The organism is Vibrio sinensis (genome assembly GCF_003605645.1).
Lineage (GTDB): Bacteria > Pseudomonadota > Gammaproteobacteria > Enterobacterales > Vibrionaceae > Vibrio > Vibrio sinensis.
Window position 1 is genome coordinate 1 of the sequence record NZ_QVMU01000011.1, and the last position, 57,671, is coordinate 57,671.

At 42.0% G+C, this 57,671-nt stretch carries 48 protein-coding genes and 1 other annotated feature; of the genes, 20 read left to right on the forward strand and 28 right to left on the reverse strand.

Features of this window, described 5'->3' with window-relative positions:
• Positions 1-432: 432 nt before the first annotated feature.
• The 3 genes from clpB to rluD form a co-directional block, all read right to left on the reverse strand.
• Positions 433-3,006: an ATP-dependent chaperone ClpB gene (gene clpB, locus DZ860_RS12675; protein ID WP_120031820.1), complete on the reverse strand. Its 2,574-nt coding sequence runs from the start codon at positions 3,004-3,006 to the stop codon at positions 433-435.
• A 104-nt stretch (positions 3,007-3,110) separates the two neighbouring features.
• The gene (gene pgeF / locus DZ860_RS12680) at positions 3,111-3,839 is read right to left on the reverse strand and encodes a peptidoglycan editing factor PgeF (RefSeq protein ID WP_120031822.1); all 729 of its coding nucleotides are present in this window, start codon (positions 3,837-3,839) and stop codon (positions 3,111-3,113) included.
• 3 nt (positions 3,840-3,842) lie between these two features.
• Entirely contained in the window at positions 3,843-4,820 is a 978-nt protein-coding gene (gene rluD / locus DZ860_RS12685; protein ID WP_120031824.1) for a 23S rRNA pseudouridine(1911/1915/1917) synthase RluD, read from the reverse strand.
• A gap of 134 nt (positions 4,821-4,954) precedes the next feature.
• Between rluD and DZ860_RS12690 the strand changes: the two genes are divergently transcribed.
• The 6 genes from DZ860_RS12690 (at position 4,955) to yjjX (ending at position 11,895) form a co-directional block, all read left to right on the forward strand.
• Entirely contained in the window at positions 4,955-5,680 is a 726-nt protein-coding gene (locus tag DZ860_RS12690; protein ID WP_120031826.1) for an outer membrane protein assembly factor BamD, read from the forward strand.
• Between the two features lie 425 nt (positions 5,681-6,105).
• Positions 6,106-6,435, forward strand: a complete 330-nt coding sequence (gene hpf / locus DZ860_RS12695) for a ribosome hibernation-promoting factor, HPF/YfiA family (RefSeq protein WP_120031828.1) — start codon at positions 6,106-6,108, stop codon at positions 6,433-6,435.
• 108 nt (positions 6,436-6,543) lie between these two features.
• Positions 6,544-6,662, forward strand: a sequence feature (Phe leader region).
• A gap of 12 nt (positions 6,663-6,674) precedes the next feature.
• Positions 6,675-7,853, forward strand: coding sequence for a prephenate dehydratase (gene pheA / locus DZ860_RS12700; protein ID WP_120031830.1), 1,179 nt, complete (start codon positions 6,675-6,677; stop codon positions 7,851-7,853).
• A gap of 251 nt (positions 7,854-8,104) precedes the next feature.
• Positions 8,105-9,067: a polyamine ABC transporter substrate-binding protein gene (locus tag DZ860_RS12705; RefSeq protein ID WP_243641856.1), complete on the forward strand. Its 963-nt coding sequence runs from the start codon at positions 8,105-8,107 to the stop codon at positions 9,065-9,067.
• Positions 9,051-11,396, forward strand: a complete 2,346-nt coding sequence (locus tag DZ860_RS12710) for a putative bifunctional diguanylate cyclase/phosphodiesterase (protein WP_120031834.1) — start codon at positions 9,051-9,053, stop codon at positions 11,394-11,396. The genes DZ860_RS12705 and DZ860_RS12710 overlap by 17 nt, the downstream gene beginning before the upstream one ends.
• Positions 11,362-11,895, forward strand: a complete 534-nt coding sequence (gene yjjX, locus DZ860_RS12715; RefSeq protein WP_120031836.1) for an inosine/xanthosine triphosphatase — start codon at positions 11,362-11,364, stop codon at positions 11,893-11,895. Before DZ860_RS12710 ends, yjjX begins: the two co-directional genes overlap by 35 nt.
• Positions 11,896-11,959: 64 nt before the next feature.
• Here the strand turns inward: yjjX and trpR are convergent, their stop codons facing one another.
• Together trpR and sltY are read right to left on the reverse strand one after the other, a co-directional pair.
• The gene (trpR, locus tag DZ860_RS12720; RefSeq protein WP_120031838.1) at positions 11,960-12,250 is read right to left on the reverse strand and encodes a trp operon repressor; all 291 of its coding nucleotides are present in this window, start codon (positions 12,248-12,250) and stop codon (positions 11,960-11,962) included.
• Between the two features lie 11 nt (positions 12,251-12,261).
• Positions 12,262-14,202 carry a murein transglycosylase gene (sltY, locus tag DZ860_RS12725; protein ID WP_120031840.1) on the reverse strand — a complete coding sequence of 647 codons (1,941 nt, stop codon included), beginning with the start codon at positions 14,200-14,202 and terminating at the stop codon, positions 12,262-12,264.
• Between the two features lie 258 nt (positions 14,203-14,460).
• Here sltY and ettA point away from each other — a divergent pair, with 258 nt between their 5' ends.
• The 3 genes from ettA to DZ860_RS12740 all read left to right on the forward strand — a co-directional run bounded on the left by ettA (position 14,461) and on the right by DZ860_RS12740 (position 17,736).
• Positions 14,461-16,128, forward strand: coding sequence for an energy-dependent translational throttle protein EttA (gene ettA / locus DZ860_RS12730; protein ID WP_120031842.1), 1,668 nt, complete (start codon positions 14,461-14,463; stop codon positions 16,126-16,128).
• Between the two features lie 209 nt (positions 16,129-16,337).
• Positions 16,338-16,709: a PilZ domain-containing protein gene (locus tag DZ860_RS12735; protein ID WP_120031844.1), complete on the forward strand. Its 372-nt coding sequence runs from the start codon at positions 16,338-16,340 to the stop codon at positions 16,707-16,709.
• 13 nt (positions 16,710-16,722) lie between these two features.
• Positions 16,723-17,736: a M23 family metallopeptidase gene (locus DZ860_RS12740; RefSeq protein ID WP_120031846.1), complete on the forward strand. Its 1,014-nt coding sequence runs from the start codon at positions 16,723-16,725 to the stop codon at positions 17,734-17,736.
• 109 nt (positions 17,737-17,845) lie between these two features.
• Here DZ860_RS12740 and tyrA read toward each other — a convergent pair whose 3' ends face one another.
• Both tyrA and DZ860_RS12750 read right to left on the reverse strand, forming a co-directional pair.
• Entirely contained in the window at positions 17,846-18,973 is a 1,128-nt protein-coding gene (tyrA, locus tag DZ860_RS12745) for a bifunctional chorismate mutase/prephenate dehydrogenase (protein ID WP_120031848.1), read from the reverse strand.
• A gap of 19 nt (positions 18,974-18,992) precedes the next feature.
• Complete coding sequence (locus tag DZ860_RS12750) at positions 18,993-20,066, reverse strand: 3-deoxy-7-phosphoheptulonate synthase (RefSeq protein WP_120031850.1); 1,074 nt, start codon at positions 20,064-20,066, stop codon at positions 18,993-18,995.
• Positions 20,067-20,306: 240 nt separating this feature from the next.
• On the opposite strand from DZ860_RS12750, the gene DZ860_RS12755 reads away from it, so the two are divergent.
• Both DZ860_RS12755 and btsR read left to right on the forward strand, forming a co-directional pair.
• Positions 20,307-21,974, forward strand: coding sequence for a sensor histidine kinase (locus DZ860_RS12755; RefSeq protein ID WP_120031852.1), 1,668 nt, complete (start codon positions 20,307-20,309; stop codon positions 21,972-21,974).
• Between the two features lie 15 nt (positions 21,975-21,989).
• A complete protein-coding gene (btsR, locus tag DZ860_RS12760; RefSeq protein ID WP_120031854.1) occupies positions 21,990-22,709 on the forward strand; it encodes a two-component system response regulator BtsR in 720 nt (239 codons plus the stop codon).
• 47 nt (positions 22,710-22,756) lie between these two features.
• Here btsR and nagZ read toward each other — a convergent pair whose 3' ends face one another.
• A complete protein-coding gene (nagZ, locus tag DZ860_RS12765; RefSeq protein ID WP_120031856.1) occupies positions 22,757-23,746 on the reverse strand; it encodes a beta-N-acetylhexosaminidase in 990 nt (329 codons plus the stop codon).
• A gap of 168 nt (positions 23,747-23,914) precedes the next feature.
• Between nagZ and DZ860_RS12770 the strand changes: the two genes are divergently transcribed.
• Together DZ860_RS12770 and murQ are read left to right on the forward strand one after the other, a co-directional pair.
• Positions 23,915-25,042, forward strand: a complete 1,128-nt coding sequence (locus tag DZ860_RS12770; RefSeq protein ID WP_120031858.1) for an anhydro-N-acetylmuramic acid kinase — start codon at positions 23,915-23,917, stop codon at positions 25,040-25,042.
• Positions 25,043-25,058: 16 nt separating this feature from the next.
• Positions 25,059-25,985, forward strand: coding sequence for an N-acetylmuramic acid 6-phosphate etherase (gene murQ / locus DZ860_RS12775; RefSeq protein ID WP_120032047.1), 927 nt, complete (start codon positions 25,059-25,061; stop codon positions 25,983-25,985).
• Positions 25,986-26,097: 112 nt separating this feature from the next.
• Here the strand turns inward: murQ and DZ860_RS12780 are convergent, their stop codons facing one another.
• Positions 26,098-26,439, reverse strand: a complete 342-nt coding sequence (locus tag DZ860_RS12780) for a DUF2799 domain-containing protein (RefSeq protein ID WP_120031860.1) — start codon at positions 26,437-26,439, stop codon at positions 26,098-26,100.
• A 188-nt stretch (positions 26,440-26,627) separates the two neighbouring features.
• Here DZ860_RS12780 and DZ860_RS12785 point away from each other — a divergent pair, with 188 nt between their 5' ends.
• Positions 26,628-28,112 carry a carbon starvation CstA family protein gene (locus DZ860_RS12785; RefSeq protein ID WP_120031862.1) on the forward strand — a complete coding sequence of 495 codons (1,485 nt, stop codon included), beginning with the start codon at positions 26,628-26,630 and terminating at the stop codon, positions 28,110-28,112.
• Positions 28,113-28,289: 177 nt separating this feature from the next.
• Here DZ860_RS12785 and ispH read toward each other — a convergent pair whose 3' ends face one another.
• From ispH to murJ, 6 genes are all read right to left on the reverse strand, one after another.
• Positions 28,290-29,255 carry a 4-hydroxy-3-methylbut-2-enyl diphosphate reductase gene (gene ispH / locus DZ860_RS12790; RefSeq protein ID WP_165862897.1) on the reverse strand — a complete coding sequence of 322 codons (966 nt, stop codon included), beginning with the start codon at positions 29,253-29,255 and terminating at the stop codon, positions 28,290-28,292.
• Positions 29,256-29,339: 84 nt separating this feature from the next.
• A complete protein-coding gene (gene fkpB, locus DZ860_RS12795) occupies positions 29,340-29,771 on the reverse strand; it encodes an FKBP-type peptidyl-prolyl cis-trans isomerase (RefSeq protein ID WP_120031864.1) in 432 nt (143 codons plus the stop codon).
• A gap of 178 nt (positions 29,772-29,949) precedes the next feature.
• Entirely contained in the window at positions 29,950-30,453 is a 504-nt protein-coding gene (lspA, locus tag DZ860_RS12800) for a signal peptidase II (protein ID WP_120031866.1), read from the reverse strand.
• A gap of 197 nt (positions 30,454-30,650) precedes the next feature.
• Positions 30,651-33,509, reverse strand: coding sequence for an isoleucine--tRNA ligase (gene ileS, locus DZ860_RS12805; RefSeq protein WP_120031868.1), 2,859 nt, complete (start codon positions 33,507-33,509; stop codon positions 30,651-30,653).
• 64 nt (positions 33,510-33,573) lie between these two features.
• Complete coding sequence (gene ribF / locus DZ860_RS12810) at positions 33,574-34,509, reverse strand: bifunctional riboflavin kinase/FAD synthetase (RefSeq protein WP_120031870.1); 936 nt, start codon at positions 34,507-34,509, stop codon at positions 33,574-33,576.
• 71 nt (positions 34,510-34,580) lie between these two features.
• Complete coding sequence (gene murJ, locus DZ860_RS12815) at positions 34,581-36,143, reverse strand: murein biosynthesis integral membrane protein MurJ (RefSeq protein WP_120031873.1); 1,563 nt, start codon at positions 36,141-36,143, stop codon at positions 34,581-34,583.
• A gap of 260 nt (positions 36,144-36,403) precedes the next feature.
• Here murJ and rpsT point away from each other — a divergent pair, with 260 nt between their 5' ends.
• Entirely contained in the window at positions 36,404-36,664 is a 261-nt protein-coding gene (rpsT, locus tag DZ860_RS12820; RefSeq protein ID WP_120031875.1) for a 30S ribosomal protein S20, read from the forward strand.
• A gap of 137 nt (positions 36,665-36,801) precedes the next feature.
• Here the strand turns inward: rpsT and DZ860_RS12825 are convergent, their stop codons facing one another.
• Positions 36,802-37,095, reverse strand: a complete 294-nt coding sequence (locus DZ860_RS12825) for an ArsR/SmtB family transcription factor (RefSeq protein WP_120031877.1) — start codon at positions 37,093-37,095, stop codon at positions 36,802-36,804.
• 167 nt (positions 37,096-37,262) lie between these two features.
• Positions 37,263-38,153: a transcriptional activator NhaR gene (gene nhaR / locus DZ860_RS12830; protein ID WP_120031879.1), complete on the reverse strand. Its 891-nt coding sequence runs from the start codon at positions 38,151-38,153 to the stop codon at positions 37,263-37,265.
• A 413-nt stretch (positions 38,154-38,566) separates the two neighbouring features.
• Here nhaR and DZ860_RS12835 point away from each other — a divergent pair, with 413 nt between their 5' ends.
• Entirely contained in the window at positions 38,567-39,712 is a 1,146-nt protein-coding gene (locus tag DZ860_RS12835; protein WP_165862899.1) for a Na/Pi symporter, read from the forward strand.
• 432 nt (positions 39,713-40,144) lie between these two features.
• Here the strand turns inward: DZ860_RS12835 and DZ860_RS12840 are convergent, their stop codons facing one another.
• Genes DZ860_RS12840 through rppH form a run of 5 tightly spaced genes read right to left on the reverse strand, consistent with a single transcriptional unit; the run spans position 40,145 to position 45,445 of the window.
• Positions 40,145-40,996, reverse strand: coding sequence for a thymidylate synthase (locus DZ860_RS12840; protein ID WP_120031883.1), 852 nt, complete (start codon positions 40,994-40,996; stop codon positions 40,145-40,147).
• A 9-nt stretch (positions 40,997-41,005) separates the two neighbouring features.
• On the reverse strand, positions 41,006-41,830 hold the full coding sequence (gene lgt / locus DZ860_RS12845; RefSeq protein ID WP_120031885.1) for a prolipoprotein diacylglyceryl transferase: 825 nt from the start codon (positions 41,828-41,830) through the stop codon (positions 41,006-41,008).
• 47 nt (positions 41,831-41,877) lie between these two features.
• On the reverse strand, positions 41,878-42,669 hold the full coding sequence (locus DZ860_RS12850; RefSeq protein WP_120031887.1) for a sulfite exporter TauE/SafE family protein: 792 nt from the start codon (positions 42,667-42,669) through the stop codon (positions 41,878-41,880).
• Between the two features lie 8 nt (positions 42,670-42,677).
• Positions 42,678-44,924 carry a phosphoenolpyruvate--protein phosphotransferase gene (gene ptsP, locus DZ860_RS12855; RefSeq protein ID WP_120031889.1) on the reverse strand — a complete coding sequence of 749 codons (2,247 nt, stop codon included), beginning with the start codon at positions 44,922-44,924 and terminating at the stop codon, positions 42,678-42,680.
• A 2-nt stretch (positions 44,925-44,926) separates the two neighbouring features.
• Positions 44,927-45,445 carry an RNA pyrophosphohydrolase gene (gene rppH, locus DZ860_RS12860; RefSeq protein WP_120031891.1) on the reverse strand — a complete coding sequence of 173 codons (519 nt, stop codon included), beginning with the start codon at positions 45,443-45,445 and terminating at the stop codon, positions 44,927-44,929.
• 619 nt (positions 45,446-46,064) lie between these two features.
• Here rppH and mutH point away from each other — a divergent pair.
• Positions 46,065-46,733, forward strand: coding sequence for a DNA mismatch repair endonuclease MutH (gene mutH / locus DZ860_RS12865; protein ID WP_120031893.1), 669 nt, complete (start codon positions 46,065-46,067; stop codon positions 46,731-46,733).
• Here the strand turns inward: mutH and DZ860_RS12870 are convergent.
• On the reverse strand, positions 46,727-47,038 hold the full coding sequence (locus DZ860_RS12870; protein WP_120031895.1) for a DUF6482 family protein: 312 nt from the start codon (positions 47,036-47,038) through the stop codon (positions 46,727-46,729). The two genes, mutH and DZ860_RS12870, sit on opposite strands and share 7 nt — an antisense overlap.
• Positions 47,039-47,178: 140 nt before the next feature.
• Between DZ860_RS12870 and DZ860_RS12875 the strand changes: the two genes are divergently transcribed.
• Complete coding sequence (locus tag DZ860_RS12875) at positions 47,179-48,213, forward strand: NADP(H)-dependent aldo-keto reductase (protein WP_120031897.1); 1,035 nt, start codon at positions 47,179-47,181, stop codon at positions 48,211-48,213.
• 35 nt (positions 48,214-48,248) lie between these two features.
• Here the strand turns inward: DZ860_RS12875 and DZ860_RS12880 are convergent, their stop codons facing one another.
• From DZ860_RS12880 to brnQ, 5 genes are all read right to left on the reverse strand, one after another.
• Positions 48,249-48,500 (reverse strand): DUF1127 domain-containing protein, encoded by a 252-nt coding sequence (locus DZ860_RS12880; protein WP_120031899.1) that lies wholly within the window; start codon positions 48,498-48,500, stop codon positions 48,249-48,251.
• Positions 48,501-49,102: 602 nt separating this feature from the next.
• The gene (gene vpsR / locus DZ860_RS12885; RefSeq protein WP_120031901.1) at positions 49,103-50,437 is read right to left on the reverse strand and encodes a cyclic-di-GMP-binding transcriptional regulator VpsR; all 1,335 of its coding nucleotides are present in this window, start codon (positions 50,435-50,437) and stop codon (positions 49,103-49,105) included.
• Between the two features lie 280 nt (positions 50,438-50,717).
• A complete protein-coding gene (gene lysS / locus DZ860_RS12890) occupies positions 50,718-52,235 on the reverse strand; it encodes a lysine--tRNA ligase (protein WP_120031903.1) in 1,518 nt (505 codons plus the stop codon).
• A 32-nt stretch (positions 52,236-52,267) separates the two neighbouring features.
• Positions 52,268-53,366, reverse strand: a protein-coding gene (gene prfB / locus DZ860_RS12895; protein WP_120031905.1) for a peptide chain release factor 2 whose coding sequence is annotated in 2 segments (ribosomal slippage) — positions 52,268-53,290 and positions 53,292-53,366 — 1,098 coding nt in all. Because the reading frame shifts where the segments join, the coding sequence is not laid out codon by codon here.
• A 162-nt stretch (positions 53,367-53,528) separates the two neighbouring features.
• Entirely contained in the window at positions 53,529-54,842 is a 1,314-nt protein-coding gene (gene brnQ, locus DZ860_RS12900; protein ID WP_120031907.1) for a branched-chain amino acid transport system II carrier protein, read from the reverse strand.
• A gap of 307 nt (positions 54,843-55,149) precedes the next feature.
• On the opposite strand from brnQ, the gene DZ860_RS12905 reads away from it, so the two are divergent.
• Together DZ860_RS12905 and srmB are read left to right on the forward strand one after the other, a co-directional pair.
• A complete protein-coding gene (locus DZ860_RS12905; RefSeq protein ID WP_120031909.1) occupies positions 55,150-55,869 on the forward strand; it encodes a tRNA1(Val) (adenine(37)-N6)-methyltransferase in 720 nt (239 codons plus the stop codon).
• A 100-nt stretch (positions 55,870-55,969) separates the two neighbouring features.
• On the forward strand, positions 55,970-57,208 hold the full coding sequence (gene srmB, locus DZ860_RS12910; RefSeq protein WP_120031911.1) for an ATP-dependent RNA helicase SrmB: 1,239 nt from the start codon (positions 55,970-55,972) through the stop codon (positions 57,206-57,208).
• The last annotated feature ends 463 nt before the right edge of the window (positions 57,209-57,671 follow it).

Here is a 57,671-nt window from a genome sequence, read left to right on the forward strand (position 1 = left end):
TAAAGAAAGTGTTATCAAATTTGGTCACTCAGTTCATTGAACCCAATTTGTTTCCGAAGAAACAGTCTTTGCCTAAGCAAAAACTTATTGGATTATCATCAACGAGTGCCCACACAGATTGATAGGTTTATATTGTTAAAGAGCTTTTTCCAACTGAGCGTTGCTCAATTTGGACGGCCATTTTAGCGAGATAACATTTTGTGTCAAACACTTTTTTGCTATTTTTTTCAATGCTTTCATCAGCATCGCTCTGACCATAGTGCTATCAAGTTCCCCCTGACAACGGGAGCGAATTATAGGGCATTCGATCAAGAACACAAGTCATATTCACTAAAAATGAATACCCCCGCACCCGTTCGAACAGTAATTAATCAATTAGCCTTAAAAAACCTCAAAAAGGCGTTCTATTGACCTTTTTGAGGTAATCAAAACTTACTGATGCGCTACGATATGTCCGTTCTCAACTCTAAGTTGTATTTTTTTGTCTGGAATTACTCTGCCTGCCAATATCGCTTTAGCCATTGGATTCTCAACGCTCTGTTGGATAGCTCGTTTCAACGGACGTGCGCCATAAACGGGATCAAAGCCAACTTGAGCAATAAATTCCAATGCTTCCGGCGATACATCAAGAATAAAGTTTTTCTCTTCCATTCTTTTTGCTAAACGTTGAAGCTGTATTAATGCAATAGACTTTATGTGCTCTTGACCAAGAGGATGGAATACAACACTTTCATCGACACGATTTAAAAACTCAGGTCGGAAGTGTTTATTCACTACCTCCATGACTTCATTCTTAATTCCTTGATAATCAAGATTTGCGAAATTCTCTTGAATTCTCGCCGACCCTAGGTTTGATGTCATGATCACAACTGTATTGCGAAAATCAACCGTTCTACCTTGGCCATCCGTCAATCGACCATCATCTAATACTTGCAATAAGATATTAAAGACATCAGGGTGCGCTTTTTCTACTTCATCTAATAGAATAACCGAATAGGGTTTTCGACGTACCGCTTCCGTTAGGTAGCCTCCCTCTTCATACCCGACATAACCAGGGGGAGCACCGACCAATCGCGCGACAGAATGTTTCTCCATAAACTCCGACATATCGATACGAATCATCGCGTCTTCACTGTCAAACATAAAGTTTGCGAGCGCTTTACATAACTCTGTTTTACCTACACCTGTTGGGCCTAAAAATAAAAAAGAACCAATCGGTTTATTCGGATCTGATAGTCCTGCTCGGCTACGACGAATAGCATTGGAAACGACCTCAACAGCTTCATCTTGACCAATAACGCGTCGGTGTAGATCTTCCTCCATATGGAGTAGCTTATCTTTCTCAGCTTCGAGCATTTTAGAGACAGGGATACCGGTCTGTTTCGACAATACATCTGCAATTTCGTTTTCCGTAACCTTGTTACGCAATAACGTCATTTCTTGCATTTCAGCTTGCGCCGCTAAATCCAGTTGTTTCTCTAGCTCAGGAATACGTCCGTATTGAAGTTCGGACATTCGGCTAAGATCGCCAGCGCGTCTTGCAAACTCCATATCCATACGTGCTTGCTCTAACTCAGCTTTAATATGCTGAGTTCCTGATAAGGCTGCTTTTTCTGCATTCCAGACTTCATCTAACTCTGAAAACTCACGCTCTTTTTCCTGCAATTCAAGGTTAAGAATATCGAGACGCTTTTCACTCGCTTCATCATGTTCATTGGAGAGAGCTTGTTGTTCTATTTTTAGCTGAATTATTTTTCGCTCTAATTTATCGAGCGACTCTGGTTTTGAATCGATTTGAATACGAATGCTTGATGCAGCTTCATCAATCAAATCAATCGCCTTATCCGGAAGCTGTCGATCTGAAACATAACGATGAGAAAGCGTTGCTGCTGCCACGATAGCTGGATCGGTAATCTCAACATGATGGTGTAACTCGTAGCGCTCCTTAAGCCCACGCAGTATTGCAACGGTATCTTCAACCGTTGGTTCATCGACAATCACTTTTTGAAAACGTCGCTCCAGTGCTGGATCTTTTTCAATGTATTTTCGGTACTCATCTAACGTGGTCGCACCAACGCAGTGTAATTCGCCGCGCGCAAGTGCTGGTTTTAGCATATTGCCGGCATCCATAGAACCTTCGCCCTTGCCAGCTCCAACCATGGTATGGATTTCATCAATAAATAAAATGACATTACCTTCTTCTTTGGCTAATTCATTCAATACTGATTTCAAACGCTCTTCAAATTCACCACGATATTTAGCTCCAGCAACTAACGCCCCCATATCTAACGATAATACTCGGCGACCACGTAGCCCCTCTGGCACTTCATTATTGATAATGCGTTGAGCTAACCCCTCCACAATAGCGGTTTTACCAACACCTGGTTCACCAATAATGACTGGATTATTTTTTGTACGGCGTTGTAACACTTGAATCGTACGTCGTATTTCATCATCACGACCAATAACAGGGTCAAGTTTTCCTTGCTCTGCCCGCTCGGTTAAATCAATGGTAAATTTTTCCAAAGCTTGACGAAGTTCTTCAGCATTTGGGTCATTGACCTTTTGCCCACCACGTACGGTATCAATAGCGCCACTGATTTTCTTATCCGTAAGACCGAGTTCTTTTAACAGAGAACCTAATGGGCCACGATCTTCAATTGCAGCAAGCAGGAAAACCTCAGAGGAGATATAACTATCTTGGCGTTTTTGAGCGACCTTGTCGCACAAGTTAAATAAGGTCCCCATCGCACTAGATAACTGAACATCACCCCCAATGCCACTGACTTTTGGTAGCCGATCAAGTATTTCACTCAACTTTGATCGCAAGTGGGTAATGTCTACATCTAACATAGTTAGCAATGGACGAATTGGGCTGCCATTTTGGTCCATCAATGCCACCATTAAATGGACAGGCTCGATGTATTGATGATCACGACCCAACGCGAGGGATTGCGCGTCAGAAATAGCGATTTGAAATTTGCTAGTAAATCTGTCAAGACGCATATTTGCCTTCCTAAACCTTATTTGAATTAAACCTTATTCATAAGGAAAGATGGCTACACGAGAGAGAATTTTCAAGGGCTCTGAGGAGAATTCCTCTAGAACATTTACGCTTCAATCCAAATAAAAGAAGCTAAACGACCTGTCACACCATCACGACGATATGAGTAGAATCGTTCACGGTCAGAATACGTACAATATTGACCGCCATAAACATGTTTAACACCTGCACTATTTAAACGTTGAGTTGCAAGCAGCACCATATTGGCATACCACTTACCCTCCTCTTCTTTAGCGATAAAAGCATCATGTGCATTAGCATCAAACGAAACAAAAGCATCTAACACATCTTGGCCAACTTCAAAAGCAGTCGGACCGATTGCAGGACCAAGCCATGCCATCACTTCACCATCAAATAAATCTAATGCATTTTCAACGATACCATCAGCCAATCCTCGCCATCCTGCATGAACAGCAGCGACTTGAGTTCCTTGTACGTTAGTTAATAAAACAGGCAGACAATCTGCAGTCATAGCAGAGCAGATAACATTTGTATTAGAAGTAAAGATACCATCTGCATCTAGGATACTGTCGGTCGGTGATGTGCATTCAATAACACGAGTAGAATGTGTCTGGTTGAGCCAAATAGGTGAACTTGGCATGTGTGCATTTTTTTGTAATAAAAGACGGTTGTTTTCAACCGTCTTTTTATCATCCCCAACATGAGTACCGAGATTCAAACCTTGATAAGGTGATTGTGACAACCCGCCGAAGCGAGTTGAAGCGACCGACTTTATCTGACTTGGCGCTGGCCAATTAGGGATAATCAACTCCACGAATTAAAACTCGTCTTTCAAACCATGGGTTTGAGTATCAAGTCTTAATGCTTCCGTCATATCCACCATATCTTGTGGAATTGGAGCGTGGAATTCGAGTTCTTCACCAGTAACTGGGTGCTCAAATCTCAACATTACAGCGTGCAACGCTTGACGGTCGAAACCTCGAATATGCTCTGCAAGTTCGTTAGTCGCGCCCGATGGTATGCGTGCTCGACCACCGTAAGCTGTATCGCCCAACAGTGGATGTTGCAGATAAGACATATGCACACGGATTTGGTGAGTACGGCCTGTTTCTAAACGCAAGCGAATACGTGTGTGTTCACGGAAATGCTCCGCAACACGATAGTGAGTAACAGCAGGTTTACCCATAGGACTTACGCCCATCAAGGTACGTTTAGTTGAATGACGGCCAATTGGCTGTTCAACCTTACCACCAGCAGTCATACGACCAATAGCAATCGCTTCGTATTCACGAGTGATTTTTCGTTTCTGTAGCGCACGAACCAAACGCGTTTGTGCAGGAACAGTTTTAGCGACAACCATCAAACCCGTCGTATCTTTATCAAGACGATGTACAATACCAGCACGAGGTACTTCTGCGATATCAGGGTAGTGATGCAATAATGCATTCAAAACCGTGCGATCCGGAGTACCTGCACCAGGGTGTACAACAAAATCGCGAGGTTTATTTATCACGATAATGTCGTCATCTTCGTATACGATATCCAATGGAATATCTTGTGCTTCCCAGCGTTGTTCGTCTTCAAGCTCCGCCTGAAGAACAATAATTTCACCACCCATCACTTTGGTACGTGGTTTAACAATAACCTCACCGTTCACTTGCACTTTGCCTGCAAGTAACCACTCTTTAAGACGAGAGCGAGAAAAATCGGTAAAGATTTCGGCAATAGCCTGATCTAAGCGTTGGCCTAATTGGCTATCTTTTACTGTGTCGGTTAATTCAATCTGCTGAGCCATATCGAACTTTTTTAAAAACAGTGAGACTAATCGTCACTACTGTGGAAAAATATACTATTGCCTATTGTATCTGTTACTGGCGAAAAAGTAACGGAAGCTTAGAAATTATTTACTTCAAGGAATCGAATCCTGACATGAAACAGCATACTTTACCTGCTTTATTAGCATTGTCCTTGTTAGTCGGCTGCTCCAGCAGCGAAGAAATCGTGCCAGATGTTCCCCCTTCAGAACTGTATTCAGAAGCACAAGTTTCATTGCAAAGCGGCAACTGGTTAACAGCTATCGAACAATTAGAAGCGCTCGACTCTCGTTACCCTTTTGGTGCTTACTCGGAACAAGTGCAACTTGATCTTATCTATGCTTACTATAAAAATGATGATCTCGCATTAGGCTTAGCAACGATTGAGCGCTTTACTCGTCTAAACCCAACTCATGAAAAAATTGACTGGGTACTATATATGCGTGGTTTGACTCATATGGCGCAAGACCGAAACTTCATGCATGACTTACTCAACATGGATCGCAATGATAGAGATCCTGAACCAGTAAAAGCGGCGTTTAAAGATTTCAAACGTTTACTTGAGCGGTATCCAAATAGTCCGTATGCAGAAGATGCAGAAATGCGAATGTTCGCACTGAAAAATCGCTTAGCTGAATATGATTTAGCGACAGCCGATTTTTATCTACGTCGTGAAGCATGGATTGCTGCAATTAATCGATGCCAAGAACTACAAAAAACTTATCCAGATACCGAAGCCGCCCGCAAATCGCTCGCGATTCAGTTAGAAGCATACCAACAGCTTGGATTACAAGAAGCGATTGAACGCACAACAGAGTTAATGGTGCTAAATCCAATTTAATCGCCTAAGACTCTCATGAACTAGAGTTCTCTCTAAAAAGCCGCTGCAATCTTTGTCGCGGTTTTTTTGTATCTGTTTTAATTGGCGCCAAAAAAGATATTGAAGATGAAGAAGAGGCGAAAAGCATAAGTTTACGAGATAGAGATCACAGCCTCTAGTTGGTTAGATAATAGCCATCTGTTTTCTTAGGCCGAATCGAGTCCCTAAAAAATAGATAATTTTTAGCGAGACACCCTATCCAATCTAATGACATTTTGCGCTTTCACAAGCTTTTTCACCTCTTTGCGCAGCTAGTTTTGAGTTAGATCACGTTTAACTTAGGACAACCAAACACCTGGCAAAATGGTGATCTAGGTCACATTATTTTGTTCTTAAAGTCGTAATCTGGAGTTAACCCATGAGGGATGATACAGAGGAAAACATCTATGAAAATAAATATCACTGGCAAAAATATCGACATCACCTCTGCAATCCGCACTCACATAGAGAGCAAATTTAAAAAGCTAGAAAAGTGGCAAGTAGACATTATTGGTTGCCAAGCTAGCTTCAGTGAAGAACCCAATAAACAGAAAAAATTCGAAGCGGTCCTTACTGTACCAAAAGGAACACTTGTCGCTTCAGCGGTTCATGACGATCTATACGCAGCAATTAATGAAGTGGAGCAAAAATTAGAACGACAGCTGAATAAACTCCGTCATAAACCAGAAGCACGTCGTAGCGACAAACCTGAACTTGAAGAAGAAGAAGAGTTATAGTTACTAAAGAGAATTCTAGAATAGCGCCAAATGGCGCTATTTTTTTTCTTGACGCTAAATAGCGTGTTGCTTATTGTGTTTAAACCCCTGCATTAGACTGATTTTTATGCATACCAAGACTCTGTTTATTTTCGACTTTTTTTTGCTCCACTGACCATGGAGGCTTTATCGTTTTAAAAAAAAGTCAAAAACGAACAGAAAGCCTTCCAAATGGGAGGTTTTTTTTTAAGGAAAATAGGATGACTGAACAAAAATACTCGCTTGATGAAATTCGCTTGCGTCTTAACCATCTGGATGATCAACTACTTAAGTTGCTATCTGAGCGACGCAAGATGAGTCTTGAAGTGGCGAAAAGCAAAGTTCAGACATCAAAACCTGTTCGCGATGCAGAACGTGAACAGCAACTTCTCGTCAAGCTCATCAACAATGGTCAAACTAAATACGACTTAGATCCCCAGTACATTACTAAGCTTTTCCACACAATTATTGAAGACTCAGTATTACTTCAACAAGCACATTTGCAAAATTTAGCTAACCCTGAATTAAGCAGAAAACCACTTGCTCGTGTCTCGTTTCTTGGTGCCAAAGGTTCATATTCACACTTAGCCAGTCTCGAATATTTTAGTCGCAAAAATACTGAACTGATCGAATTAAACTGTGAACGATTTAAAGATGTTGCAACGACGGTTGAATCAGGCCATGCCGACTACGGTGTTTTACCTATTGAAAACACCAGTTCAGGTTCTATCAATGAAGTGTATGACTTACTACAGCACACAACTCTTTATATCGTGGGAGAAATCACCCTTCCGATTGAGCATTGCCTTGTTGCCACCTCTGAAATTCATATTGAAGACATAACAACACTCTATTCTCATCCGCAACCCCATCAACAATGCAGTGAGTTTTTAAGTCGTCTTCCTGGAGTTGAACTAAAATCTTGTGCTAGCACGGCTGATGCCATGCAAAAAGTAAAACAAATGAATCGCAATGATGTAGCCGCAATAGGCAACGCTTCAAGTGGAAAACTGTATGGCTTACAAAGCATCCAAGGCAATATCGCAAATCAAACAGAAAACCATACGCGATTTATTGTTGTCGCGCGCAAGCCCGTTGAAGTATCGACACAGATTCCAGCAAAGACGACATTAATCATGTCAACTGCACAGCAAGCTGGCTCCCTTGTTGAGAGTTTACTTGTACTGCAACGTTATGGCATCAACATGACTAAGCTAGAGTCCAGACCGATTATGGGCAACCCATGGGAAGAGATGTTTTATGTTGATTTAGAGTCTCACCTCAATGCGGAGCATATGCAGCAAGCACTTTCGGAAATTACAAAGCTAACCAAACACTTGAAAGTACTTGGTTGTTACCCGAGTGAAAATGTGAAGCCAACAGCGGTACAACTCAACTAATAACTCAACCCACTTCAAAAAACCGGGGGAAAAAGCTGACATCGATTTGGTAAACCCATACCATTTCAAACACGTGCATATTCGTGTATTGTCAGCTTTTCGACATGTCTCACAAATAGGCGTTATCCATTCAACGAATAGACGAAGGAAACCTCCTAATTGGCATGAGATACCTAACTTTTATATCTATATTCTTCACATTCAATGCCATTCAGGCTTGGGGGAACTCTCCACCTAGTTTGAATATTTATATGTGGGAAGACACCCTCTCTCCCAGTGTCGCGAACGAATGGGAAAAACGTACAAAAACTTCGCTTCAACTCTCTCATTTTGATAATGATGACGAACGCAGTTTACTGATGAACCGCAACACCCAACTACCTTTTGATATTGTTGTCCTTGATAACGTTTCTGCAAATATATATGGCCGCTTAGGCTCCTTTATCGATCTTTCACAAATAAAAAACCGAAAACACAACGCAGATAAATGGAATCAAGCTTGTGGAGACTACGCTATTCCATACTTTTGGGGGACTGTTGGTATTGTTTACCGCAAAGACTTTATTCAAAAGCCTCCTACAACTTGGCAAGAGTTTGTTTCACCGCCTGATGATGTTGCGGGACGAATTGGCATGATTAACGACAGTATCGAAACGTTCTTACCGCTATTCTATAGTAAAGATATATCCCCCATTTCTGAAGATCCGTCACTAATAGCCCAAACATATCCTGACCTGCTTTCTTTTAGTGAAAAAGTACTCACTTTTGAATATGCCTTAAGCTATGTACGTAGTCACGATTCGAGCGAGAACTTATGGATGGCCTTAGCTTACAGTGGTGATCAGTATTCTCTAAATCGTTATTATGGCTCTGAAAAATGGGCTTATACGTTACCGGATGGGGAAGCTTTTTTATGGGTAGACTGTCTTGCTATCAGTAGCCATTCTAGCAATATTGCTGCCGCTACTGATTTCATTGAGTATATTTCAGATCCCAAGGTTGCTGCAAAAAATGCAATCGATGTTAAATCTGCAACACCAAATCTAAGTGCTCTAAAACTACTGCCGAAAACGTATCTAGATGATGCATCATTGTTCCCCGCTCCCTCTGTGATGGAGAATGGACAAATTGATACGGAACTCTCAGCCACAAGTATTAGCCTACGAGCTAAGGTAATAAATAGTATTTTGAAACGTCATGAAGCTCAACACTAGAGTCTTACTGCTCGTTGCTCCTGTGATCATTCTCAGTGCAGCGCTATCCAGTTACAGCATATACCATAGCCAAAAAGACGCTTTAATAAAGCGGGAAAATAGCTACCTGCAACTTACTATGGAAAAGCTTGCCGGACACTTTCGTCAAACCTCCTCTCTGATAAATAGCTATACACTAACCTTGACGCAAAGCGATATTATTCGCCACTATCTTTCCCAGCAAGAAAATCCATTCCGAGAGCTTGAGTTACTGGAAAACTTACAGCAGACAATTTCATCTCTGCAATCTTCAGAACACGATGATATCGCCGTTGCGCTACTCGATGAAAACACAGATCCCCTTTTTTTTGCCAATAGTGAAAGTGATCCATTCGCCCAACTAGACGAAAAAGTCCTCAACCACGTACGTGAAACATATCACTCAAGTAGTCAGCGCACTCACACAGGTTTTGCCAAGAATGAGCAAGGGCAAAGTATATTGATTCGTTACAAAGTCCTTGACCAAAATACCTTGATGTCTCCTCTTAGCTATAACAAAGATCAGATATTTTTTGTTGTTGTTTACTTATCAATGCATCAGTTCGATCAACAGAAACACATTGTAGAATTTGATAATGACAGCAGCATATTTTTTACCGATCACCCGGTAATTCGTAGTGGACTGACTCAATCCGTTGAACTAATTCCACACCTTTACGCAACATTAGATCCAGCACAATACTTACTGACAGAAAAGCTCAAGAAGATAGAACAAAAACTCATTTTCTCGTTTGGTGGGTCGTCTATTCTTACTGTGACATTATTACTCTTCCTATTATATCGACACGTGATTCGTCCTATATCAAAACTCGATCAACAACTTCATGACGTTGAACAACAAAAACGACACAACATTGAACGACTAAATAGCAAAGATGAAATTGGCCGTTTATCTTATCGTTTCTACGACATGTACAAAGAGCTCAATTCCAGTTATCAAAAAACCAAGGCGATGGCAGAAAATGACCATTTAACTCAACTGGCTAATCGCTATCAGTTTCAGGTCTATGTAGAACGTACTCTCAGCAATAAAATAGAGACACCTTATGCTTGGATTCTCTATATCGACCTAGATAATTTTAAGTATGTAAATGACAAATATGGTCATCACTTAGGTGACTCTCTACTCGTCAATTTTGCTGAACATATACGTTCTCTATGCGAAGGTTATAAACGTAAGCACCAAATAAAATGTTTAGCTTCTCGCTTATCAGGCGATGAGTTTGCCATTTTCATTGCTTCATCAAGTAACAATTCGCGAGCTGAAACTTTAGCTTATGAAATCCTCGATTTGATGCAGCGAAATAACGATTCACCATTGGGTAACCTCCCTATTACTGCAAGTATTGGAATTGCTTCGTATCCTAGTGACGGTGACAATCTAGCAAAGCTTTTGTCTAATGCAGATACCGCCATGTATCAAGCAAAGCGTGCGGGGAAAAACCAAGTCGCACACTACTCCGAAGAACTTGATCAAACGGTACGACGTAGAACTCAGATAGAAAGAGCGTTACGTAGTGGCGAATTTGACGATGAATTTTCACTAAAATACCAACCTTATTATGATCGTTCTGGTAAGAACATGATTGGCGTGGAAGCACTTTTACGCTGGAATTCTCCGAAACTTGGCACTGTCACTCCAAGTGAGTTTATTCCAATTTCAGAGCAGACTGGATTGTTTGGGGATATTGACCGATGGGTAATAGAACGAGCATTTAAAGATTTCTTTACGATTCAAGCCGCCTTTAATCAAGATATTCAGTTGTCGATAAACCTCTCTTCTGCTGAGCTCGATTCAACGTTATTAGCAAAATTCATCGGTGAAATGGCTGATACATATAAAGTGACCCCAAGCTTAGTGGACTTTGAAATCACAGAGACATTTGCCACTGACTCTCAAAGCTACTCCTTACTCCATGAGCTATCCTTAATGGGGTTCAAATTGGCTATTGATGATTTTGGTTCAGGCTATACCTCTATCACTCAACTCGTCGAATATCCGGTACAGAAAATTAAACTAGATCGCGAGTTTTTAGAAACATTAATAAAAACGAATAACCAACAAGTAATTCATCCTCTCGTCGCTTTATGTCACTCACAATCAATGACAGTTATTGCTGAGGGAATTGAGTCAAAAGAGATGCATCGATGGCTGGCGGATAGTCAGTGCGATTTAATGCAAGGTTACTACCTTTCTCCGCCAATGGATGTTAAAACATTGACCAACACCACTCCAATCACCAAAGAGTTTACCTATGTCAGTGAAGAAGGTCGTTGTAGCCTCGCTTAATCCAGCAAAAATATCTGCCGTTGAAAGTGCTTTTGTCGTCGCATTCCCAAACCAGAAATTTGAGTTCGTAGGTATTAACGTACCAAGTGAAGTCAATGATCAACCAATGAGCGATAACGAAACTCATCAAGGTGCCCTCAATCGCGTCAGAAATGCCAAACAAGTAGAAAAAAATGCCGAGTTTTATGTTGGCCTAGAGGCGGGAATTGAAAACGGTGTCACATTCGCATGGATGGTCATTGAATCTTTCACACAAAGAGGGGAATCACGAAGTGCAAGTCTTATGCTTCCACCGATCGTCTTAGATAAATTGAATAGTCAAAATGAGTTGGGCGATGTTATGGATGAAGTATTCCATACCGATAACATCAAACAGAAAGGTGGCGCAATTGGTCTATTAACACAACATCAACTAAGTCGCAGCTCTGTGTATCACCAAGCGTTGATCTTAGCTTTGATTCCGTTTACGAATCCAGCACACTTCCCTCGCAATATTTGATTAAGCGTCAATCTCCACATAAATACTCTCTGCACAAAATAAAAAGGTGTCTTTCGACACCTTTTTATTTTAACAATTCAGCTATCTCAGCTTTTGCTTCATCACTCTTCGATTTAAGTTCATTTGAACCCCGAGTAATTGTTGCAATACCCACACCAAGCATCTGACTAATTTGACGTTGAGACAGATCACCTTTCAGTAACTCATGAAAAATATTCACTCGTGCGACTAAAGCTTCACGCTCATCCGGCGTCAGCAACATAGTGAGCAACATTTCATGCTGATCACTATCTATACTTTGTTTAATCAGATTCAGGACTTGCTGCCAATCTTTGTAATCAGGTTCCAACGACATTGATCTTTTACCTAATACTTCATATTCATTTCGTTCTTAGTCAAAAATGCGCCATCAACACCCAGTAACTGACGATAATACGTTTCAAACATCAATATATTTTGAACATATCCACGTGTTTCATTAAATGGTATCGCTTCAATAAACGCATACACATCCAGTTTACCTTCGCTTCTAGCTCGCCATCTTTTGACTCGACCAGGGCCAGCATTATACGCAGCCAAAGCAAAAATTCGATTGTTATCGTACTGCTTCAGTAAGCCTTTCAGATAATGACTACCTATTTCAATATTCTTACCAACATCATACAGCTGTTGCGTACCCTGATAACTCAGCTGGTATTTTTTCGCCGTGTATTTGGCCGTCGCAGGCATGATCTGCATAAGACCTCTCGCTCCGACTGGTGACATTGCCTCAACATCCATCGCGCTCTCTTGACGAGCTAAAGACATCAAAGTCACTGGATCAATATCGTGCTTCTCACCATAGAAGTTAAACCACCAGCGATGTGCCATTGGAAACCTCAAAGATAAGTTATCCCACATTTTAGCTTTGATTGTTGCGGTCACAGTCAAGTTATGCCAACGCTGAGAAGAAGCATAGGCTGCTAACATGGCTTGCTCATTTTTATTAACCCGTGATAGTAACCAACGCCACTCACTCTTGGCCGCCGCAATTTTATCCCGAGCAACAAGTTCATCAATACGTTCAAGACTTTGACGATATGGGTTTATTACAGAGCTATCCAATTTAATTCCACTAGTGGAATATGCAACCGGCCTCTCAAGCTCTTTCGCGGCAGCTACGCTATAAAAATTTCGTTGTCCAAGAATGCTTTCAAGCCTTTTACTCGCTTGTTTTGCCTTTCCTTGAGCCATTTCACTACGAGCAAGCCAATACTGCCAACGACTTGAGTTCTTGGACTCTTCAGGCAATTGTTCAATCCAACGAGCAATATCATTCCAATCTGCATTCTGAATCGACAAACGCACACGACGCTCAATTAATGCGATATTTTGAGATGTCGATATCTGTTTATCTCGCCATAGAGCCAATGAGTCTGAATCGGTATTGATAAAACGAAATGCGATGTAATCAGCTAGCTCTTGCCTTTGTGCTTGAGACATCTTTTGTGCTTTAACGACAGTTGAAAGCACATTTTTTGCTTTTTCAGGGCTTTTTCGCGCTAACTTCTTTAGCGCAAGAACACTTTGTTGTTGATAAAAATCATTGGCTTTATGTCGGCTCGCAAACTTAGCCACTTTTTCAGGGCTATCAAACAGTGCTTTCATTTCTTTCGCTTGTGTTTGAGCGGTTTTACTTTGAAGTTGCTTACTTAAATAGCTAAGTATTGCACCATTGCGAGCTTCAAAAGCGAGCAGCATTCTATCCAATACTAAAGTGTCGGTTCGTAATCCAGCCTTAGACCATTGTTCGAATAGAGGATCGCACGCTTGTGAAACACTATTTCCTGACAACCACAACTTTTCAGCACCTTGATAAGCGATTTTACTCTGTCCTTGCTGTGCATAAGCGTTGTAATAATGACATTGATACGCTTCTCCTCTTGGCTCTTCCTGCTGAAAACGGAGAATATCCCCCCAATTGCCTTGTCGAGCTAAGCTACTAATATAAGGAGCGGAGATACGTGAGGAGAACGGTAACTCAGCATATGTATCGATGAACTGAGAAACTTGCTTTGGCTGCTTGCTGCCTAGTTCATGTTTAAATAATCGATAATCAATATAAGGCGCTAATGGATAGCCATTTAACTGCGTCCGAAGCTTGCTCGCCTGAGCGTATTTTCTTTCATCCAGTAATTGCTGTGCTTTATCATAAACTTGACGTTGTTCTTTAAGATCTTGCGCGATAGCGTAATTGGTCACTCCAATACCACTCCATAAAGCAGTACATATCCAAAGCGAACGCATTGTGGAAAGCGTTTGTTTCATGTGGTCTCGTCCTAATGAGAGTAACTATCTGTCTTTATTAACTCTTATTCTAAATACAACTGTAAATAGAACAGATGGAAATAATAATGAATCCATATAAGTGTGACACAAAATAGTTTTCTCGTTAGATATTTGAACAAAGATCAAACTCAAGGAAATAAGGATGCTATCTGTAACACACTAAATCTAGTAACAAAGCTTTTAGTCTTGGTATAAAATAAGCGATTAACTGAGCTGAACATTTAGGAACGATCGGCAATGGCTGAATACGTATATACCATGTCGCGGGTGAGCAAAGTTGTGCCACCTAAGCGTCAAATTCTTAAAGATATTTCTCTGAGCTTCTTCCCTGGTGCAAAAATCGGTGTTCTCGGTCTAAATGGCTCGGGTAAATCGACTCTGCTACGCATCATGGCGGGTATCGATAAAGATATCGATGGCGAAGCTCGAGCGCAACCGGGTCTTAACGTGGGCTATCTACCGCAAGAACCTATTCTTGACGAGTCAAAAACTGTTCGCGAAATCGTTGAAGAAGCGGTATCAGACGTTGCTGGTGCACTAAAACGCTTAGACCAAGTATACGCAGAATATGCTGAAGAGAACGCTGACTTTGATGCATTAGCAAAAGAGCAAGGCGAGTTAGAGGCTCTGATTCAAGCCAAAGATGGTCACAATCTAGAAACAGCTCTAGAGCGTGCAGCAAACGCGCTACGTCTACCTGAGTGGGACGCGAAGATTGAACTCCTATCGGGTGGTGAACGTCGTCGTGTGGCTATCTGTCGACTGCTTTTAGAAAAACCAGATATGCTGTTGCTCGATGAACCGACCAACCACTTGGATGCAGAATCTGTTGCTTGGCTTGAGCACTTCCTTGTTGATTACAGTGGTACTGTTGTAGCAATTACCCACGACCGTTACTTCCTAGACAATGCTGCTGGCTGGATTCTAGAACTTGACCGTGGTGAGGGTATTCCATGGCAAGGTAACTACACATCTTGGCTAGAACAAAAAGATGAGCGCTTAAAGCAAGAAAAAGCGGGCGAAAGCGCACGTCAAAAGACCATTGAAAAAGAACTTGAATGGGTTCGTCAAAATCCTAAAGGTCGCCAAGCGAAGTCTAAAGCTCGTATGGCTCGCTTTGAAGAACTGACAACGGGTCAATACCAAAAACGTAATGAAACAAATGAGTTGTTCATTCCGCCAGGTGACCGTTTAGGTGATAAGGTTCTTGAAGTTAAAAACCTAACCAAATCGTTCGGTGATCGTGTCCTGATTGATAACCTATCTTTCAGTATGCCAAAAGGTGCGATTGTCGGTATCGTTGGTGCAAACGGCGCAGGTAAATCAACCCTATTTAAGATGTTAAGTGGTGCAGAACAACCTGATTCAGGTACTGTTGAACTAGGTGAAACTGTAAAACTAGCCTCTGTTGATCAGTTCCGCGATAGCATGGACGATAAAAAAACAGTATTCCAAGAGATTTCTGAAGGCGCTGATATCATTAAGATCAACAACTTCGAAATCCCAGCTCGTGCTTACTGTTCTCGTTTCAACTTCAAAGGCAACGACCAACAAAAGATCATTGGTGATCTTTCTGGTGGTGAACGTAACCGTGTCCACCTTGCGAAACTACTTAAAGCAGGCGGCAACGTATTACTACTTGATGAACCAACCAATGACCTTGACGTAGAAACACTTCGTGCATTAGAAGAAGCGCTACTTGAATTCCCGGGTTGTGCCATGGTTATTTCGCACGACCGTTGGTTCTTGGACCGTATTGCAACTCACATTCTAGATTACCGCGATGAAGGTCAAGTTAACTTCTACGAAGGTAACTACACTGAGTACATGGACTGGTTGAAGAAGACGCTTGGTCCTGAAGCTGCAGAACCACACCGCATCAAATACAAGCGTATTTCTAAATAATCGGTTAAGTAACAAAAAAATCTTACCGTTATTATACTTTTTCATTGCTTGTAAATTACTCAAAGGCCGCTATCATAGCGGCCTTTATAGTATACGGTTTAATTGACGCCTAGTTTTCGCAATCCTTGTAGCGATAATTGCGAACAGCTACTCATTGATGTATCTCTTATTCTGTTAACCTTGTTGAAAATAGATAAGAGAATATTTTTATGATTGAACGACGTCGATTTTCACGCATTGTCTACCAAGCGCCAGCCAGATTGTCTCAAGGCGATCTTAATATGGTTGCTCATGTAAATGATTTATCGTTGCGGGGCTTATTAATGACCGTAACTGATGCTGACTTATTGTCAGCAGAATCAATCGTCAATGTAGAATTCACACTGCCAGACAGCGATGTCACGATTCAACTTATCGGTACCGTAATCAACCTCGATGGACATATGTTGCGTATGGCTATTGAGCATATCGACATTGATAGCATTGGCCATATCAAACGTCTTGTTGAACTCAATGTTGGCGATAGCCAACTGCTTTACCGTGAAATTGAACATCTGTCAGATCTAGGCGACTACAGATAATAATAAATGAGTTATGTCAGCAAAAATCACCATTTCGATCCCAACTAAAACGGGCGCTCAAAACTTTAATCTTTCACGAACGAAGCTATGGCTGTTAATTTTAAGCCTGCTATCCATCCTCGCCGGTGGCTCAGTCTACATCGTTCAAACCAAACAATCAGAACAACAACGCTACGACGCTTTGATTAAAAAACTCACCACGAGTGAGCGAGATAACGCCACTTTAGAAGCTTTATATGCAGAGCAAATCGATACGACTCATAGCCTATCTCAAATTCTCCAAGAAAAAGAAAATCAACTGCAAATGCTTGGGAAACGAGTCTATGACGTTGAGGCGGTATTAGGCCTAGCAAACGAAGAAGCCTCTACTGAACTTGCTTTAGAAGATCGAGTTGATGCTGCTGCAATTGATTCTGCGGTTCGCGCAACTATGTTTCGTATGATTCCGAATGATACACCGCTCAATTATCAACGAATCTCTTCCTCCTATGGTCGTCGAACGAATCCTATTTCAGGTAAACGTCATTCGCACAGTGGTATCGATCTAACCTGTAAAATGGGCACACCTATTCATGCTCCTGCTGACGGTGTCATCGAGACGGTTCGTCCAAGTAAAAAAGGTTACGGTAACTTTTTGACGATGCGTCACTCGTTTGGTTTCATGAGTTCATACGCCCACCTTGCTAAATTTAATGTACGCAGTGGTCAATTTGTTCGTAAAGGTGATGTTATCGCTAAATGTGGTAACTCTGGTAACTCAACCGGACCTCACCTCCATTATGAAGTTCGATTTTTAGGCCGAACACTTAATCCACAATACACAATGGATTGGACGCCAGACAACTTCAATTATCTTTTTGAGAAAGAAAAGAAAGTAAAATGGGCACCACTTATCGCGATAATTGATGATACGGTGCGACTGCAAGTTAACTTAACAAACGTACCTTATATCGACAAATCATTAGATACGGTTCAAAACCAGCAAAACGACTTACAAGAAAAAGCAGACGAAACAGAGACTCAATAAGATAAGTCGCTCCATAAAATGATAAACAGACCTCCCTCTACGGAAGTTTTCTATATCGCATTAAAAAAAGCTGCCTAGGCAGCTTTTTTTAATTTCTTGTATCGTCAAACTAACCTCGATGAATCGAGTCGTTGGCTTGTTTTAATAAGCTTTGGCTTTCATCCATAAACTGCTGAGAATAATCGCCAAACCAGTCACTAACTTGATTAAAACTCTCCACAAACTGCTGTTTATCTTGACGTTCTAGAATTTTCAGCGCATCACCAAAACATTGGTGGAAGCGCTTAATCATCGCTACATTTTCTTCCGAAGCCAGAATAATATCACCGTAAAGATTAGGGTCTTGGCCAAATAAACGACCAACCATCGCAAGCTCTAGGCGGTAGATAGGTGAACTTAATTGCAATAGCTTGTCTATATTGGGGTTCTCTTTGCTAAGGTGTAATCCATAAGCAAAAGAGGTAAAGTGGCGCAGTGCTTGAATTAATGTCATACCATGATCATGCTCTTGCGCATCTATTTGGCATAAGCTCGCCCCCCAAATAGAAAACTGTTTAAGTAGCCACTGGTATTGCTCTTCTCCACGTCCATCACAATATACAATCACCTGCTTCGCCATACTCGGAACATCAGGGCCAAACATCGGGTGCAACCCAATCACTGGGCCTCGATGAACCTCAAGCATTGCGTTCAATGGTGCAGATTTAACAGAAGTAAGGTCGCACAAGATACAATCAGAGGGCAGTGAGCCTAATTTTTCGATGACACTCTGTGTGACGTGGATCGGTACAGTCACTACGACCAATCCAGCATCTGCCAGAATTTCATCTGCGCGATGCCAATCTTGACTCCCAAGTGTTTTAACCTGATAGCCTGATAACGTAAACATGCGAGCAAATAGACCGCCTAACTGACCATGTCCACCAATAATGACCACTGAGCGTAATTCAGGGTTCAAGCATTTAAAACCCGAGTCTTTTTCACTAGCATAAGACTCTCGCATGGTTCGGCGAAGAATATCTTCAATCAACTGTGGAGGAACACCCAACTTCTCTGCTTCCACTCGGCGTGAAGCCAACATAGCCGCTTCCCTATCTGGTGCATAAATCGGTAAACCATGTTCACTTTTTACCTCACCCACTTTTTCAACTAAAGCTAAACGTTGGGCAAGCAAATTCAATATTTGTTTGTCTACTGCGTCAATACCATCTCGCAGCTCATTCAGTTCAACGGCCATCTGTCATCCTGCTACTTAATTATCCCTTGATGCGATTTTCTAGAAATGGCACTAATTCTTCGTGCGCATGACGTAATAGTGCCTCAGTTGCATCCCAATGAATACACGCATCTGTAATTGAAACACCGTATTGCATTTCTTTGAGAGGAATGTCCGATGGTTGATTACCCTCGTTCAAATGGCTTTCAATCATCACACCAATAATCGACTTATTTCCCTCACGGATTTGATGAAAAACGTCTTCTGCAACCAAAGGCTGACGACGGTAATCTTTACGTGAATTGGCATGACTACAGTCAACCATCACGGAAGCCTCTAGATTCGCTTTAGCCATTTCTTCTTCACATTCAGCGACAGAAACCGAATCGTAATTGGTTTGCTTACCACCTCGTAAAATGACGTGGCCATTAGGGTTTCCTTGCGTAGTCAATAAGGCGACTTGTCCCTCACGGCTAATGCCCATAAAGCGATGCCCTGAAGAAGCTGCTTGCATCGCGTTAATGGCGGTAGCTAAGTTACCATCCGTTCCGTTTTTAAAACCAATCGGCATGGAAAGACCACTGGCCATTTCGCGGTGAGTCTGTGATTCAGTAGTACGAGCACCAATTGCTGCCCAGCTAAAGGTATCAGCTAAATACTGCGGACTGATTGGGTCTAGCGCTTCTGTCGCGAGAGGAATTTCCATTTCAGCCAATTCCACCAGCAATTTACGCCCAACATGTAAGCCATGTTCTATATCAAAAGTACCATCTAAGTGAGGATCATTAATCAACCCTTTCCAACCAACCGTAGTTCTTGGTTTTTCAAAATAAACTCGCATAACAATATACAGTTGATCACCAAGCTGTTCAGAGAGTGCTTTTAAGCGCTTAGCATATTCTTTAGCTGCATCAATATCGTGAATAGAACAAGGGCCACAAACAACTAATAAACGATGGTCTTTTTTATGCAGAATGTTCGCAATAGTCTGGCGAGACTCTTGGATAAAACAACGAGCAGCATCACTGAGAGGCAGCTTCTCTTTTAATTCTTCAGGGGTAATAAGGACCTGTTCATCAATAATATTGATATTGCTTAATTCACTTTTCTGCATAACAACTACCTGTACACTTTTATTTACAATAAAGAGTTGATTACTCTCCACACCCGCAATTAACTCTAAGATAACAAGCTAAAACAATAATGCAACCGTAAACTTTAAAAAACACCAAGTGTAAACTTATAATTACAAGCAATGGTTTTGACAGTTAAAAACATAAATAGAGATAATAACCATGTTTTCTCATTCATTTCTTTTCTAAAATGGCCAAAACCTATAATGAAATGATGGATAATGGATTTAATTCTCTCACTACTACAACAGATGTGTGTTTACTTAATGCTGGCCTACATGCTCAGCAAAACGCCATTATTCTTGCCGTTGTTAAGTATATCCAATCGCTTCAGTCATAAACTTAGCGTCTACGTCCTTTTTTCACTTTTTTGTATCATGGGCACTTATTTTGGTTTGCAGATCAATGATGCAATCGCAAATACTCGAGCAATTGGCGCTGTAATGGGCGGGTTATTTGGTGGCCCGGTTGTTGGTTTCTTTGTTGGCCTTACTGGTGGCCTGCACCGCTATTCTTTAGGCGGGTTTACCGATCTCGCTTGTGCTGTATCGACAACAGCTGAGGGGCTAATTGGCGGCTTACTGCATACTTATTTTGTACGCAAAGGAAAAACTGAACGTTTATTTAGTACTAGTGTGGTATTCGCGGGGACTTTATTTGCCGAAATCGTACAAATGGCCCTACTACTAATGATTGCGAAACCTTTTGATCAAGCTTTTACGCTGGTTTCTGCGATTGCAGCTCCGATGATCATCACCAACTCTGTTGGTGCGGCTTTGTTTATGAGCATACTTCAAGATAGAAAAACTATTTTCGAAGAGTATTCTGCGACATTTTCCCGCCGAGCTCTCAATATCGCAGAACAATCCGTCGGTGTTCTAGCATCTGGTTTCAATCCACAAAATGCTGAGAAAATTGCCCGTATTGTTTACGAAGAAACCAAAGTTGGCGCAGTCTCTATCACTGATAATGAGAAGATTCTCGCGTTCGTCGGCATTGGTGATGATCACCATAAACCAGAAACACCGATCTCTTCTCAAAGTACTCTTGATGCCATTGAGAAAAACACCATTATTTATCTAGATGGGAAAGAACAGCCTTACCAATGTTCGCTTTCTAAAGAGTGCAAACTCGGTTCCGCATTGATCATTCCTCTTCGCGCTGGAGATGATGTAATTGGAACTATTAAACTTTATGAACCTAAACGGAAACTTTTTTCCACCATTAATATGGCGATGGCTGAGGGAATTGCCCAGCTCTTATCAAGCCAAATTCTTTATGGCGATTACCAACAGAAACAGTCGTTACTCGCTCAAGCTGAGATAAAACTCCTCCATGCTCAGGTTAATCCACACTTTTTGTTTAATGCGCTAAACACGATTAATGCGGTAATTCGACGTGATCCCAACAAAGCGCGAGAATTGATCCAGCATCTTTCACAGTTCTTTCGTAGTAACCTCAAGCAAAATATTGAAACCGTCACATTGAAAGAAGAAATCGCTCACGTCAATGCATACCTGACCATCGAAAAAGCAAGGTTTGCGGATCGCTTGGAGGTCAATATCGATATCGATGAAGCTTTACTTGAATATAAACTGCCCACGTTCACGCTTCAGCCCTTGGTCGAAAATGCAATCAAACACGGGATCTCTGAACTACTCAGTGGGGGCATCATTCGAATTTACAGCCAATCGATTGACGGTGGCGAGCAAATCATCGTGGAAGATAATGCCGGTAGTTATATCGCCCCCCAAAATGCCCATGATGGACTCGGCATGCAGATTGTCGATAAACGGTTAAGTAATCAGTTTGGTCGCCAATCCGCTTTAAAAATAGAAGTAGAAACCAACCAATACACTCGAATGAGTTTTATTATTCCAACCCACTAGGATTAAGGTAGCCCCATGCTGTCAGCGCTAGTCATTGATGACGAACTGCTCGCTCGAGAAGAGCTCATAGAACTGCTTAAAGAGAGCGGTGGTATTACTGTACTCGACGAAGCAAGCAATGCCATCGAAGGCCTAAAAAAAATTAACCGGTTAAAGCCTGACGTCGTGTTTCTCGATATCCAAATGCCACAGATCACAGGCATTGAATTACTGGGTATGCTCGACCCTGAAACCATGCCAAAAGTGGTATTTGTAACCGCTTATGATCAGTTCGCTATTCAAGCGTTTGAAGATAACGCTTTTGACTATCTTTTAAAGCCTGTTGATATCCACCGTCTTCAAAAAACTATTCAGCGTTTAATCAAATCAGAAGTTCATCAAGAACAAGCGATAGCAATGATTGCGCCGACAGCATTAGATCAAGTTCCATGTGTTGGGCTCAATCGTATTATGATTGTTCCAACCCAAGATATTGAAGCAGCATATAGTGATATTAGCGGCGTCCATATTCAAACTCGTGAGCAGACCGCGACCTCACAACTGACTCTCAAAGTACTGGAAGAAAAAACCCCACTAGTTCGTTGTCACCGTCAGTGTTTAGTCAATATCAAAACGATTAAAGAGATAAGGCTCCTTGAAAATGGCCTAGCAGAAATCATCACATCCAGTGGCTATACCATTCCTGTGAGTCGCCGTTATTTGAAAAGTCTCAAAGAACGCCTTGGATTCCATTAATAAAAAAAGAGCCTCTAAGGCTCTTTTTTTATTTTAATCGCTAAGAATTAGGCATCAAGTAGACGCTTCATCGCTTCTGATGCTGCTTTCCATTCTTCACTTCGTTTTAAGTCTTGGTAGCTATAATTTTGTTTTTTCAACAACTGATTAGCCTTAGACGTTTCCATGATTGGCAAGTTATCCAGCACTTCAATTTGTGATGCACGCTGATTACACATAAGCACCATATCGCATCCAGCGACCAATGCTTGATGAGCGCGCTCTGCTGGTCCTCCCATAATCGCGGCTCCCTCCATTGAGAGATCGTCTGAGAATACCAGCCCTTTAAAGCCTAATTGGTTTCGCAGCACGTGCTTTAACCAATATTCAGAACCACTTGCTGGTTGATCGTCATAATGAGGGTAAACCACATGAGCGGGCATCATTGCATCTAATATGCCAGCATCAATCTGAGCTTTAAATATAGCCATATCTTGTTCGAAAATGGTCTCGCGCTCATCGAAAGGCGTCTCAAGGTGAGAGTCAGCAATGACCGCCCCATGCCCAGGAAAATGCTTGCCTGTAGTCGCCATGCCTGCCGACTTCATTCCTTTCATATAAGCGCTGCTGTGACGCAAAATGGTATCAATATCATCACCAAAAGAACGGCTACCAATCGCCTTACACTCATGTCCTTTATCAAGTACAGGAGCAAAACTTAAATCAATATCATGGGCAACAAGCTCAGCAGCCATTAGCCATCCACCTTGTTGGGCTAACTGTTCACTGTGAAGATGGGAGGAAGCATACTGTTGTGCTGCAGGGATCAAAGAAAACCCCTCTCGAAAACGTTGAACTCGCCCTCCCTCCTGATCAACACCAATCAAAATAGGACGTTTAGCCGCTTGACGAATCGCTTTATTTAACGCGAGGAGTTGTTGATTGTCATGATAATTTCGTGCAAATAGAATTAAGCCACCCACAGTAGGGTGTTGTAAAATTTCTTTGTCTTCTGCAGTTAACTCATAGCCTGCTACATCGAGCCATAACGGTCCCATGTCTCTTCCTCAATCAAAATAAGATCCAACACATCATTCATTCGCTATCATCGCTTCGATAATTCGAATCTGGCGATCACAGCTCTGACTTAGTGAGCATTAAACGAATTTATTCGCTTTGATTTTGCATTACAATGGCTTTGATACTTCTATCGTGAGTTTTTGTGTATGACAACAAAAGAGATATACATTGGTGTAATGTCTGGAACCAGCATGGATGGTGTCGATACCGCCTTGGTAAGCATTGATAACGATGGCATTCAGCTATTGGCTTCAAATGAATACCCGATGCCATTAGCACTCAAACAACAACTACTCGATGTTTGCCTTGGTCAAGACACAAATCTCCAAGAGATTGGCAAACTAGACCATCAACTCGGTCATCTATTTGCTGATGCCGTATTAAAACTGCTTGAGATTTCTGGATACACGGCCAATCAGGTTACCGCCATTGGTAACCATGGTCAGACCGTCTATCACCATCCTGCTAGTGATACCCCATTTACGATACAATTAGGTGATGCCAATATTATTGCCGTAAAAACTGGCATTGATACTGTGGCTGACTTTAGACGTAAGGACATGGCATTAGGTGGGCAAGGTGCACCTCTCGTTCCCGCGTTTCACCAATCTTTGTTTCGTTCCACTGACTCAAGTGTTGTTGTACTCAACATTGGTGGGATTGCTAATATTTCCGTGCTCCGCCCAAATCAACCCGTGATAGGTTTTGATACCGGGCCTGGCAACATGCTTATGGATGCATGGTGTAGTCTGCACATAAATAAACCTTTTGATCGAGATGCTCAGTTTGCTCTGCAAGGTGAAACTAACCCAGCTTTATTAGCAATGCTCTTAAGTGAACCATTTTTATCATTCCCGCCACCCAAGAGCACTGGACGAGAACTTTTCAATCTTCCTTGGTTAGAAAACAAAATATCACAACTGCCAGCGCTAACCACATCCAGTGCCGAAGCCGATGTACAGCGAACGTTATGTGAATACACTGCCATAACCATTGCAAATCAAGTCGGGTATTACCAATGTGGCCCTAAACCATTGCTGCTCGTGTGCGGTGGCGGTGCCAGGAACCCATTATTAATGACCAGAATTGCGAAATTACTACCTAACTGGACAGTCGATACCACTCAGAACCAAGGCGTCGACAGTGATAACATGGAAGCGATGGCATTTGCATGGTTAGCGCAACGCTTTATACACAAATTACCGAGCAACTTACCTGAAGTCACTGGCGCAACTCGATTGGCTTCACTTGGTGTTCTCTACCCAAAAGATTAAAAAGGCTGAACAACAAATGACAAATGACGCGCTTATTTCCGCATTAGCTAACCTGATATCTGAGGGTCGCAACCCAGATACGATGGATATCGATTTACTCTCTTCGCTTGAGATCGTTAGCCGACTCAATGAGCAAGATAAGTTAGTCCCTCTCGCTGTAGAGAAAGTACTACCTGCCATCGCCCAATCTGTCGATAAAATTACCGAGGCCTTTAAGAATGAGGGCCGTTTAGTGTATATGGGAGCAGGAACGAGTGGACGATTAGGCGTACTCGATGCATCAGAGTGCCCACCAACATTTGGTGTCTCTGACAAAATGGTGGTGGGTCTGATCGCAGGAGGACATGGCGCCTTACTTAAAGCAAAAGAGGGAGCTGAAGATTCGCCACAAATGGGGATTGATGACTTAAAAGCCATTAACTTTACTAATCGCGATGTTTTAGTGGGTATCGCTGCAAGTGGACGCACCCCTTATGTGATTGGAGCCCTAGAATATGCCAATAGCTTAGGCGCGACTTCCATTGCTTTATCTTGCAACCCAGATTCGGCGATTGCTCATATTGCCCAAATAGCTATTAGCCCAGTTGTAGGCCCGGAAGCACTGACTGGCTCAACCCGCCTAAAATCAGGGACAGCCCAAAAACTGGTACTCAATATGCTCACCACTGCCAGCATGATTCGCATTGGTAAGAGCTATCAAAATCTTATGGTTGATGTCAAAGCTACGAATAGAAAGCTTATTGCACGAGCTGCAAGAATCGTCATACAAGCAACTGATTGTGATAATGAGCTTGCGCAAAAAACGCTAGAACAAACGGATTACGATGTAAAACTCGCGATTTTGATGATTTTGACGGGGTTAGATAAAGCCTCCGCTTATGAACAGTTACATCGTCAAAATGGATTTCTTCGCCGCGCCGTCGAAGAAAACAAAGATCAATAAGTATTGGCTCATAAATATAAAGGCTTGGTAAACCAAGCCTTTATATTTAACTGCATTAGTGGCGCGCTTTTTATCTCATACCTTAACGGTAGCAATTAACTCAATCTAACAATTAATTGCTGTAGTCATTCCAGCCACGTTGCCATTCCATACGAAAACGTTGTGCTTGCTCAGTCCCCTCACAAACACCTTCATAATATTGCCCTGATAATCCGATTTGATATGCTGTATTTGGATTGCAGTACTCCGTAACTCCCTCTAAATAACCTCGGTCATAATCAGAAGAGTTTGCACTGCCTAACTTTGTTAAGTCTTGATAGCTGCGAGAGACATGCCCGGTAATGCCGTCATGATAGCCAATTTGGTACCAGTTACCTTGCTCAGCTAACTCTTCAGGGCTTGATACACAAGCAGTTAGTACTAATGCCATCAACGTGATAATCACTGTTTTCATCGTTTGTCCTTATTATGCAAACCGTTTACCGCTCCATATTGCCACTCGTGCACAATGAAAACCACTCAACGCGCCAAAAAACCACTCAAATCGCTATACGACCACTCAAGCTATCATCGAATGTTTTTGACAATATGCTCGAGTAATATTCACGCTGTACCCAAAAAAAATCGAAAGGGATTGAAGTTATGATATGGTTTTTAAGCTGTGTAGCAGCGCTGATTGGCGGCTACTTTATTTACGGTGCTTTTGTTGAGAAAGTGTTTGGCATCAACGAAAATCGTAAAACTCCAGCACATACAAAAACAGATGGCGTGGATTTCGTTCCAATGTCGACGCCAAAAGTATACCTTGTTCAACTGCTGAACATTGCTGGTGTAGGCCCGATCTTTGGCCCAATCATGGGCGCATTATATGGCCCTGCTGCAATGCTATGGATCGTTATCGGCTGCATCTTTGCTGGCGCAGTTCACGACTACTTCTCAGGTATGCTGTCGATTCGTAACGGCGGCGCTTCAGTCCCTACTATCACAGGTCGCTACCTTGGTAATGGCGCAAAACATTTTATGAACATTTTTGCCATTGTCTTGTTGCTTCTTGTTGGTGTTGTTTTTGTATCAGCCCCTGCTGGCATGATCACCAACCTGATTAATGAGCAAACTGACTTTACCGTCAGCATGACTACCATGGTAGTTATCATTTTTGCTTACTACATTTTGGCGACAATTGTCCCTGTCGATAAAATCATTGGTCGATTCTACCCACTATTTGGTGCGTTGCTGATTTTCATGTCTGTCGGTCTAATGACTGCTGTAGCGATTTCGAGTGAACACACTGTTATGGGTAACTTCCAAGTTAGTGACATGCTGTCTAACTTGAATCCAAATGATATGCCTTTATGGCCTGCACTCTTTATCACCATCGCTTGTGGTGCTATCTCTGGCTTCCACGCAACACAGTCTCCATTGATGGCTCGCTGTATGGAAAATGAAAAGAATGGTCGCTTCGTATTCTACGGTGCAATGATTGGTGAGGGTATTATTGCTCTAATCTGGTGTGCGATTGCTCTGTCATTCTTCGGTTCACTTGAGGGGCTATCAGAAGCAGTAAATAATGGCGGCCCTGGTAATGTTGTTTATAGCGCATCATTTGGCTTGCTAGGTGTGTTTGGTGGTGTTATCGCTTTCTTAGGTGTGGTTATTCTTCCAATTACATCAGGTGATACTGCATTCCGCTCTAGCCGTTTGATTCTAGCTGAATACTTCAACATGGAACAAAAGAGTCTACGTAACCGCCTATTGATGGCTGTACCACTGTTCGTTATTGGTGCGGTACTGACTCAAGTTGACTTCGGTATTATTTGGCGCTACTTCGGTTTTGCAAACCAAACTACAGCGGTCATGATGCTGTGGACTGCATCTGCTTACCTACTTCGTCACAATAAACTGCACTGGATTACCACTCTACCAGCGATGTTTATGACCACGGTATGTATTACTTTCATTCTTAACAACAGTTCACTTGGCTTTGGCTTGCCAATGCAGGTTTCAACTATCGTTGGCTTAGTTGCAACATTGCTGATTACCGCTTATGTCATCAAGAAATCAAAAGGAAAAGGTGATATTGATTTAGCGGATGAAGATAAACCAAATGGCGTAACAGAAACGGCTTAAATAAAAATAACGAAAACCGTTTATACAGGCTCCCTCGGGAGCCTTTTTCATAGGCCTAGCATGTCTTAAGCTATTGTATCTTTTGTCTACCATGGTCAAATCTTCAGTAACAACGCCCATAAAAAAGGTGACCATCGGCCACCTTATAAAATTGTTATCGTCTAATGACGCGCTAGATTAATCAACCTGCTTGATTTGCAATTCTTTCGGTACTTCGAAGAACATGTTCTCTTCACGACCAAGAACCTCATCAACAGATCGCGCTCCTACGAGAGTCTTAATACGCTCTAGAATTTGATTAACTAGCGCCTCAGGTGCAGAAGCTCCAGCAGTAACACCCACTTTACGCTTGCCCTCAAACCATTTTGGTTCGATATCTTCAGGACAATCGGTCAAGTAACCCGGCGTACCCAACTTTTCTGCCAGTTCTTTTAAACGTGTTGAATTCGATGAGTTCTTTGAACCCACGACGATAACCACATCAACATCATTCGCTAGTTCACGAACAGCATCTTGGCGGTTCTGAGTAGCGTAACAAATATCATCTTTACGAGGTCCTTGAATCTTAGGAAAGACTCGACGTAACTCATCAATAACATCAGCGGTTTCATCGACAGACAGAGTTGTTTGGCTCACGTAATGTAAATTGCTTGGATCACGGACAACACCTTGTAATGCCAACACATCTTTCGGTTTTTCAACCAAATACATCCCGCCACTTTCACTGGAGTACTGTCCCATTGTTCCCTCAACTTCAGGGTGACCAGCATGACCAATCAAAACCACTTCCATATTTTTACGACTGGCACGAGCCACTTCCATATGAACTTTGGTCACCAAAGGACACGTCGCATCAAACACGGTCAGTGCACGTTCTTTGGCTTCTTGACGTACCGCTTGTGAGACTCCATGAGCAGAGAAAATAACGATATTGTCATCAGGCACTTCATGTAACTCTTCCACGAAGATAGCACCACGTTGCTTTAGCCCTTCCACGACAAAGCGATTATGCACGACTTCATGGCGCACATAGATTGGTGGTTGGTACATCTCAAGGGCACGCTCAACAATGCTAATTGCGCGATCGACGCCCGCACAAAAACCACGAGGGTTCGCTAACAGGATTTTCATTTCATTGCTCATGGGAGTTATCTTTCATTTGGTCGGCTATTCTACGACATACCCAAGTAACTTCAAGTTAGGGATAAGCGCATCTATCATGCAGGCTTATTCGACAGAGAGGATTTCAACATCGAATGTTACATCTTGTCCAGCAAGAGGATGATTAAAATCAACCGTAACTGAGTCTCCAGCGATGTCTGAAATAATACCAGGTATTTCCATACCATCTGGTCCAGAAAACGCCATAACCGTCCCCACTTCGACTTCAGCATCGCCAACAAACTTTGCTCTGTCCATATAATGAATATGATCAGGATTTGGCATACCAAATGCATCTTCTGCTTTTAGTTCAATGACTTTGTTATCCCCAGCTTTAAGTCCTAAAAGACACTGTTCAAAATTTTCACTTAAACTGCCATCCCCGACAATAAGCTTTGCTGGTTTGCCCATATTATGGGTACTATCTGCGACAGAACCATCACTCAATTTAATCGTAAAATGTAGGGTTACTGCTGAATCTTGTGTAATTGTCGTCACGTTACGAATTCCTTGTTTTAAACTGACTTACCGACGAATATCAGAGCATAAGGTGGATGGTAAGGCTATTGTCTTATTCTGTATTTCAGAGTTCCAACATAATAAAAAGCGCCGACCGAATCAACGGACAGCGCTTAGGGTTATTTATGCCTGATTGTACGGCTTTGTACTCAAGAGCCTACTCGGCACTTTTTTTACGAAACCCATCAAGGATAATCATCGCAGCACCAATACAGATAGTACTATCTGCTAGGTTAAATGCTGGCCAGTGATAATTTCCCCAGAAAAAATCCAAATAATCGACAACAAAACCATGAACAACACGATCAAACACGTTGCCAATCGCACCACCAATGATCAATGCGTATGCAATATTATTCCACTTTTCTTTGGCCGGTAACTTGCTCATCCAGTAAGCCAACATGCCAGTTACAACAACGGCAATTCCAGTAAAGAACCAACGCTGCCATCCAGCTTGATCACTTAGAAAACTAAATGCGGCACCATAGTTATGAACGTACAAAAAGTTAAAAAACGGCAAAACTTCAATTCGATTTGCCCAGCCATACCCCATGTTGTCCATAACAAACAGTTTAATTGCTATGTCGGCAATAAATACAACAACGGCAAGCCAAAGCCAGCGAATGCCTGACTCTTTCAGTGTTAATGCTTTTTCACTCATTTCGTTACCTAAAAACAACCCCAGTAAATACTGGGGCTGTTTGAATGTTAAAAAGTTCCTAGCTTTCGTAGCTATCATTCAAAATTGTTGGTTTTGTAGCTAGGCGACTAGTTTACGAAGACCCTGAACATAGATAACTATGTGATGGGTTGAGTAAATGCCGTCAACAACGCTACGAGACCAACAATGACGAATGATTAAGCGAATTTACGCACTTCGCCTTCACCCTCTACATTCGTCACACAACGACCACAGACAGTTTCATGTCCAGCGATTGTGCCAACGTCCGCAGTGTGGTGCCAACAACGGTCACACTTCTCACCTTCTGAAGCCGCAACTTCAACCAACAAACCGTCGATGTCTGTTGCTTTTGCAGCATCACTTTTCTCAGAAAGAGGCTTAACAACCGCTTTAGAGGTTAGCATTACAAAACGCAATTCATCTTCTAATTTGTTGATCTTAGCAGCTAAGGCTTCATCAGCGTATAGAGTCACTTCAGCTTGCAATGCGCCGCCGATTGTCTTCTCTTTACGTGCATCTTCAAGAAGCTTGTTAACTGCACCACGAACTGATTGGATTTCAGCCCAGAATTCGTTGCTTAGCTCTTCGTCTTCTGCAAGACCAAATAGACCATCGAACCATTCGCCAGTGAATACAAATTTATCGCGCTGCTCTCCCGTTGGTAAAGAACGTGGCATTTCGTTCCAGATTTCATCTGCAGTGAACGACATGATAGGTGCCATCCAACGAACAAGAGCTTCAACGATGTAGTAAAGCGCAGTTTGACAGCTACGTTGAGCGTGGCCACCACGTTTCGCTGTGTACTGACGGTCTTTAATTACGTCTAGGTAGAATGAACCCATTTCAACAGAACAGAATTGCATTAAACGCTGAGTTACACCATGAGTGTTGTACTCTTCGTATGCTTTAATGATCTCTTCTTGAGCAGCCAATGCACGACCAACAGCCCAACGATCCAGTGCCACCATTTCTTCAGTAGGAACAAGATCTGTTTCTGGGTTGAAACCGTTCAAGTTTGCTAGGAAGAAACGCGCGGTGTTACGAATACGACGGTATGCGTCTGCTGAGCGTTTTAGGATTTCATCAGAAACCGCAACTTCGCCAGTGTAGTCTGTTGAAGCAACCCATAGACGTAGAATGTCTGCGCCTAGTTTGTTGGTTACATCTTTTGGTGCCACAACGTTACCGATAGATTTAGACATCTTACGGCCGTGACCATCAACTACGAAGCCGTGCGTTAGTACTTGTTTGTACGGCGCAACGTCTTTCATCGCAATAGAAGTAATCAATGAAGATTGGAACCAACCACGGTGTTGGTCAGAACCCTCTAAGTATAGATCCGCACTGTGACCATTGAACTCTTCACGAGCATCCACAACTGAATAGTGAGTCACACCTGAGTCAAACCATACGTCTAGTGTGTCTAATACTTTTTCGTAGTTTGCAGCGTCATCAGCACCCATCAGTTCAGCAGCATCTACATCCCACCAAGCTTGAATACCTTTTTCTTCTACTAGTTTTGCTACTTTTTCAATAAGCTCTAGTGAGTTAGGGTGTAGTTCAGCTGTCTCTTTGTGAACGAATAGAGCAATTGGTACACCCCAAGTACGTTGACGAGATATACACCACTCAGGGCGACCTTCAATCATACCCTCGATACGGCTTTGGCCCCATTCAGGCATCCACTGAACACCTTTGATTGACTCAAGTGCTTTTGCACGTAGGCCAGCTTGATCCATTGAGATGAACCATTGCGGTGTTGCACGGAAGATGATTGGAGTCTTATGACGCCAGCAGTGTGGGTAGCTGTGCTCGTAAGCATGGTGATGCAGTAATGCGCCTTTTTCTTTTAGCACTTCAAGAACTGAATCGTTCGCTTTGAATACATGTTGACCAGCAAATAGCGGTGTATCTGGTAAGTAAACGCCGTTAGAACCCACAGGGTTAGCAACTTCAAGACCATACTTTTGACCAACCACAAAGTCTTCTTGACCGTGACCAGGAGCCGTATGTACTACACCTGTACCAGATTCAGTTGTTACGTGATCGCCAAGGATCGCAGGAACAGTGAAATCATAGAATGGGTGATTGAATTGCAGTAATTCAAGATCCGCACCTTTAGCAAAGCCAAGGTTGTGGAAGTGTTCAATACCCGCACGATCCATTGCATCTTTCGCTAGCTCTGACGCTACGATGATACGTTGAGCTGGCTGTTCACCATGCGCTTCAACTTGGATAAGCGAATATTCTAGATCATCACGTAGACAAACTGCGCGGTTTGCAGGCAGTGTCCATGGTGTCGTTGTCCAGATAACAATAGAAAGCTCACCCTCACCCGCGTGGTCATTTGCTAGTGCAAATTTTGCCAATACAGCGGCTTCATCTGCTGCTGTAAATTTCACGTCGATAGATGGTGATACTTTATCTTTATATTCAACTTCTGCTTCAGCCAATGCACTACCACAGTCAGTACACCAGTGAACAGGTTTAAAACCTTTTAGTAGATGGCCTTTATCAGCGATCTTACCAAGAGCACGAATGATGTTTGCTTCAGTCACAAAATCCATTGTGCGGTATGGTTTGTCCCACTCGCCCATGATACCAAGACGTTTAAAGCTCTCTTTTTGACCTTCAACTTGACCTGCAGCGTATTCGCGACATTTTTCACGGAACTCAGCAGCCGTTACTTTTTGGCCTGGCTTGCCTACTTTTTTCTCTACCATCAATTCGATTGGTAGACCATGACAGTCCCAACCCGGAACGTATGGAGCATCAAAACCAGAAAGTGTTTTGGATTTAATAATAATGTCTTTAAGAATCTTGTTTAGCGCATGACCAATGTGAATATCACCGTTGGCATATGGAGGGCCATCGTGTAATACGAAAGATTTTTTACCTTTCTTTGCTTTACGGATCTCACCGTAAAGATCTTCTTTGTACCAACGCTCAAGCATTTCTGGCTCGCGATTGGCCAGATTACCGCGCATTGGAAACCCTGTATCAGGTAGGTTCAGGGTATCTTTATACTCACTCATCGATTCTTAATTCCGTTGTATTGGGCGAAAGTTAGACATTATGCTAGGCGGTGGAATAAACCGTTTAGCGATTTAGCTGATGCAGCCACACCCTTGCTGCCTCAGCATCCAATTCTATTTGTTGCTTAAGAGCCTCAAATGACTCGAATTTTTTCTCATCACGAAGCTTGTGTAACAGTACAATTTCTAATTGTTTACCATATAAATTGGCAGAAAAATCGAATAAATGCACTTCGAGCTGTTGGCGAACACCATTCACCGTTGGTCGTTGACCGATATTTGCAACTCCACCAACTGGAGAATCATCCAGACCTAGCGCCTGAACAACATACACACCGGAAACCGGTGATACGCAGCGTTTGAGGGGAATATTAGCGGTAGGAAAGCCTATCGTTCGACCTAGCTTGCGGCCATGGGATACACGACCACTAATGCTATAGTCTCTTCCGAGCATTTCTGCTGCAGACGTTAATTCGTCATTCGCCAATGCATCTCGAATCGCGGTACTACTCACTCGCTGCTTCTGAACACAGAAGCTCTGAGTGCTGACAACTTCAAAGCCATACTTGGCTCCTGCTTCTAAAAGCATCGCGAAATTGCCTTCTCGACCACGACCGAAACAAAAATCGTCACCAACGACCAGAAACTTAACACCCAAACGCTTGACCAACAAGTCACGAATGAACTCATCAGCGGTCATTTTCGCAAAACTTGCGTTAAAATTGACGCATAATAAACGTTGGATGTTCAGCTTGCTAAGTTGAACATATTTATCACGTAATCGGGTTAATCGTGCTGGTGCTTTATCTTTAGCAAACAGCTCTAATGGTTGTGGTTCAAATGTCATTACCGTTGCGGGCAAACCGAGTTCAGCCGCTTTCTCAGACACTTGACGCAACACCTCTTGATGCCCTAAATGTGCACCATCGAAGTTTCCGATTGTCAGCACACAACCAAGGTGGTGTGACTTAATATTATGTATACCGCGGATTAATTCCATTGCAAGCTGCTAATTTATCTCTGTTGTCCGGTTTTATGGTGTAAAACCGACGGATTATATACTAATCCAAACTATTCTGTCGCTGACTTTAAGTCTTTCAGGCGGACACCCAAAAGCAAAATAACCGATAGATACGCAATAGCACCTAGAGCAATAAGTCCCACCAGTGCTCCAACTCGTTCGGTTAAATGCCATGTTAACCAAACTGACATCGATTCTAATTGCCACAAGATGGCTGCGACCATAATTCCACCAGCCACAATCAATTTGGCAATAAACATCAATGTTTGACGCGTTAACTTATAGACACCTTGGATATGCAATCCACGATACAGTAGCGTCATATTAACAAAAGCAGATAACGCTGTTGCCATCGCCAAGCCAACATAGCCATAAAACCACGCAAAAATAGCGTTGAAAACCATATTGGTCGCCATGGCAATAATACCGTACTTCACCGGAGTTTTCGTGTCTTGTCTCGAGTAATACCCCGGAGCTAACACTTTAATCAACATAAAATTCAATAACCCAGATGCGTAAGCGACTAATGATAGCGACGCTTGATTAACATCATGAGGACTAAACTCGCCCCGCATAAATAGCACCATCAACATTGGCTTAGCTAACACCATCAAACCTAGCATGGCAGGAATACCAAGTAAGGTCACCATTCTAACGCCCCAATCCATTGTCTGAGTGAAGCCATCACTATGAGCGTCAACATGCTTACGAGACAACGCAGGTAAGATGACGGTTGCAATAGCAATACCAAATAGACCAAGAGGGAACTCTAATAGTCGATCAGAATAATAAAGCCAACTGATCGAACCGGTCTGCAGGAAACTGGCAATAAAGGTGTCTAACAATAAATTAATCTGACTAACCGACACACCGAATAACGCTGGGATCATTAATGTTCGGATTTTCACTACACCCGGGTCTCGCCATCCCCATTTGGGTTTGACCATAACACCCGCTTTTATCAAAAAAGGAATTTGGAAAAGAAATTGAACGATACCACCAAGGAGTACACCGATGGCTAAACCAATTTCAGGTTGTGATAACTGCGGGGCAATAAACCATGCAGATAGAATAATCATCACATTGAGAAAGACAGGAGTGAAAGAAGAGACAGCAAACTTGCCTAAGGTATTAAGAATCGCACCAGACAAGGCAACAAAAGTTATAAACCATAAATAAGGGAAGGTGATCTTGAGTAAAAAACTGGCTAGTTCAAATTTTTCTGCAGCAGGGCCACCATTAAGCCAATCTAAAAACCAACCAAAACCAAATAATGCAGTCACAACTCCGGACCCAAGCACACCAAGTAAGGTCACAATCGACACTATGACACCAAGTGTGCCTGCAGCTCGAGCGATGAGTTCTCGGGTCTTGTTTAAATCGCCAGCGGCATGAGATTCTGTCAATACAGGAACAAATGCTTGAGAAAATGCTCCCTCAGCGAAGAGTCGACGAAGAAAGTTAGGGATTTTATTGGCGAAAAAGAAAACATCCGCACTGGCACCCGCACCCATTAAATTAGCCACAACAACATCACGGACTAAGCCTAGTACGCGAGAAATCAACGTCATAGCACTTACAATCATGCCAGACTTGAGCAGACGTTTACTCACAATAACCTCAAATATTAGCGAATACCCACTGTTTAGCACGACTTGTCATTAGGAAAGTCTAAATGAGAGCAGATAAGTATTAGCATTGAAAAAAAAATACTGTTAGAATCCACGCCATCTTAACCGCGAAGACCGTTGTAATCCAAAATTTGTTTGGTTGCGATGTGTTTTTGCACAAATCATTTGACATATAGGCGCAAATACGGGATATTCCCTGCCCTTAAAATGTCACCGAACTAAAGTTTTTGGGAGTTAGACCCTTGGCAAATAGTAAATCTGCTAAGAAGCGCGCTATCCAAGCTGAGAAACGTCGCCAGCACAACGCTAGCCGTCGTTCTATGATGCGCACTTACATGAAGAAAACTGTTGCTGCTATTGAAGCAGGCGACAAAGAAGCTGCAACTGCTGCATTTGCTGCAGTTACACCAATCCTAGACCGTATGGCGACTAAAGGTCTTGTTCACAAGAACAAAACTGCTCGTCACAAGTCTCGCTTCGCTGCAGCTATCAAAGCTCTTTAATTAGAACTCTGATTCAGCAGTTAAGCAAAAAGCCGGCATATGCCGGTTTTTTTATACCTGTAATTTGGATTTTTAGTCTAACCACCAGTCACCACTACTTGTTAACGATTAACTCTACAGCCATTGTTCTCTCTATCCTAGACACAAAATAGTTTGTGCAGTAACTGAATCATCTCTCGAACTTCAACACTACTTAATGAGTAATAAACGGTTTGGGCCTCTTTACGAGTATTTACCAAACCATCACGCCTTAACCATGCAAGATGCTGTGACAAAGCAGACTGACTCAGTGATAACTTAAAGCACAATTCACCAACTGATAATTCATTTTCATGTAATAAACAAAGAATCTGTAGGCGACGCTCATTCGCCATAGCTTTAAGAAGCACGACCGCTTTGACTGAATTTTTTTCCATTGCTGCTAAATCCATTTAACCACTACTCCTAAATATTTTCATTCCGTGAAAAATCGATTCAACTAACTCAACCTTAAAGACAAACATAAACTCATCATAAGCATGTCATGCAGATAGTCTTGCCATCTAGATAACGACTCCTACATTACCGTTTACTAGAGATACTTAGCGGCACTATTATCTCATCTAAATAGGTTGTTGAAATCTGCATCGCACACATTTTTAACCGCTGGGTGTTGAATCATTCGTTCGGCAAAAATGACGTAGTACTCTTCTTTTAACTCTTCGACATGACCAATCAACTGCACTGGAATGTCGTCACCCACTTCATTCATATATAAGGTGGGAGCAAGAAAAATTACATCATGGTGATATCGAGCAAAGGCTTTCATTAATGCCACATCATCAAACTCACCTAAAATGTTCGGTTGTATTCCTTGACGATCAAACCACTGCAATACTTTCCTTCCCATCGCGGTGCGACTACCAGGTATTAATAACTTACGGTGTTCTAACATTGCTGGGAAATTTATCGTATCTATGTTTCCTGAGCAGAAAAAACTCATGCTGCTCTCGCCCAGCTTCTTACTATATAGGCCCGGACTTTGGCTCGAGTCGACAGGGCAATCCGATAAAATCATATCCAACTTATGTTGAGATAACTGCTCAAGTAGCATTTCGTGAGTCGATTCAAAGCAACGAAGATGAATACTATTGTCACTTGGCACCGTGGTCATAAGGATCTTACTAACCAATCGTTTCGATAACGCATCAGCAACACCGACATCAAATAAGATATTCGAATGCTGGCTATAGTTAACAATATCAAGCATCTCATAGCTCAATCCAAACATTCGGTCGGCATACTTAAAGACAAGTTGCCCTAACTCTGTCGGCTCTACGCTACGACCATTGCGTTTAGTCAACTTCCCCGCCATCCGATCTTCTAATGCTTTAATTTGCCCCGTCACTGTCTGAGGGGTCAGAAAGAGTGCATCAGCAGCTTTAGTCACAGAACCTTGTTTACACACCATCCAGAAGTAGTAGAGGTGGTTGTAATTTAAATGCGACATATTCAGTAACTTAGAAATAGAAATATTTAATGGTTATAGCAGAAGTAGAATGTGACAACAATAGTTCGTTTAAAGCATGCATTTAGACCACTTACCGATACTTTTTCCGAAGAACATCTATCGCAATGTGACAACACTATGTCATAGAAAAGACAGGGAAATGTTTAATTGGTGAATTTTCAGCCGTTTTTATGACCATAAACACAAAATCACCAATAGACAATAAATACTTAAAATTCAACAAGATAATTACTATGTATAATAATTAATACAGCTATAACATGAATTTCTGAAGAAAAATAAGTTTGTTACATGGAACTGTAATATTACTGAAATATTTCCTATCTAGTATCGGCCTCAGTTTCCAACAACAGACCCAATACAGAATTTAACGGTCAACGGAGAATATTATGATGAACCAAGCTACTACTACAGCGGCACCGATTTCGAGCACTACTCGCTGGTTGCGCTGGGCTAACTTGGCATTCATGTTATACCTACTGCTTCTAGCGGTTTCTATGGTAGGTACAGGTTTTAAATGGTCCGTAGGTGATCAAGCGAAAGTTCTTTTTGAATTTGCTTCGCATCCAATTGCGGGCTTAATGATCGGTCTAGTTGCGACTGCACTGATCCAATCATCTAGCACAGTAACATCCATTATTGTTGGCTTGGTAGCCGGTGGCTTACCAGTTGAAACAGCGATTCCAATGGTTATGGGTGCAAACATCGGCACAACGGTAACGAATACTTTAGTTTCTCTAGGTCACGTTCGTTGTAAAGAAGAGTTCCGCCGTGCATTTGCAAGTGCGACTATCCATGACTTCTTTAACCTACTAGCGGTAATGATTTTCCTACCACTAGAAATGATGTTTGGTATTTTAGATAAGATTTCTCATTGGTTAGTGTCACCTCTACTTGCAACAGGTGATATGAGCATGGGTGGCTTTGACTTTGTTAAGCCAATCACTAAACCAGTAATTACAGCACTTCAAGGCCCACTAAGCTCATTTGGCGACACCGTTGGTGGCGTACTTCTAATTGCACTAGGCATCACAACTATCTTCATTGCTATCACCGTAATGGGTAAGTTAATGAAAGGCCTAATGGTAGGTCGTGCTCGTGAGCTTCTTAAAAATGCAATTGGTCGTGGTCCTATTCACGGTATCGTTTCTGGTTCTATCGTAACAGTATTGGTTCAGTCTTCATCGACTACAACTAGCTTGATGGTCCCACTAGTAGGTACTGGCGTTCTAAAAGTACGTGATGTATATCCATTTACTCTAGGCGCTAATATCGGTACATGTATTACAGCTCTACTTGCGGCAACAGCAGTTTCTGGTGAGTTCGCAGTATTCGCACTACAGATTGCTCTGGTACACCTTGTATTTAACCTAATGGCAACTGTATTTATCTTTGGTATCCCGTTCCTACGTGAGATTCCAGTGAAGTGTGCTGAGTACCTAGCTGAGATGGCTATTAAAAACAAAGCAGTAGTAGCAGCTTACCTACTATCAGTATTTATTGTTCTGCCTGGTACGATTCTAGCTCTAACGGTATAAGATTCATTCCAAGAACAAATCGATAATTAAGGCCTCACATTGTGAGGCCTTTTTTTGTTTTTCTTGTCCCACAGCGACCTTACCCCCACTGCTCTACATTCATCTGCTCACTGATTACTAGATTTCATATCGATTAGATGTAGTAGTTACAGGTATAACTGACTATCCGTTTTAATGCGGCTCCTCATCTTCACTATAGCTCCAAACTTACATGCCTCACCTAATCCCTACCACGCATATTAGAAGCTGCCTAACATCATCTGTGGTGCTTAAAATCAGTATATTTGAATTATTGATGAGCTATCAGTATAAGAAAGGTAAATGGGTGTATCTGTATGCAGAAAGATAAGCTGATTCACATAACATTATGTATGGCTAATACCGAACCATATTTCGTCAATAAAAAAAGAGGCTCTTGCGAGCCCCTTTAGGTTATACCGAGAATGGATATTGAATCGGGTCATGGCTTTCATAACCCTCAACCCAAAAATCATCCAACGTGACCCATGTTTCCAGATCTTCCAATGTTTTAATCTTAGGATTGATGTGGAACTGAGCTGCAGACAGCGGTTCACGTTTTAACTGAACATCACGCATCAGTTCTAATTGGTCTTCATAGATATGAGCATTCACAATCTTATGATAAGCCACACCTGCTTTCTTGCCGGTGATTTGCGCCATAATTGCTAGGAAGACATAAACTTGAACCATATTAAAATTCAGTCCTAGCGGAACATCACACGAACGCTGAGTGCTGTTCAAATAAAGCGTGTCGCCTAGTAGTGAAAAGTGATGGCTGTACATGCAAGGACGTAAGCACCCCATATGGAATTCACCTGGGTTATAAAAGTTAAGAATTTCACCACGGTCATCAACACCACGAGTGAGATCATCAACAATTTTACGTAGTTGATCTATTTGACCACCATCTGGTTTAGCCCACGCACGACCTTGAACGCCATAAACGCGCCCCATGTCATCTTCGCCTTTACGAAATGGGTTATTCAACCACACTTCATTTAGGTTCGCGTTCGCATCCCAAGTTTTGGTGCCCAATTTACGGAAGTCTTCCGCATTATCATAACCACGGATATAACCAAGTAACTCAGCAACAGCTGACTTCCAAAAGCTTTTACGGGTCGTCACAAGAGGAAATTGATTATTACCTACATCGTAAGTCAAATCAGCATTAATCACCGTAAGACAACGCTTACCAGTGCGCTCATTTTCAACCCACTCACCATGTTCAACAATTCTATGGCAAAGATCTAAATACTGCTTCACACCAATTCCTTACTTTTGTTTTTGTTGTGGTAATTCATCTTTGTAATGGCCACGTTTATACGCCCATACCATCATCAGAATACCGGCAATAATCATAGGCAACGACAGGATTTGTCCCATAGAGATAAAGCCTGCAAATAAACCAAGTTGCGCATCGGGTTCACGAACATATTCAACAAGGAAACGGAACGTGCCGTAGCCTGCTAAAAACAAACCAGAAACCGAGCCCAGTGGACGAGGCTTCTTAATAAACCAGTTGAGAATAAAGAACAATACGACACCCTCTAGCGCCATCTCATACAGCTGTGAAGGATGACGAGGCAGCGGCCCACCGTTAGGGAATATCACCGCCCAAGGCACGTCTGTAACACGGCCCCAAAGCTCGCTGTTCATGAAGTTACCAAATCGTCCCATGCCCAAGCCAAATGGGACAAGTGGAGCGATAAAATCGGCTACACCAAAGAACGTACGTCCATTCTTTTTTGCGTACCAAAACATTGCGGTGATAACACCTAATAGTCCACCGTGGAAAGACATTCCTCCAGTCCAGACTTTAAATAGGTATAACGGGTCAGCTAAAAATAGCTCAAAGTTATAAAACAAAACATAGCCGACACGGCCACCAATCACCACCCCAAGGAAGCCAGCAAATAATAGGTCTGACACCTGCTCGCGAGTCCAACCGCTATTAGGTTTATCTGCACGGCGATTCGCCAACCATAAGGCAAATGCAAAACCAACTAGATACATCAACCCATACCAACGGATGGAAAGCGGACCAATCGACACCGCGACTGGGTCGATATCTGGAAATTCAAAATATCCCTGAGACATAGGTAAATAAACTCTTAATGGTATTCAAATAATTAGATGAGAGTTCGTTACAGCAACATAGTTCCTGCCACGAAGATTAAAAATAGGGCAAAGATTTTTTTTAGTACCGCGGTCGGCAGCGACGAAGCCAAACGAGCCCCTATTCTTGTCGTTAACATTGAAGTCGAAGCAATAGCAGCCAATGCAGGTAAATAAACATATCCAACACTGTAATCAGGTAAATTTTCTACATTGTAGCCATGAATAATAAAGCCAATCATACCAGATATAGCGATGACACAACCGCAGACGGAGGATGAACCGACCGCTTTGCGCATTTCAACGCCATGACGATTCAAGAATGGTACGGACAATGAACCACCACCAATACCCGCTAGGCTTGAGATGACACCAATCCCCGCTCCATACATCATAGTAACGCCATTTGATGGCATTGTTTTCTGGCTCTCGCGTTTAATAGAAATAAGCATCTGCAACGCTAAAAACAGCACGATAATACCAAACACTTTTGGTAAATAATGCGTTGGAATCCATTCAGCCAAATTAGCGCCGACAAAACCACCGACTACCACACCCGGCATCAGCCATTTGATAACAAACATATCAACGTTATCAAGACGAAGATGATTCCAAGCCGATGAACCTGACGTTACGATAATGCTCGCTAACGAAGTCGCCAAGGCTATGTGCATGCTGATTTCATTTTCAATGCCTGAGATAGGCAGCAAAAACAATAAAGCAGGCACAACAATCAAACCGCCACCAATACCAAGCAAACCGGCCATAACGCCAACAAATGCTCCAAGTGCTAGCAGTAAAAGCAATAACTCAATAGTCACGTCACATCCTATTTTTTGCCCGCACGTATAAAGCCGGAAAAACCTCGTTCTTCAAAGAAAGACGCCATCATAGTATATATGTCGCGACCATATGGCTGCATCAGGGCTTTGTCAGCGATTTGAGTTAATTCGCTGACATCAGTGTTGCGCAGTAAATATTTTACTTTAGCCACATTAGAAGTATTCATACTTAGGCTACGATAACCGAGCCCAACCATCAGTAACGCACCAATAGGGTCACCGGCTAATTCACCACAAATACATACGGGAATTTTAAGCTCTCGACAGGTTTTTAATATATGGCTCAACGCCATAATGACCGCCGGGTGCATTGATTCATACACGTCAGAAACTCGTGCATTATTTCTATCTACGGCTAACAAGTATTGGGTTAAATCATTCGTTCCTACCGACACAAAATCCACTTTGTGAGCAATCAGAGGTAATAGATACACCATCGAGGGCACTTCTATCATAACTCCAATTCGTGGCATCTGAATTCGCTCATCCAACGCAGAAACTTCCTGATAGGCCCGCTCAATAAAAGCAATCGCATCATCAAGTTCTTGAGCACCTGACACCATAGGCAATAATATGCTTAAATTCTGACTTTCAGCACTGGCTTTCATCATTGCCCGAATTTGCATCAAGAAAATATCAGGATGATCCAACGTAAACCGAATACCACGCCAACCAAGGAAAGGATTATCCTCTTCTATCGGTAAATAAGGTAACGCTTTGTCGCCACCAACATCCAGTGTGCGCATGACTACTCGCTTGTCAGGGTAGGTATTTAATACCGCCTGATACTGCTGAGTTTGCTCTTCTTCTGAGGGAAAGCGATGTTGGAGTAGAAACGAAATTTCAGTTCGGTACAGACCTACACCATCTACGCCTTGGTTAACTGCAATATTCGCATCAGCACTCAAACCTGCATTCAGTAAGATTTCAATGCGCTCTCCATCATGGGTAAAAGCGGGTTCTTCGATTCGCTGATTGACCATACTGGCCAATTCTCGCTCCTCATTCGCTAGGCCTCGATACTCTTTTAACAGCTGCTTACTCGGTGATATCAGAATTTTTCCGCTATAACCATCAACAATTCCTTGTTTGCCATTAATCGCTTTTAAATTGAGTGTGACCCCCATTACTGCAGGAATACCAAGAGCGCGAGATAAAATTGCTGCGTGTGAGTTAGCGGCCCCCTCTAAGGAAATAACCGCTAATAACTTATCTTTCGGTACGGATGCCAATAATGTAGCGGTCAATTCTCTAACCACAATAATGACAGGCTTATCGATAGGTTGCTGCTCTCGCTCAGTACTGTGCAAAAAATAGAGCAAGCGTTGGCCCAATTCACGAATGTCTTGAGCTCGCTCTCTTAAATAAACATCCGACATACGAGCAAAGCGGTTAGAGTATGATTCAACGACCTGACGAACTGCCCAGTCTGCTCGATCTCCCTTTTGAACTTGCGCTTTAAGATCTTTGCGCAGCATTGGATCATTAAGTAAGTGAGTAAACAGATCAAAAATAGCGATAGCATCTTTATTGAGATCGCTATCTAACTTTTTGCGCATACGTCGAAAATCACTCAGTGCGTCTTCAATTGCTAAGACTAACCACTCATGCTCTCGCTCGATGTTCAAAGTCGATGCTGGTGAGATATCACTAAGCTGCGGTTGGGTATCGTCCCACCACAATGGGCCAATCGCAACCCCGGTCGATGCTGGAATACCACGAATCGCATGTTGTTTTTTCTCTAATCGCCACAACCCCTGAATTTGAGCGTGTGCGATAATCACTGCTAACTGCGCAGCGAGAGTAACAAGAAAAGACTCTTCCATTTCATCGAATAAGCGACGTTCTTTCTGTTGTACAACCAAGACACCAAGCACTTGCTTTCGATAAATAATGGGGGTGCCTAAAAAGCTGTGGTATACCTTTTCACCCAGTTTGGGAAAATACTTGAAATTTGGGTGTAGAGAGGCTTCAGCAAGGTTCAGTGGTTCTGCTGTTCGCTTAACTAAACCAACTAAACCCTCACTAAAATTAATATGAACTTTTTTACTTTTAAATCTTAATCCTTGCGTTGCCATTAACTCTAGGCGCTGCATTTCTTCATTAGCCAGGTAAACCGTACAACACTCAGTATGCATAGCAAGACAAGTTTGTTTAACTAAAATGTCCAACGCTTGGTGAACGTCTTCCACTTTAGAAACTTGTTCAACTATTTCCCTTAGTTGAGATAGCATTTCTATCCTCTTCGGTGTTTACGCTTGCCTTTCGCTTTGCGTTCTTTAAATGGCATAGCCATTGAAGCAAACTCTTTCATCGCACGACGGTAAACATCTCGCTTGAAAGAGACAACCTGTCTTACCGGGTACCAATAACTCACCCAGCGCCAACCATCAAATTCAGGTGAGTGGCCACGCTGCATATTAATTCTTGATTCATCACTATCAAGACGCAGTAAAAACCACTTTTGTTTTTGGCCAATACAGACGGGTTTCGAGTCCCAACGGACAAGTCGTTTGGGTAGTTTATACCTTAGCCAATGACGACTGGTCGCGATGATCTTAACGTCTTTACTTGTTAGACCAACCTCTTCGTATAACTCTCTAAACATGGCTTGTTCTGGTGTTTCACCTTCATCAATTCCTCCTTGAGGAAATTGCCATGAATGTTGTCCGTATCGCTTTGCCCAAAAGACCTGACCATGGTTGTTACAGATTACAATACCCACATTTAAGCGGTAACCATCGCCATCTATCACTGGCAAACCTCTAATAAAATCTTTAATTACAGTGATTTTTCCACATATCCCCAATTGGAGCAAACTTACTAGTGTGACTAAGCCATAAAATATCAATCAATCTAAAAATATTGGATAACTTTCCACCAACAAACAGGTTATTCACATCAAGATGAGACATAGCCCACATTTATTCACCTTTTCTGTGTATAACTATGTGAAGAAGCTGAAGTGAATTGTGCGTCGCATGAAAATAATCAAAGTTCGATGAAATACAAAAACGACAAATATCACAACAAATCCATTTAAAACAATAGGATAACCAAAGACGCAGCATTTAAAATAAATGTAGAAATTCAAAACAAATGAATAAATCTTAGATCGATTAAAAAACAACCAAAGATAATTTCATCCACAATTTAGCATAAATAAAAAACAGTACCCTTCGTAAATCAAGGATTACAACCGATTAAACCACTGTTTATTCATACATATTTTCATGAGTAAGTAATTTCAGTCTATTGATTGTGGATAACATTGTTCAGCGCATTTATCGTACAAAATAATTATTCTTTCCTTTCGTCATAATTATCTGACATTGAGTTACAATATTGGTCAAAACCCACCATTTATACTCAATATGAAAAACGAGCCACAATCAGAACAAGAACTTCTCACGAGAGCCCGTGAGATTGCCGGCATGACTTTTCAGGAACTTGCTCAAGAAGCCAATATTTCCGTCCCACCGGATCTGCGACGAGATAAAGGCTGGGTAGGCCAATTGTTAGAATGGCATTTAGGGGCGACAGCTGGCAGTAAACCAACTCAAGATTTTGAACAGCTCGGTATTGAACTTAAAACCATCCCAATAGGCTATAATGGCAAACCACTAGAAACCACATTTGTTTGTGTCGCACCATTGATTGGCGTGGCAGGACTAACATGGGAAACCAGTCATGTCCGTAATAAGTTATCACGCGTGCTGTGGATTCCAGTTGAGGGAGAAAGAGAAATACCGCTGGCGCAGCGGCACGTCGGTTCACCTCTGATCTGGTCTCCAACGAAAGACGAAGAAAAGCAACTCAAAACCGATTGGGAAGAGTTAATGGAAATGATTGTCGTCGGACAAGTGGAGCAAATTACAGCACGCCATGGTGAAGTACTTCAGTTAAGGCCCAAGGCTGCAAACAGTCGAGCTCTCACTGAAGCTTATGGCGCCAGTGGTCGACTCATCAAAACTCTTCCTCGTGGGTTTTACTTGCGAACACAATTCACAGCAAAACTACTTGAAGACCATTTTGCTCAGTGACTAATTAGTGATAGTTCAACATCATGATACAACGGGCTATCACCGGAACCACATTCATCATAAGCATTGTGTAAACGTAAATAAGCTCGCTCAACTCCAAGTCTCAGCAGCTCATCTTTAACTTGTTCAATTGAATCAAAATAAATCGACTCATCATTCACTTTAATTGGCTCAAGTTTGTGCTTGAATTCAACCGCAAGCAAGTATTGAGACAAATCAGAACATCCGATAACAAAAACCTTCGGTGGCTTATAACTCTCTTTGTGATACCCATGTATCCATTTATCTAGCTGGCTTTTTTGCATAATTCACCCCCAATCTTTCAAGCTTAGTTAACTCGGTAAATTTTGGCGAATCCTATCGGCTTTCTTCTGTGTATTACTTTCTTCTCACCATAAATATCCCTATATTGGAACCATTGCAGTCATAAGAACAAGGAAGCGCGATGCAATACAATAAGCTCCCCCACTCGACTTTAGAGATCAGTAAAATTGCTTTAGGCACTATGACGTTTGGCGAACAAAATTCAGAACAAGAGGCTTGGGCACAAATAGACTACGCCATTGAACGCGGTGTGAACTTCATTGATACAGCGGAAATGTACCCTGTTCCACCACAAGAAGCGACTCAAGGCCATACAGAGCAATATGTTGGGCAATGGATAAAGCGCTCACACAAAAGAGAGAAGATTGTTCTAGCCACTAAAATAGCGGGGCCTCGCAATGTCCCCTATATTCGTGAAAACATGAGTTTAGACCGTAGAAACCTTCATCTAGCCATTGATAGCAGTTTGCAAAGACTTCAAACCGACTATGTTGATTTATACCAATTGCACTGGCCTCAGAGGCAAACCAATAGCTTTGGTCAACTCAATTACTCTCCTCCATCTCACCAAGAAGAAGTGCTGCTGATAGAAACTTTAGAAGCACTCGCTGAACTCATTAATGCAGGAAAGGTTCGCTACATTGGCGTCTCTAACGAAACACCTTGGGGCGTTATGACCTTACTTCGACTAGCAGAAAAGCACAACTTACCAAGGATCGTTTCGATTCAAAATCCTTATAACTTACTCAATCGTAGCTTTGAAATAGGATTGTCTGAAGTGAGTCATCATGAGGGAGTTCAGTTATTGGCCTATTCGCCACTCGCATTTGGTTGTTTAAGCGGTAAATATCTTAATGGCCAACGTCCTATTGGGGCTCGATGTACTCTGTTTGAACGGTTCGTTCGTTACTTTACACCACAGGGAATAGAAGCGACTCAAGCTTATGTTAATGTGGCGCGCGAGCATGGTATTGATCCTGCGCAAATGGCATTAGCGTTCGTGAACCAACGTCCATTCGTTGCCGCTAATATCATCGGAGCAACAACGATGGATCAATTGAAAATAAATATCGACAGTATTGATGTCAAATTAAGTGATGAACTTCTTGAGGTGATACAAGAGATTGGGACCACTTACTCCAATCCTTGCCCTTAGTTTTATCGGGGGCCAGCCTCTACCAGCCCCCTAAATTACGTCACTATTCGCGATGTTAAAACTCGGCGAAGGTGTCGCATGCGACGTGCAACCTTGACGTTATCTGGCTCAGAATGAGTAACTGAACGGCCATCTGGTTCTAAGCCGATATCTTTTAGTAGGTGCGGGTTTTCCCAAGGAAGATCATAGGCACTTCTACGTATTTTCCGCTTCCATTGACGTTCTTCACGTCGAAGGTCCGCTTTAATAAATAGGGTCGCGATTTGTAGGTAAACAGAATGATTCATGGTTTTCTCCTTTAGTGAGGACTAATGGCGGGAGAAAACAGGTCAATTAAATCAAAAGAAAGCTATCGGCTTAATTGGCTGTCATACTCCGCAGCCAATTAAATATTGATTACGGATTAGTGGCTTGCTCGTTTCCATTTACAATCTGCACTCGTAGGTTTGGCACAGGTGCCATCATTCATTGGAATAATGGTGTAAAGGGACGCGCAAATGGTTGAAATGACATTAAGATGTTTCATTGTGCGCCTCCGAGCTAAGTAATATCCGAAATAAGTTAATACATATGAGCTTGAACTCATGGTTAAATTCTAACCAGTTCGATTTGTTAATCAACCCTTGATTAACACCAATTTATAAAACAATTATTTAACCCAAAAACAACAACAAAGACGCTTTGGTTATAAGATATTCGTCTTCTAATCCTAAATAACTTGAAACATCCTACAGTCATAGAACGGTTCAACTGACCATTCTGAACAAACAAGTATTAGAAAAGTTAAATCCCAGAAAAATAAAAAGCCACGTGCTATGCACATGGCTCAGTTAATATTTTCACATTTTTTAAAACGCGGAGACCACCTAATTAAAAAGAGTCAGCCTTATTACATCGCGTTGTCAGTTATCAAATTATGCTTATTCAGCAATCGATACATTGTTGCTCGAGAAACGCCCAATTCTTTTGCTGCCATTGATACTTGACCGGAGTGGGATTCTAAAACAAGCAATAACGCATCACGTTCACTACGCTCACGAATGCTTTTCAAGCTTCGCTTACCGTCGCTACGTTTTGGCAAATCGAGATGATAATCATCTAACATCACTGTATCTGACATCAAAACAACACGCTTAATTTGATTCATGAGTTCACGAACATTACCCGGCCAATGATAACGAGTCAGTGCTCGTGACGCTTCTTCCGTAAAGCTACGCGCTTGAGCATTGTATTCTTTCGAATACTCCATCAAGAAATGGCGAGCTAGTATTGCAATATCACCTGCTCGCTCTTTCAAGCTAGGTACATTGATACGCAGAACATTAATATAATGATAAAGTTCTTCATTGAAGTCACCATCAATCAATGCTTTTTCAATATCAGCGGAATTAGCCGCTAAAATACGAACGTTAACTTCTTTACGACCATTAACGGTATCAACCATTCCCTCTTGTAAAAAACGCAACAAATTAAGCTGCTGAGATCTTGGTAACGTCAGTATGTCATTAAGTAAAATCGTGCCACCATCGGCTTTTTCCAATATTGATGGAACCGATGGGTCATCACGGTGAATACCAAATAAATCACTTTCAATACGACGCTCAGACATCGCTCGGCAATTGACCGATATAAATTCTTTTTGCGCACGAGAAGAGGTCTTGTGGACAGCTCGGGCAACCGTTTCTTTCCCAGTCCCACTTTCACCATAAATCAGAATACTAACGTCCGTCGGACCAATACGCTTAATCTGATCTCTCAGACGCTTCATCGGGATCGATTCACCAATCAGTCCCATATCATTGTTATTACCGTAATGAGGCCAAACTTTCTTTTCCAACTTGAGCATACCAAGTTGGTGACCAATCGTACTTAATAGCTGTGCATCTGGAATAGGAGCGGTAAAAAAGTCGATACAAAAGTTAACAATGAACTGGCAAATGGTATCCGAGCTCAATTGTGATTCTCTAATAAAAGCTAACCAACGAACTTGCTTGTGATTGCTTACTAAGTTAGCAATACCATTTAGGCTGAATTCATCATGACTCAAATCTACGATCCCGATACACGGCCCTGTTTCAGAAAACAGAGCATTCGCTTTACGTAAATCGGCACATTGAGTACACCGCCAACCAACTTGCTCCAAAACTGAGAGCCAAGGTTCATAGCTGCCGCCAACAACAACTAAAGAACCAGGAACGGAATCCATCCGGAATTGATTACCCATTGAACTTCTTCCTTATATTTATTTCTATCATGTTTTCTGTGCCACTGAGCGCACATGAGGCTGAGGCGTTACACTATAGATTGTTGCGCAATTAATCTGTCTTACATTTGAGATTATGCATAACATTACGCTATTTAAAATGTAACTGTGAAGCTGATTCAGAGACAAAGCCAAACTGCTTTTTTTGCGACTAAACATTCAGAACATTTAAAGTATGGGATCAAAAGAAACAAAAAAACCACCCGAAGGTGGTTTTTGTTATCAATTATTCAAAGTCGAATTACGCTTGTGGACGCATCGCTGGGAATAAGATTACGTCACGGATAGTGTGCGTATTAGTCAATAGCATAACAAGACGGTCGATACCGATACCTTGGCCTGCTGTTGGTGGTAAACCGTGCTCTAGTGCTGTGATGTAGTCAGCATCGTAGAACATTGCTTCATCATCACCAGACTCTTTCGCTTCTACTTGAGATTTAAAGCGAGCATCTTGGTCTTCTGCATCATTTAGCTCAGAGAAACCATTTGCTACTTCACGGCCACCGATGAAGAACTCAAAACGGTCTGTGAAGAACGGGTTATCATCGCTACGACGAGCTAGTGGAGAAATATCAGCAGGGTAACCAGTAATGAACGTTGGTTGCATTAGTTTAGGTTCTGCTGTTTCACCAAAGATTTCTTCAAGTAGTTGACCACATGTCCAGAAAGTTTCAACTTCAACGTGAACTGATTTAGCAATTGAAACCATAAGGTCACGATTTTGAATATCAGCTTCTGTTAGTGCTTGGATTCCAGCGTGATCAGGGTTGTAGTGTTTGATTGCATCAAACATGCTCATGCGAGTGTACTGACCGCCAAACTCAACAGTATCTTCACCGTAAGGCATTGATGTTGAACCTAGAACTTCTAGAGCAATAGAGCTCAATAGTTCTTCAGTTAGGTCCATTAGGTCTTTATAGTCTGCATACGCCATGTAGAATTCCATCATAGTGAATTCTGGGTTATGACGAGGAGATAGACCTTCGTTACGGAAGTTACGGTTGATTTCGAACACGCGATCAAAACCACCAACAACAAGACGTTTCAAGTACAATTCTGGAGCGATACGCAAGTACATTGGCATATCAAGCGCATTATGGTGCGTAATGAATGGACGTGCACTAGCACCACCAGGGATCACGTGCATCATTGGCGTTTCAACTTCCATGAACTGCTTAGAAACCATGAAGTTACGAATAGCAGCCATTACTTTAGAACGTACAACGAATGCATTGCGAGAATCTTCGTTTACGATCAAATCAACATAACGTTGACGGTAACGCATTTCTTGGTCAGTTAAGCCATGGAATTTTTCTGGAAGTGGACGTAGTGCTTTAGTTAGCAACTCAAACTCTTCCATGTTTACGTATAGATCGCCTTTACCTGATTTGTGCAGCGCACCTTTAACACCGATGATGTCACCGATATCAAGACCTTGGTACTTGTCTTTAATTTCGTTTTGAACATCTTTTGCTGCGTATGCTTGGATACGGCCAGATGTTTCTTGAATTACTAAGAATGGACCACGTTTCGCCATGATACGACCAGCGATTGCTACAACGTGGTTAAGTTCTTCCAGTTCTTCCTTGGTCTTTTCACCGAACTCTTTTTGCAGGTCACCAGCTAGGCTGTCACGACGGAAGTCATTTGGGTGGCCATTTGCTTTGCAGCTCTTTCGGATGTGATCCAATTTAGCGCGGCGTTCTGCAATAAGTTTATTTTCTTCTTGGATATTTTCGTTTTGAATAGCATCAGTCATTTTAGATGTACCCTATTTTGTCGGTAAAAAGCTTACAAGCCAGATTTAAGACTAGCTTCAATAAATTTATCTAAATCACCGTCGAGGACGGCTTGTGTATTTCGGTTCTCTACGCCTGTGCGGAGATCTTTAATACGTGAATCATCAAGTACATAAGAACGGATTTGGCTGCCCCAACCGATATCAGACTTCGCATCTTCATTCGCTTGCTTTTCAGCGTTCTGCTTATGCAGCTCAAGCTCAAATAACTTCGCTCGAAGTTGTTTCATCGCTTGATCTTTGTTTTTATGTTGAGATCGATCATTCTGACACTGCACAACCGTATTGGTTGGTACGTGAGTAATACGTACTGCCGACTCAGTGGTGTTTACGTGCTGACCACCTGCACCAGAAGCACGATACACGTCTATGCGCAAATCTGAAGGATTAATATCGATATCTATGTTTTCATCAACCTCAGGATAAATAAATGCAGAGGCAAAAGAAGTATGACGACGACCACTTGAATCAAATGGTGACTTACGAACTAGACGGTGAACGCCCGTTTCTGTACGTAACCAACCATAGGCATATTCACCCGAAATCTTAACGGTTGCACCTTTAAGACCTGCGACTTCACCCTCAGAGACTTCAATCACTTCGGTTTTAAAGCCTTTAGCTTCAGCCCAACGTAAGTACATACGTAGCAAAATGTTGGTCCAGTCTTGTGCTTCTGTACCACCAGAACCGGATTGTAAGTCGATATAGCAATCTGACGAGTCATGATCACCAGCGAACATACGACGGAATTCCAGTAATGCTAGCTTCTCTTCAAGTTCAGCCAGTTCCGGTTCGATTTCATCAAACGTTTCTTGATCTTCTTCTTCAACCGCAAGCTCTAAAAGACCTTCAACGTCTTCGACACCTAGTTCTAGTTGCTTAATAGTTTCCACTACAGCTTCTAGTGACGCACGCTCTTTACCTAACGCTTGAGCGCGTTCAGGTTCATTCCATACATCCGGTTGCTCTAATTCTGCATTAACTTCTTCTAGACGCTCTTGTTTAGCGTCATAGTCAAAGATACCCCCTCAGGATATTTGTGCGTTCAGACACATCCTGTAGACGGTTTTTAATAGGATTGATTTCAAACATGTTTGCTCAACATTTATGAGTAGAATTTAACCGAAGAATTGTACTGAAAAGTGTGACGAAGATACAGGAATTTTTTGCTAGCAACCAAAAACACTGGACATAAAAAAATCCCCTGTCGCGCCTTTTGCCACAGGGGATTTTTTGATTTTATGCTAGCAGTAATTATGCCGCTTCATTCGCCAACGTTTGTGAGGCTGATTTACCAATAAAGAACACAGCGATAATCGCAGTCAATGTTGGTAATACCCAACCCATACCCACTTCAAATAATGGTAGGAAGTTGAAAAATGAAACATCTACGCCTGCAACTTTTGCTGCATCAATAAGAGCAAACAGTAGAGAAACAGATAGCACTAAACGATAAGCAAAACGCGGATTTGGCAAACGCTGACGGATAAATGTCAATGCGACCAAAGCAACGGTTACTGGGTATAGAGCAAACAACACAGGCACTGACAAAGAAATTAATTGTGCCAATCCAATATTTGCTACAACCGCACATGCTACGCCGATAATTAAAACCCACTTTTTGTATGACAATGATGTCAACGAGCTAAAGTAGTCTGAACACGCTGAAATTAGACCAATCGCAGTCGTTAAACACGCCAGTAGAACAATCACCGAAAGCACAAGCTGACCGTATGGACCAAACAATGCTTGAACATAATGGCTTAGAACGACACCGCCATTATCAGCACCAGCAGCAACGACTGAGCTGGTCGCGCCTAAGTAAAATAGAGAAACATAAACAAACGTTAAACCAGCGGCTGCAATACATGCTGCACCGATTAGGTACTTAGCCGTAGCACTTTGTTCTGTAATCCCTTTGCTACGTAGAGCATCAACGATCAGTACACCAAACATCAATGAACCAAACATATCCATTGTGTTGTAGCCCTCAAGGAAACCCTTTTGTAGTGGGTGCGTCAAATACTCACCTTGAGCAGCAATAATATCACCCTGCGGGTCAAGGAATACCGCAGCAGCAAGAACGATTAGACCAATGAATAATAGTGGTGTTAATACCTTACCAATCACATCAATCAATTTACCTTGAGACCATGCAAAGAACATCGCAATAGCAAAGAATAAGATTGAGAATGTGGTGAGATGAAATTGTGTCGCATCAATAAAGAATGGCTTCACTGCCATTTCATACGCTACAAGGCCAGTACGAGGCGCTGCAAATGCTGGACCGATGATGATAAAAATCAACACCGCCATTAACGTTGCCGCTTGCTTTGGAAGATCCTTAGTTAAATGACCCCAAGAACCACCAGCGACAGCAATAGCAATAATGGTAACCAGAGGAAGACCTACCGCTGTCAGTAAAAAGCCACCCATTGCAGGCATAAGGTTATCGCCTGCTAATTGACCAGCTAGTGGAGGAAAGATGATGTTACCAGCACCCAAAAAGAATGCGAAAAGCATAAAGCCCACAGCAATAATATCTGTTAATTTTAACGTCTGCTTCACAGATACACCTCTAATTATGTTTGATTGATGTTGTGTTGCAAAGATAGGCTTAAACACCTTCCCTGCTATATAAATTTGACTAGAATAATGACCAATTACCTAATACTTCGCAATACGAAAGCGAAAAACACCATATAAATTTATCTCGACCATCGAAAACCAGCTTATATCACTACTTATCAGTAAAATATCAGACCATAAAACTAGATATTTAATTTATCAGAAATTATAAAATACAGAAGCTTTATCTATACATTTATTTAACAATAGTAAAATCGACTTTTTTTTAACCTAAAGACAAATGATAATGAAAAACACAACGAGCAAAACTAAGAGCTTTGAGTTCAAACAATTTAAGGTCGATGGTGGCTATTCAGGTATGCCTGTCAGCACAGATGGGGTCCTTTTAGGCGCTTGGTGCGAATTGGATAAAATAAAGACATTATTAGATATCGGAACAGGAACCGGCTTACTTGCTTTAATGGCAGCCCAGCGCAATGCTAATCTTATTGTGAGTGCAATTGACATCAATGCTGAGGCAATTGCTGCAGCACAATACAATTTTGAACAGTCAGCATGGGTAAGAAGGCTGACTCTGTATCACGGAGATGTACTGAGTTATCAATTTACGCAACCATTTGATGCGATTGTTTGTAATCCGCCTTACTTTAATTCAGGTGAACAATCAAAATTCGAACAACGTGCAATAGCAAGACATACTGATACACTAAACCATTTGGACTTACTGGCTCGCTGCTACTCATTATTACAGCCCGATGGCTATGCCTGTTTTGTTTTACCGACAGTGGAAGGAAATCAATTTATTGAGCTCGCAACTGCGACTGGATGGTTCTTACAAAAGCTATGTCACGTAAAGCCCAATCAGGAAAAAGCAGAAAATCGACTGCTCATTCAACTTGGAAAGAGACCAACTAATTTAGAGGAAAATCATTTGAACATTCGAGATAAACAGTCGTATAGCGATGAGTTTATCGCTTTGACCAAAGATTTTTATCTCAAGATGTAGAAATAAGGTGTGATCCTTATCACCGAAAACACTATACTATGACCCCTTATTTTTACGCCCCTTATTAAGCTAACAAGCCAGTGCTTGTGGAGACGTTTACGTGATCAAAAATTTTGCTGATCTAGAGCTAGATTCTAGCCTACTTACTGCGATCGAAGAGATGGGCTACTCTCGCCCAACCCAAATTCAAGCTGAGGCGATCCCACTAGCTCTAGAAGGACGCGATATTTTAGCGTCAGCCCCTACTGGTACGGGTAAAACCGCAGCTTTTGCTTTACCGGCTTGTCAGTACTTACTGGATTTTCCTCGTCGTAGACCTGGTCCGGCGCGTATTCTGATCCTAACACCAACACGTGAGCTTGCGATGCAAATCGCCGATCAAGCTCGTGAACTAGCAAAAAACACCAACCTGAACATTGTAACCATCACTGGTGGCGTTCAGTATCAAGAACATGCAGATATTCTTGCTAAAACACAAGACATCGTGGTGGCAACGCCAGGACGTTTAATGGAGTACATCCGCGCAGAACGTTTTGATTGTCGTGCAATTGAATGGCTTATCCTAGATGAAGCTGACCGCATGCTTGATATGGGCTTTGGTCCAACTGTTGATAAACTATCTAACGAATGTCGTTGGCGTAAACAAACACTATTGTTCTCAGCGACGCTAGAGGGCCGTGGTGTTGACGGTTTTACAGAAGATCTACTTAAGAACCCTGCGAAAATTGAGGCGGATCCATCTCGTCGTGAACGCAAGAAAATCACTCAGTGGTATCACCGTGCTGACAGTGCTGAACACAAATTAGCACTACTAAAAAAAATCATCACAGAACAAGCTGAACGCTCTATCATCTTCTTGAAAACTCGTGAACGTTTAGCTGAATTGCGTACTGAACTTGAACGTGCACAAATTCCATGTTCTTGGATCCAAGGTGAAATGCCACAAGATCGTCGTAACAACGCAATTGCTCGCTTCCGTGATGGTGATGTTAATATTCTACTAGCAACTGATGTTGCAGCGCGCGGTATCGACTTACCTGACGTTAGCCACGTAATCAACTACGACATGCCACGCAGCGCTGATGTTTACCTACACCGCATCGGCCGTACGGCTCGTGCAGGTAAAAAAGGTAATGCGGTTTCTATCGTAGAAGCACATGACCAACAAATGCTGGATCGCGTTGCTCGTTACGTAAAAGAAGATATCAAAGAACGCTTCGTTAAAGAGATGCGTCCTACACACAAAAAACCTGTGTTTAAGAAAAAGAAAAAAGAAGACAAGAACAAAGCTTCAGCAAAAGCGAAAAGCAAAAAGAAAACTGGCAAGAAGAAAAAGTAATCGCTAGTTAGATAAAAATATAAAGGGTTGATGTGAAAACATCAGCCCTTTTTATTTGGAATGTGAGATACGAATTCAGCATGAGATCTGTATGTTTTTAGTCAAACAACTCTCATATCTAGATATAAAAATACCGCCTCAAGGGCGGTATTTTTTATTCATCAATATTCTAAATAGTTGGCGTTGTGGTTAGGCAGCAAACTCTCTCACCAATCCATATTCAAAGTAGTTGGTGTCAGAACAAGGCGACAAATTCATTCATCACCATGAACATCAACAAGTCTAATTAAACATGACAACATTCTAAATAATTGGTGTTGTGGCTAGACAGCAAACTCTCTCACCAATCCATATTCAAAGCAGTTGGTGTCAGAACAAGGCGACAAGTTCATTCATCACCATGAACATCAACAAGTCTAATTAAACATGACAACATTCTAAATAGTTGGCGTTGTGGTTAGGC

Excerpts from the sequence above, each read along its gene's own strand:
- DZ860_RS12710 (WP_120031834.1), top strand. The coding sequence starts at position 9,051 with ATGAAGCTCAACACTAGAGTCTTACTGCTCGTTGCTCCTGTGATCATT.
- DZ860_RS12835 (WP_165862899.1), top strand. The coding sequence starts at position 38,567 with ATGAACCAAGCTACTACTACAGCGGCACCGATTTCGAGCACTACTCGC.
- yjjX (WP_120031836.1), top strand. The coding sequence starts at position 11,362 with ATGTCAGTGAAGAAGGTCGTTGTAGCCTCGCTTAATCCAGCAAAAATA.
- mutH (WP_120031893.1), top strand. The coding sequence starts at position 46,065 with ATGAAAAACGAGCCACAATCAGAACAAGAACTTCTCACGAGAGCCCGT.
- DZ860_RS12870 (WP_120031895.1), bottom strand. The coding sequence starts at position 47,038 with ATGCAAAAAAGCCAGCTAGATAAATGGATACATGGGTATCACAAAGAG.
- DZ860_RS12825 (WP_120031877.1), bottom strand. The coding sequence starts at position 37,095 with ATGGATTTAGCAGCAATGGAAAAAAATTCAGTCAAAGCGGTCGTGCTT.
- ispH (WP_165862897.1), bottom strand. The coding sequence starts at position 29,255 with ATGAGCAATGAAATGAAAATCCTGTTAGCGAACCCTCGTGGTTTTTGT.
- DZ860_RS12880 (WP_120031899.1), bottom strand. The coding sequence starts at position 48,500 with ATGAATCATTCTGTTTACCTACAAATCGCGACCCTATTTATTAAAGCG.
- clpB (WP_120031820.1), bottom strand. The coding sequence starts at position 3,006 with ATGCGTCTTGACAGATTTACTAGCAAATTTCAAATCGCTATTTCTGAC.
- hpf (WP_120031828.1), top strand. The coding sequence starts at position 6,106 with ATGAAAATAAATATCACTGGCAAAAATATCGACATCACCTCTGCAATC.
- btsR (WP_120031854.1), top strand. The coding sequence starts at position 21,990 with ATGCTGTCAGCGCTAGTCATTGATGACGAACTGCTCGCTCGAGAAGAG.
- DZ860_RS12770 (WP_120031858.1), top strand. The coding sequence starts at position 23,915 with ATGACAACAAAAGAGATATACATTGGTGTAATGTCTGGAACCAGCATG.
- DZ860_RS12750 (WP_120031850.1), bottom strand. The coding sequence starts at position 20,066 with ATGCAGAAAAGTGAATTAAGCAATATCAATATTATTGATGAACAGGTC.
- DZ860_RS12755 (WP_120031852.1), top strand. The coding sequence starts at position 20,307 with ATGGATTTAATTCTCTCACTACTACAACAGATGTGTGTTTACTTAATG.
- ribF (WP_120031870.1), bottom strand. The coding sequence starts at position 34,509 with ATGGAATTAATCCGCGGTATACATAATATTAAGTCACACCACCTTGGT.
- nhaR (WP_120031879.1), bottom strand. The coding sequence starts at position 38,153 with ATGTCGCATTTAAATTACAACCACCTCTACTACTTCTGGATGGTGTGT.
- trpR (WP_120031838.1), bottom strand. The coding sequence starts at position 12,250 with ATGTCGTTGGAACCTGATTACAAAGATTGGCAGCAAGTCCTGAATCTG.
- lgt (WP_120031885.1), bottom strand. The coding sequence starts at position 41,830 with ATGTCTCAGGGATATTTTGAATTTCCAGATATCGACCCAGTCGCGGTG.
- lysS (WP_120031903.1), bottom strand. The coding sequence starts at position 52,235 with ATGACTGATGCTATTCAAAACGAAAATATCCAAGAAGAAAATAAACTT.
- DZ860_RS12905 (WP_120031909.1), top strand. The coding sequence starts at position 55,150 with ATGAAAAACACAACGAGCAAAACTAAGAGCTTTGAGTTCAAACAATTT.
- DZ860_RS12780 (WP_120031860.1), bottom strand. The coding sequence starts at position 26,439 with ATGAAAACAGTGATTATCACGTTGATGGCATTAGTACTAACTGCTTGT.
- DZ860_RS12785 (WP_120031862.1), top strand. The coding sequence starts at position 26,628 with ATGATATGGTTTTTAAGCTGTGTAGCAGCGCTGATTGGCGGCTACTTT.
- lspA (WP_120031866.1), bottom strand. The coding sequence starts at position 30,453 with ATGAGTGAAAAAGCATTAACACTGAAAGAGTCAGGCATTCGCTGGCTT.
- tyrA (WP_120031848.1), bottom strand. The coding sequence starts at position 18,973 with ATGGCCGTTGAACTGAATGAGCTGCGAGATGGTATTGACGCAGTAGAC.
- DZ860_RS12705 (WP_243641856.1), top strand. The coding sequence starts at position 8,105 with ATGTGGGAAGACACCCTCTCTCCCAGTGTCGCGAACGAATGGGAAAAA.
- vpsR (WP_120031901.1), bottom strand. The coding sequence starts at position 50,437 with ATGGGTAATCAATTCCGGATGGATTCCGTTCCTGGTTCTTTAGTTGTT.
- ptsP (WP_120031889.1), bottom strand. The coding sequence starts at position 44,924 with ATGCTATCTCAACTAAGGGAAATAGTTGAACAAGTTTCTAAAGTGGAA.
- nagZ (WP_120031856.1), bottom strand. The coding sequence starts at position 23,746 with ATGGGACCGTTATGGCTCGATGTAGCAGGCTATGAGTTAACTGCAGAA.
- murQ (WP_120032047.1), top strand. The coding sequence starts at position 25,059 with ATGACAAATGACGCGCTTATTTCCGCATTAGCTAACCTGATATCTGAG.
- rluD (WP_120031824.1), bottom strand. The coding sequence starts at position 4,820 with ATGGCTCAGCAGATTGAATTAACCGACACAGTAAAAGATAGCCAATTA.
- pheA (WP_120031830.1), top strand. The coding sequence starts at position 6,675 with ATGACTGAACAAAAATACTCGCTTGATGAAATTCGCTTGCGTCTTAAC.
- DZ860_RS12875 (WP_120031897.1), top strand. The coding sequence starts at position 47,179 with ATGCAATACAATAAGCTCCCCCACTCGACTTTAGAGATCAGTAAAATT.
- sltY (WP_120031840.1), bottom strand. The coding sequence starts at position 14,202 with ATGAAACAAACGCTTTCCACAATGCGTTCGCTTTGGATATGTACTGCT.
- DZ860_RS12690 (WP_120031826.1), top strand. The coding sequence starts at position 4,955 with ATGAAACAGCATACTTTACCTGCTTTATTAGCATTGTCCTTGTTAGTC.
- ileS (WP_120031868.1), bottom strand. The coding sequence starts at position 33,509 with ATGAGTGAGTATAAAGATACCCTGAACCTACCTGATACAGGGTTTCCA.
- DZ860_RS12740 (WP_120031846.1), top strand. The coding sequence starts at position 16,723 with ATGTCAGCAAAAATCACCATTTCGATCCCAACTAAAACGGGCGCTCAA.
- ettA (WP_120031842.1), top strand. The coding sequence starts at position 14,461 with ATGGCTGAATACGTATATACCATGTCGCGGGTGAGCAAAGTTGTGCCA.
- DZ860_RS12735 (WP_120031844.1), top strand. The coding sequence starts at position 16,338 with ATGATTGAACGACGTCGATTTTCACGCATTGTCTACCAAGCGCCAGCC.